At 58.5% G+C, this 57,671-nt stretch carries 48 protein-coding genes (1 of these 48 running past the window's edge); 24 read left to right on the top strand and 24 right to left on the bottom strand.

Annotated elements, in window-relative coordinates; genetic code table 11:
• Window positions 1–141 carry the start of a lysine exporter LysO family protein gene (locus tag AB5Y71_RS12660; protein WP_368171840.1) on the bottom strand. The gene continues 762 nt to the left of window position 1, outside the view, so 141 of the gene's 903 nt are visible here — the first part of the coding sequence; its start codon is at window positions 139–141; the stop codon falls past the left edge of the window.
• 533 nt (window positions 142–674) lie between these two features.
• Between AB5Y71_RS12660 and AB5Y71_RS12655 the strand changes: the two genes are divergently transcribed.
• From AB5Y71_RS12655 to maiA, 10 genes are all read left to right on the top strand, one after another.
• The gene (locus AB5Y71_RS12655; RefSeq protein WP_005337310.1) at window positions 675–1,445 is read left to right on the top strand and encodes an ABC transporter ATP-binding protein; all 771 of its coding nucleotides are present in this window, start codon (window positions 675–677) and stop codon (window positions 1,443–1,445) included.
• A 49-nt stretch (window positions 1,446–1,494) separates the two neighbouring features.
• The gene (locus AB5Y71_RS12650) at window positions 1,495–2,268 is read left to right on the top strand and encodes an ABC transporter substrate-binding protein (RefSeq protein WP_005337307.1); all 774 of its coding nucleotides are present in this window, start codon (window positions 1,495–1,497) and stop codon (window positions 2,266–2,268) included.
• A gap of 211 nt (window positions 2,269–2,479) precedes the next feature.
• Entirely contained in the window at window positions 2,480–3,220 is a 741-nt protein-coding gene (locus AB5Y71_RS12645) for an ABC transporter permease (protein ID WP_005352911.1), read from the top strand.
• 93 nt (window positions 3,221–3,313) lie between these two features.
• On the top strand, window positions 3,314–4,006 hold the full coding sequence (locus AB5Y71_RS12640) for an ABC transporter permease (protein ID WP_043819275.1): 693 nt from the start codon (window positions 3,314–3,316) through the stop codon (window positions 4,004–4,006).
• 176 nt (window positions 4,007–4,182) lie between these two features.
• Window positions 4,183–4,842, top strand: coding sequence for a TIGR01621 family pseudouridine synthase (locus tag AB5Y71_RS12635; protein WP_368171724.1), 660 nt, complete (start codon window positions 4,183–4,185; stop codon window positions 4,840–4,842).
• Window positions 4,842–5,537 (top strand): HAD family hydrolase, encoded by a 696-nt coding sequence (locus AB5Y71_RS12630; protein ID WP_368171723.1) that lies wholly within the window; start codon window positions 4,842–4,844, stop codon window positions 5,535–5,537. Before AB5Y71_RS12635 ends, AB5Y71_RS12630 begins: the two co-directional genes overlap by 1 nt.
• A gap of 224 nt (window positions 5,538–5,761) precedes the next feature.
• Window positions 5,762–6,898 (top strand): 4-hydroxyphenylpyruvate dioxygenase, encoded by a 1,137-nt coding sequence (gene hppD / locus AB5Y71_RS12625; protein WP_368171722.1) that lies wholly within the window; start codon window positions 5,762–5,764, stop codon window positions 6,896–6,898.
• Entirely contained in the window at window positions 6,891–8,042 is a 1,152-nt protein-coding gene (locus AB5Y71_RS12620; protein WP_163129980.1) for a homogentisate 1,2-dioxygenase, read from the top strand. The genes hppD and AB5Y71_RS12620 overlap by 8 nt, the downstream gene beginning before the upstream one ends.
• 10 nt (window positions 8,043–8,052) lie before the next feature.
• Window positions 8,053–9,048, top strand: coding sequence for a fumarylacetoacetate hydrolase family protein (locus AB5Y71_RS12615; protein ID WP_368171721.1), 996 nt, complete (start codon window positions 8,053–8,055; stop codon window positions 9,046–9,048).
• A gap of 139 nt (window positions 9,049–9,187) precedes the next feature.
• On the top strand, window positions 9,188–9,823 hold the full coding sequence (maiA, locus tag AB5Y71_RS12610) for a maleylacetoacetate isomerase (RefSeq protein ID WP_005361400.1): 636 nt from the start codon (window positions 9,188–9,190) through the stop codon (window positions 9,821–9,823).
• 125 nt (window positions 9,824–9,948) lie between these two features.
• On the opposite strand, the gene AB5Y71_RS12605 is transcribed toward maiA, so the two are convergent.
• Genes AB5Y71_RS12605 through AB5Y71_RS12595 form a run of 3 tightly spaced genes read right to left on the bottom strand, consistent with a single transcriptional unit; the run spans window position 9,949 to window position 12,920 of the window.
• Complete coding sequence (locus AB5Y71_RS12605) at window positions 9,949–11,481, bottom strand: tripartite tricarboxylate transporter permease (protein WP_368171720.1); 1,533 nt, start codon at window positions 11,479–11,481, stop codon at window positions 9,949–9,951.
• A 9-nt stretch (window positions 11,482–11,490) separates the two neighbouring features.
• Window positions 11,491–11,922 carry a tripartite tricarboxylate transporter TctB family protein gene (locus AB5Y71_RS12600; protein ID WP_005350923.1) on the bottom strand — a complete coding sequence of 144 codons (432 nt, stop codon included), beginning with the start codon at window positions 11,920–11,922 and terminating at the stop codon, window positions 11,491–11,493.
• Window positions 11,923–11,933: 11 nt separating this feature from the next.
• The gene (locus AB5Y71_RS12595) at window positions 11,934–12,920 is read right to left on the bottom strand and encodes a tripartite tricarboxylate transporter substrate binding protein (protein ID WP_005350924.1); all 987 of its coding nucleotides are present in this window, start codon (window positions 12,918–12,920) and stop codon (window positions 11,934–11,936) included.
• Window positions 12,921–13,142: 222 nt separating this feature from the next.
• Between AB5Y71_RS12595 and tctD the strand changes: the two genes are divergently transcribed.
• Both tctD and AB5Y71_RS12585 read left to right on the top strand, forming a co-directional pair.
• Window positions 13,143–13,817 (top strand): transcriptional regulator TctD, encoded by a 675-nt coding sequence (gene tctD / locus AB5Y71_RS12590; protein WP_368171719.1) that lies wholly within the window; start codon window positions 13,143–13,145, stop codon window positions 13,815–13,817.
• Between the two features lie 43 nt (window positions 13,818–13,860).
• Window positions 13,861–15,216 (top strand): sensor histidine kinase, encoded by a 1,356-nt coding sequence (locus tag AB5Y71_RS12585; protein ID WP_368171718.1) that lies wholly within the window; start codon window positions 13,861–13,863, stop codon window positions 15,214–15,216.
• 65 nt (window positions 15,217–15,281) lie between these two features.
• Here AB5Y71_RS12585 and AB5Y71_RS12580 read toward each other — a convergent pair whose 3' ends face one another.
• From AB5Y71_RS12580 to AB5Y71_RS12555, 6 genes are all read right to left on the bottom strand, one after another.
• Window positions 15,282–15,530: a GlsB/YeaQ/YmgE family stress response membrane protein gene (locus AB5Y71_RS12580; protein ID WP_005359720.1), complete on the bottom strand. Its 249-nt coding sequence runs from the start codon at window positions 15,528–15,530 to the stop codon at window positions 15,282–15,284.
• Between the two features lie 248 nt (window positions 15,531–15,778).
• Window positions 15,779–15,955: a DUF3606 domain-containing protein gene (locus AB5Y71_RS12575; RefSeq protein ID WP_005350931.1), complete on the bottom strand. Its 177-nt coding sequence runs from the start codon at window positions 15,953–15,955 to the stop codon at window positions 15,779–15,781.
• Between the two features lie 257 nt (window positions 15,956–16,212).
• A complete protein-coding gene (locus tag AB5Y71_RS12570) occupies window positions 16,213–19,647 on the bottom strand; it encodes an ImpA family metalloprotease (RefSeq protein WP_368171717.1) in 3,435 nt (1,144 codons plus the stop codon).
• Window positions 19,648–19,944: 297 nt separating this feature from the next.
• Complete coding sequence (lpxH, locus tag AB5Y71_RS12565) at window positions 19,945–20,700, bottom strand: UDP-2,3-diacylglucosamine diphosphatase (RefSeq protein WP_368171716.1); 756 nt, start codon at window positions 20,698–20,700, stop codon at window positions 19,945–19,947.
• Window positions 20,697–21,494 (bottom strand): DUF4269 domain-containing protein, encoded by a 798-nt coding sequence (locus AB5Y71_RS12560; RefSeq protein WP_368171715.1) that lies wholly within the window; start codon window positions 21,492–21,494, stop codon window positions 20,697–20,699. The genes lpxH and AB5Y71_RS12560 overlap by 4 nt, the downstream gene beginning before the upstream one ends.
• Window positions 21,484–21,981 carry a peptidylprolyl isomerase gene (locus AB5Y71_RS12555; RefSeq protein WP_005337417.1) on the bottom strand — a complete coding sequence of 166 codons (498 nt, stop codon included), beginning with the start codon at window positions 21,979–21,981 and terminating at the stop codon, window positions 21,484–21,486. Before AB5Y71_RS12555 ends, AB5Y71_RS12560 begins: the two co-directional genes overlap by 11 nt.
• A 212-nt stretch (window positions 21,982–22,193) precedes the next feature.
• Here AB5Y71_RS12555 and cysS point away from each other — a divergent pair, with 212 nt between their 5' ends.
• Both cysS and AB5Y71_RS12545 read left to right on the top strand, forming a co-directional pair.
• Complete coding sequence (cysS, locus tag AB5Y71_RS12550) at window positions 22,194–23,570, top strand: cysteine--tRNA ligase (protein ID WP_368171714.1); 1,377 nt, start codon at window positions 22,194–22,196, stop codon at window positions 23,568–23,570.
• A gap of 118 nt (window positions 23,571–23,688) precedes the next feature.
• Window positions 23,689–24,330, top strand: a complete 642-nt coding sequence (locus AB5Y71_RS12545; protein ID WP_043849439.1) for a hypothetical protein — start codon at window positions 23,689–23,691, stop codon at window positions 24,328–24,330.
• Between the two features lie 114 nt (window positions 24,331–24,444).
• Here the strand turns inward: AB5Y71_RS12545 and AB5Y71_RS12540 are convergent, their stop codons facing one another.
• From AB5Y71_RS12540 to AB5Y71_RS12495, 10 genes are all read right to left on the bottom strand, one after another.
• On the bottom strand, window positions 24,445–24,966 hold the full coding sequence (locus AB5Y71_RS12540) for a hypothetical protein (protein WP_185900040.1): 522 nt from the start codon (window positions 24,964–24,966) through the stop codon (window positions 24,445–24,447).
• Between the two features lie 431 nt (window positions 24,967–25,397).
• Window positions 25,398–26,267, bottom strand: coding sequence for a hypothetical protein (locus AB5Y71_RS12535; protein ID WP_368171713.1), 870 nt, complete (start codon window positions 26,265–26,267; stop codon window positions 25,398–25,400).
• A gap of 1,528 nt (window positions 26,268–27,795) precedes the next feature.
• Window positions 27,796–28,551, bottom strand: coding sequence for an ABC transporter substrate-binding protein (locus AB5Y71_RS12530; RefSeq protein WP_075115588.1), 756 nt, complete (start codon window positions 28,549–28,551; stop codon window positions 27,796–27,798).
• A 139-nt stretch (window positions 28,552–28,690) separates the two neighbouring features.
• The gene (locus AB5Y71_RS12525; RefSeq protein WP_058056167.1) at window positions 28,691–29,437 is read right to left on the bottom strand and encodes an ABC transporter substrate-binding protein; all 747 of its coding nucleotides are present in this window, start codon (window positions 29,435–29,437) and stop codon (window positions 28,691–28,693) included.
• A gap of 130 nt (window positions 29,438–29,567) precedes the next feature.
• Entirely contained in the window at window positions 29,568–30,314 is a 747-nt protein-coding gene (locus AB5Y71_RS12520; RefSeq protein WP_076494799.1) for an ABC transporter substrate-binding protein, read from the bottom strand.
• A 71-nt stretch (window positions 30,315–30,385) separates the two neighbouring features.
• The gene (locus tag AB5Y71_RS12515; protein ID WP_201957580.1) at window positions 30,386–30,904 is read right to left on the bottom strand and encodes a GDYXXLXY domain-containing protein; all 519 of its coding nucleotides are present in this window, start codon (window positions 30,902–30,904) and stop codon (window positions 30,386–30,388) included.
• Window positions 30,901–31,905 (bottom strand): DUF4401 domain-containing protein, encoded by a 1,005-nt coding sequence (locus AB5Y71_RS12510; protein WP_201957577.1) that lies wholly within the window; start codon window positions 31,903–31,905, stop codon window positions 30,901–30,903. Before AB5Y71_RS12510 ends, AB5Y71_RS12515 begins: the two co-directional genes overlap by 4 nt.
• Complete coding sequence (locus tag AB5Y71_RS12505; protein ID WP_368171712.1) at window positions 31,898–32,836, bottom strand: DUF2157 domain-containing protein; 939 nt, start codon at window positions 32,834–32,836, stop codon at window positions 31,898–31,900. The genes AB5Y71_RS12510 and AB5Y71_RS12505 overlap by 8 nt, the downstream gene beginning before the upstream one ends.
• A gap of 165 nt (window positions 32,837–33,001) precedes the next feature.
• Window positions 33,002–33,559 carry a TMEM165/GDT1 family protein gene (locus AB5Y71_RS12500; RefSeq protein ID WP_005346773.1) on the bottom strand — a complete coding sequence of 186 codons (558 nt, stop codon included), beginning with the start codon at window positions 33,557–33,559 and terminating at the stop codon, window positions 33,002–33,004.
• 259 nt (window positions 33,560–33,818) lie between these two features.
• On the bottom strand, window positions 33,819–34,148 hold the full coding sequence (locus tag AB5Y71_RS12495; protein ID WP_323917280.1) for a stress response translation initiation inhibitor YciH: 330 nt from the start codon (window positions 34,146–34,148) through the stop codon (window positions 33,819–33,821).
• 119 nt (window positions 34,149–34,267) lie between these two features.
• On the opposite strand from AB5Y71_RS12495, the gene AB5Y71_RS12490 reads away from it, so the two are divergent.
• The 3 genes from AB5Y71_RS12490 (at window position 34,268) to AB5Y71_RS12480 (ending at window position 37,130) form a co-directional block, all read left to right on the top strand.
• Entirely contained in the window at window positions 34,268–34,495 is a 228-nt protein-coding gene (locus tag AB5Y71_RS12490; protein WP_005337384.1) for a FeoA family protein, read from the top strand.
• Window positions 34,496–34,623: 128 nt separating this feature from the next.
• Window positions 34,624–36,894 carry a Fe(2+) transporter permease subunit FeoB gene (feoB, locus tag AB5Y71_RS12485; protein ID WP_368171711.1) on the top strand — a complete coding sequence of 757 codons (2,271 nt, stop codon included), beginning with the start codon at window positions 34,624–34,626 and terminating at the stop codon, window positions 36,892–36,894.
• Entirely contained in the window at window positions 36,891–37,130 is a 240-nt protein-coding gene (locus AB5Y71_RS12480; protein WP_005350974.1) for a FeoC-like transcriptional regulator, read from the top strand. The genes feoB and AB5Y71_RS12480 overlap by 4 nt, the downstream gene beginning before the upstream one ends.
• A 94-nt stretch (window positions 37,131–37,224) precedes the next feature.
• Here AB5Y71_RS12480 and AB5Y71_RS12475 read toward each other — a convergent pair whose 3' ends face one another.
• The 4 genes from AB5Y71_RS12475 to gltB all read right to left on the bottom strand — a co-directional run bounded on the left by AB5Y71_RS12475 (window position 37,225) and on the right by gltB (window position 45,497).
• Window positions 37,225–37,875 (bottom strand): DUF2913 family protein, encoded by a 651-nt coding sequence (locus AB5Y71_RS12475; protein ID WP_368171710.1) that lies wholly within the window; start codon window positions 37,873–37,875, stop codon window positions 37,225–37,227.
• Between the two features lie 98 nt (window positions 37,876–37,973).
• Entirely contained in the window at window positions 37,974–39,269 is a 1,296-nt protein-coding gene (locus tag AB5Y71_RS12470) for a DEAD/DEAH box helicase (protein WP_323917276.1), read from the bottom strand.
• A 342-nt stretch (window positions 39,270–39,611) separates the two neighbouring features.
• The gene (locus AB5Y71_RS12465) at window positions 39,612–41,027 is read right to left on the bottom strand and encodes an FAD-dependent oxidoreductase (protein WP_368171709.1); all 1,416 of its coding nucleotides are present in this window, start codon (window positions 41,025–41,027) and stop codon (window positions 39,612–39,614) included.
• 12 nt (window positions 41,028–41,039) lie between these two features.
• Window positions 41,040–45,497, bottom strand: a complete 4,458-nt coding sequence (gene gltB, locus AB5Y71_RS12460; RefSeq protein ID WP_279491076.1) for a glutamate synthase large subunit — start codon at window positions 45,495–45,497, stop codon at window positions 41,040–41,042.
• A 611-nt stretch (window positions 45,498–46,108) separates the two neighbouring features.
• On the opposite strand from gltB, the gene AB5Y71_RS12455 reads away from it, so the two are divergent.
• The 7 genes from AB5Y71_RS12455 to AB5Y71_RS12425 form a co-directional block, all read left to right on the top strand.
• Window positions 46,109–47,038 (top strand): TIGR01212 family radical SAM protein, encoded by a 930-nt coding sequence (locus tag AB5Y71_RS12455; protein WP_368171708.1) that lies wholly within the window; start codon window positions 46,109–46,111, stop codon window positions 47,036–47,038.
• 377 nt (window positions 47,039–47,415) lie between these two features.
• On the top strand, window positions 47,416–49,560 hold the full coding sequence (locus tag AB5Y71_RS12450) for a type I secretion system permease/ATPase (RefSeq protein WP_043819335.1): 2,145 nt from the start codon (window positions 47,416–47,418) through the stop codon (window positions 49,558–49,560).
• Complete coding sequence (locus AB5Y71_RS12445; protein ID WP_005350982.1) at window positions 49,553–50,986, top strand: HlyD family type I secretion periplasmic adaptor subunit; 1,434 nt, start codon at window positions 49,553–49,555, stop codon at window positions 50,984–50,986. The genes AB5Y71_RS12450 and AB5Y71_RS12445 overlap by 8 nt, the downstream gene beginning before the upstream one ends.
• Before the next feature lie 37 nt (window positions 50,987–51,023).
• On the top strand, window positions 51,024–52,349 hold the full coding sequence (locus tag AB5Y71_RS12440; protein WP_368171707.1) for a TolC family outer membrane protein: 1,326 nt from the start codon (window positions 51,024–51,026) through the stop codon (window positions 52,347–52,349).
• Between the two features lie 135 nt (window positions 52,350–52,484).
• Complete coding sequence (locus AB5Y71_RS12435; protein WP_005350994.1) at window positions 52,485–53,237, top strand: transglutaminase-like cysteine peptidase; 753 nt, start codon at window positions 52,485–52,487, stop codon at window positions 53,235–53,237.
• A gap of 3 nt (window positions 53,238–53,240) precedes the next feature.
• Window positions 53,241–55,166, top strand: coding sequence for an EAL domain-containing protein (locus AB5Y71_RS12430; protein ID WP_064341963.1), 1,926 nt, complete (start codon window positions 53,241–53,243; stop codon window positions 55,164–55,166).
• Between the two features lie 263 nt (window positions 55,167–55,429).
• The coding region (locus AB5Y71_RS12425; protein ID WP_368171706.1) for a retention module-containing protein at window positions 55,430–57,671 on the top strand (2,242 nt) is incomplete at its 3' end.

Here is a 57,671-nt window from a genome sequence, read left to right as displayed (position 1 = left end):
CCCGAGCCCCATCAGAAACAGAATGAGGTAGACCATCTTGCCCAGACTCTGGTTGACCAACTTGATCAGTCGGGCAGAGGAGAGGGGAATCAGATAACCGATTGCCAGTGGCAACAGGATCAGCAACACATTGAGCAGCATCGAGGCCTCGATCACAAAAACTGATAAAAACACCACCTTATCATTACTTATTGGCTCTGTGTCACATATCTCTCGCTTTCATGGCCAAAAACAGCCCTTTTGGGGGCGGATTGTTACTTTTTTGCCACAACCTCTCTGTTTGATAAGGTTCTGTGCGAGCCCGAGTGCACCAATGAAATCAAGTTGATCCGATCGGGGAGCCGATAATTCGCTCGGTAAGGGTGTGCATAAAGCCATTTTGGTGCCGGTTTGGCACACATCACGCTTTTCTCTTGCCACTGATATGATTGGGGTATAAAAAGGCGGTATCGGAATAGCCATTGAAACGGCTGTTTATGCAAACAAAGTGCTGAAAAATACGCAAAGAGCGAATAAAAATAGAGCGAATCCCCTGAAGACCTTCGTTCTGTATTGTTTTTTCACTATCCGGGTGATATTTTCGCTGAAGGTTGCCATCGGTTAACTTTTTGTTAAATGGACGATGGTTGAGTCACGCCCCCTGCGGCGTCTAGGGACAGACAAGGTTGTAATGGATGAGCGACGTTGCCGCACTGGAAGTACGTGATCTGCACAAATATTTTGGCACCCACGAAGTGCTCAAGGGCATCGACATGACCGCCCACAAGGGGGATGTGATCTCCCTTATCGGCTCCTCCGGCTCGGGGAAGTCGACCTTTCTTCGCTGTATCAATCTGCTCGAAACCCCCTCATCCGGCACCGTCTCGCTCCATGGCGAGTTGATCCGGATGAAAACCAGCCGTGCCGGCGAGCGGTTGCCCGAGGATATGCGTCAGGTTGAGCGGATCCGCAGCCGACTGGCCATGGTGTTTCAAAGTTTCAATCTCTGGTCACACATGACCATCATGCAGAACATCATCGAAGTGCCAATCCAGGTGCTCAAGGTGCCTCGCGCCGAAGCACTGGCCAAGGCAGAGCAACTGCTCAACCGGGTTGGACTCTGGGAGCGGCGCGACTACTATCCCGGCCACCTCTCCGGTGGTCAGCAGCAGCGGGCCGCCATTGCCCGTGCGCTGGCGGTAGAGCCCGAGGTGATGTTGTTCGATGAACCCACCTCGGCGCTGGATCCCGAGCTGGTGGGGGAGGTGCTCGGCCTGATGCGCGAGCTGGCCGAAGAGGGGCGTACCATGCTGGTGGTGACCCACGAGATGTCGTTTGCCCGGGATGTATCGAACAAGGTGATGTTTCTGCATCAGGGGCGGGTGGAAGAGGAGGGCAACCCCAAGGAGATTTTCGCCCATCCCAAATCCGAGCGGTTCAAGCAATTCATCTCCTCCATCTACTGATGGCGGGATGCCTGGTTACCCAATCAACTGTTTTATCAAGGAGAGATACATGAACAAGCTGATGCTGGCGACAGCCGTAGTTACTGCCCTTGCGTCCGGTAGCCTGATGGCCAAGGAGTGGAAAGAGGTCCGGATCGGGGTTGAGGGTGCCTATCCCCCCTTCTCCTGGACCGAGCCCAGTGGCGAGGTGAAAGGTTTTGATATCGACATCGCCAACGCCCTGTGCGAAGAGATGAAAGTGAAGTGCACCCTGGTCAAGCAGGACTGGGACGGCATCATTCCGGCGCTGTTGTCGCGCAAGTTTGACGCCATCATTGCTACCATGGACATCACCGAAGAGCGCAAGAAGAAAGTGGACTTCACCCAGAAGTACCAGCACATTCCGGCCCGCTTCGCCGCCAAGAAGGGCACTGACGTGCAGCTCGACAAAGCCTTTATGGAAGGTAAGTCCGTCGCGGTGCAGCGTGCGACCTCCATGGATACCTTTATTACCGACAACTTCCCCAATGCCACCATCAAGCGTTACGGCACCGCCGATGAAGCCTATCTCGATCTGAAATCCGGTCGTGTGGACTATGTGCTGGCCGATTCTGCCGCCATCACCGACGGTCTGCTGAAGAAAGAGGGGGGTGATGCCTTCGAATTCGTCGGCCCGAAACTGACCGATCCCAAGTGGTTTGGCGAGGGTGCCGGTATTGCGGTGCGCAAGGCTGACAAGGATCTGAAAGAGAAATTCAATGCCGCTATTCTGGCGCTGCGTGCCAACGGCAAGTACAAGGAAATCAACGACAAGTACTTCGAGTTCGACGTTTACGGAGAGTAAAACAAAGAGACGTTTACGGCGAGTAAGTCCAAAAACGTCTACGGCAAATAACGACAGGTTGATCCCGTCAGTAGTCATCGGGCCCGTCACCTCCCTGAGGGAGTTTACGGGCCCGCATTGATTGCAATGGAGCTGCACATATTTCATTCGGACTGCTATGGAGCCTTCTGGTTAGCAGGTGCGTGAAGATTCAGTGGCGATGGAGCTGCATATGTTTGATTTGAAAGGATACGAAGCCTCGCTGCTGGAGGGCGCCTGGGTCACCCTGGAAGTGGCGCTGGCCTCCCTGCTGCTGGCGTTGCTGCTGGGGATGCTGGGGGCGCTGGCCAAACTCTCTCCCTACAAGTGGGCCAGGGCCATCGCCACCGGCTACACCACCATCATTCGCGGCATCCCCGATCTGGTGCTGATGATGCTGCTCTTCTTTGGCGGCCAGGTGCTGATCAACGGCATTTGCACCTGGGTCAACGAGACTTACAACAGCTGGTTACTGGAGAGTAATCCCAATCAGGAGTGGGTCTCCCTGCTTCCGGACTATATCGACATCAGCCCCTTTGTGGCCGGTGTCGCGACCATCGGTTTTATCTTCGGCGCCTACATGACCGAGACCTTTCGCGGCGCCATTCTGGCGGTGGACAAAGGCGAGCTGGAGGCTGCACGGGCCTTTGGCATGCGGGCAACCCAGGTGTTTGTCCGGATCCTCTTCCCCCAGATGATGCGCCACGCGCTGCCGGGGTTTGGCAACAACTGGCTGGTGCTGCTGAAAACCACCGCGCTGGTCTCCATCATCGGCCTTGATGACATGGTGCGCAAAGCCTCGCTGGCGGCGGGCTCGACCCAGCAACCCTTCACCTTCTACATGGCGGTGGCCCTGATCTTCCTGATCTTCACCGCAGTCTCCACCTCGGCGCTCAAGTGGGCCGAGCGTCACTATGCCATCAAGACGAGGTAAGCCATGTCGTACTCAATGCAGTCATCCGTTTACTGTGAGCGTCGCGGTGCCAGTGCCGAGCGTCACTACATCACGATGAAGACGAGGTAAGCCATGGATTTCTCAATCATTATCAAAGAGTGGCCCACCTATTGGGAGGGGCTCTATACCACCGTCTGGCTGGTGGCTCTCTCTCTGATCCTTGGGTTGATGCTGGCGGTGCCCATGGGCATCCTGCGCAATAGCCGCAACTGGCTGATCAAGGGGCCGATCTGGGCCTATATCTACTTCTTTCGCGGCACCCCGCTGCTGGTGCAGCTCTTTATCATCTACTACGGCGCCGCCCAGTGGGAGTGGCTGAAGAACAGTGCCGCCTGGTCGCTCTTCTCCGAGGCCTGGTTCTGCGCTCTGCTGGCCTTTACCCTCAATACCGCCGCCTATACCGCCGAGATCGTGCGCGGGGCGGTACACAATATGCCGCGTGGCCAGATTGAGGCAGCCAACGCCTTTGGCATGACCCGCTGGCAGACCCTGACCCGGATCATTTTGCCCAACTCGTTTCGTCGGGCGCTGCCGGCTTACAGCAACGAGGTGATCTTCATGCTGCAGGGCTCGGCGGTGGCGGGCATCATCACCATCGTTGATCTGACCGGCGCGGCGCGGATCATCAACTCTCGCTACTACAGTCCGTTCGAGGCGTTTTTGACCGCAGGGCTGCTCTATATGCTGCTCACCTTTGTCATCGTCTGGCTGTTCAAGAAGTGGGAAGCGCGCTGGCACGCCCACCTGCGCCCGCGCAATGTGTAAGGTGTGATCTGCCAAGATGAGCGAAAATGGCTCCGCCTGTTGCAGGCGGGGCCATTTTTTATCTTCATCCTCTGCCCGCCCGGTTTGCCAAATGGCGGCCGAGCAGGGAGAATGCAGCACTCCCGAGCGCCGCCAGTCGTTGGCTGCATGCCTTATTCCCCAGTTCCCGAGGTTTTATGTACCGGATATTGTTTGAGCATCCCGCTTTCCTGGTTATCGACAAGCAGCCCGGCATCGGCATGCACGACGAGAAGGGTGACGGGGAGGCGGTCAATCCGGGACTGGTCAATCGGGTGAAGGCCGATACCGGGCTGACCCTCTATCCGGTACACCGGCTCGACAAGATGACCTCTGGGCTGGTGCTGCTGGCTCGCACCACAGAGGCGAATCGCGAGCTGAGCATGGCCTTTGCGGCCCGTGAGGTGAGCAAACAGTATCTGGCGCTCTCCGATCGCAAACCCAAGAAGAAGCAGGGCTGGGTGAAGGGGGATATGCAAAAGGGGCGTGGCGGCAGCTGGATGCTGGTGCGCACGCTGGATAATCCTGCCATCAGCTGGTTCGATTCGGTGTCGGTGCGCGAGGGGCTGCGGCTCTATCGCATCAAGCCCCAGACCGGCAAGACCCACCAGATCCGGGTTGCCCTCAAAAGTATCGGTGCCCCCATTCTCGGGGATGAGCGCTATGGCGGTACATCAGCCGATCGCGGCTATCTGCACGCCTGGCGGCTCAATTTCACCCTGGCGGGCGAGCCGTTCGATTTTGTCTGCCCGCCCGATGTGGGGAGTGAATTTGTCACTCCCGAACTCACGGCCGCCATCGCAGCCCTTGCGCCCTGATGCTTATGCGCCCAGCGTCTGACACCATTATCCATTCAGCGAAAGCGTGTGATCCTGACGGACGTGCACCGCGCTGGATCCTGGCCGACTTTGACGACACTCTGGCCCCCGGCGACAGCCACGCCGGTCTGCTGCGCTATATCCTGCGCCGCCGGATCTGGCCGTTGTTGCTGTTGCCAGTAATCGCGCTCGGTGGCTTGGTCTATCTTGCTCCCAGCCAGCGGCGGCGCGGTATCTCCCTTATCTGGTGGGCTATCACCTTGGGGCTTTCCCCTTTGGGTTGGCGCAAGCTGGTGCGTGCCTATTGCCGCACCAGGCCGGGGCTGTATCGTCAGGCTCGCGAATTGCTGCAAAGTGAGGGCGCGCGCTGCTGGGTGATCTCCGCCAGTCCCTGCGCGCTGGTGCGAGCCCAGCTCTATCAGCAACTGCCCGGCCAGTTGCCCCACCGGATCATTGGCTCGCAGATGCACTACCGTTTTGGCGGCCTGATGCAGCGCTTCTATTGCCACGGCCAGCACAAGCTGCTGCCGGAGATCTGCGCCCTCGATGCCGAATTGGCCTTGAGTGACAGCCTGCACGATCTGCCGCTGCTGGGGTTGGGGAAAGAGGCGTGGTTGATCAATCCGACGCCCACGCGACTGCAAAAGGCCCGGGCCTGCTTGCCCCATCTGATGATCAAAAACTGGCAACTGTAAGGCAAAGCTGACAGTCCTGCGGGTCGTCACCGTTTGACCCGCAAGGCTGTGGCTTGAATGTCACAATCCATTTACATCTTTTGCTGCCAGCTGCGAAAAACTATCTGCAACCCGCCTCTTCTCTTCCTGCTACGCCCTGCTTCTAATGAAACAAGTTGTTAACACTTGCCGCGCCGCTCGGTGCTGCAATCCGTTTTAACCGAATCAAGAGCAAGGAGCGCCCCATGAATGCCACCTCTTCCGCCACCCACACCATCAATCCGTTAGGCACTGACGGTTTCGAGTTTGTCGAGTACACGGCCCCCGATGCCAAGGGGATTGCTGCCCTCAAGAGCCTGTTCGTTTCGCTTGGGTTTGCCGAGGTCGCCAAGCACAAACACAAGCAGTGTTGGCTCTACCGGCAGGGGGATATCAACTTTGTGGTCAATGCCGAGCCTCACTCCCAGGCGGAGCAGTTTGCCAGCCTGCACGGGCCGAGCGTTTGCGGCATGGCATTTCGGGTGAGCGATGCGGGCAAAGCTCAGCAGTACGCCATCGCCAAGGGGGCCAAGCCTTTTGTCGGCAAGATTGGGCCGATGGAGCTCAATATTCCCGCCATCTACGGTATCGGCGAGAGCACGCTCTCCTTTGTCGACCGCTATGGCGACAAGGGCTCCATTTATGACGTGGATTTTGTCTTCTACCCCGACTGGCAGGCCCGGATGGCGGAGGTGGATGCCGGTCTTATGGAGATCGATCACCTGACCCATAACGTCCATCGCGGCAATATGGATGTCTGGTCCAACTTCTACGAGCGGATCGGCAACTTCCGTGAAATTCGCTACTTCGATATCGAGGGCAAGCTGACCGGGCTGCACTCCCGTGCCATGACCGCGCCTTGTGGCAAGATCCGCATCCCCATCAACGAGTCGGCGGATGACAAGTCCCAGATCGAGGAGTATCTGCGCCAGTACAAGGGGGAGGGGATCCAGCACATCGCCATGGCCTCCTGCGATATCTACCACACCATCCGCACCCTGCGCAGCCGCGGTACCGGCTTTATGCCGACGCCCGATACCTACTACGAGAAGGTGAATAGCCGGGTCGAGGGGCATCAGGAGGATCTGGCGGCCCTCAAAGAGCTGCGCATCCTCATCGACGGCTCCCCTACCAAAGATGGCATCCTGTTGCAGATCTTCACCGATACCGTGATTGGCCCGGTCTTCTTCGAGATCATCCAGCGCAAGGGCAACGAAGGGTTTGGCGAGGGCAATTTCAAGGCGCTGTTTGAATCGATCGAGCTGGACCAGATCCGCCGTGGTGTGCTGGATGGCGCCGAGGATGAGAAGGGTGCCCGCAAAGAGGGAGCGAGCAATGCGTAACTGGATTAACTTTCCTCATCGGGAGGGAACCCACTCCCGACAGGCCCATGCCGACCTGCCGGAACAGGCTATCTATGAGCGCGAACTGGGGCGCAGCGGCTTTTTTGGTCCTGCCACCCACATGCACCACAAGCATGCCCCCACCGACTGGAGCAGTTGGGAGGGGCCGCTGCGGCCACGGCTGTTTGACCTCAATGCCCTGCAAGAGGAGGTAAGCTCGCTCTCCCCTTGGGTGGCTCCCGACATTCTCAGCAACCCCCACTGCCGCTATCGCATCTGGCGGCTCTCCGAGGCGATGCCGTTTCTGGTGCGCAATGCCGATGGCGACGAGCTGCTCTTTATCCACGAGGGGGGCGGCGAGTTCTTCTGCGACTACGGCCACCTGACTCTGCGGGATGGCGACTATGTGGTGATCCCCCGCGGCACCATGTGGCGCATTGAGCCCAGTGCGCCCCTGTTCATCCTGATGATCGAGGCGACCAACGACAGCTACCAGCTGCCGGATAAGGGGCTGGTGGGCAATCACGCCATCTTCGACCCGGCGGCGCTCGATGTGCCCGCCATCAATGAACGCTTTTTAGCCCAGCAGGATGAGAATCCCTGGTCGCTGCAGGTGAAGCGCCACGATCAGGTGTCGGTCATCACCTGGCCGTTCAACCCGCTGGATGCACAAGGGTGGCACGGGGATTTGTGCGTGGTGCGCCTCAACTGGCGGGATATCCGCCCGCTGATGAGCCATCGCTACCATCTGCCGCCGTCGGCTCATTCGACCTTTGTGGCGAGCCGCTTCGTGATCTGTACCTTCGTGCCGCGCCCCATCGAGAGCGATCCCGGCGCCCTCAAGGTGCCCTTCTACCACAGCAATGACGACTACGACGAGGTGCTCTTTTACCACGCTGGGGATTTCTTTAGCCGGGACAATATCGAGCGGGGCATGGTCACCTTCCACCCTGCCGGTTTCACCCACGGCCCCCATCCCAAGGCGTTTGCGGCAGGGCAGGCTTATGCCAAGAAGTTCACCGACGAGGTGGCGGTGATGCTAGATACCCGCGATGCGCTGAACGTCGGCAGTCTGTGCGAAGGGATTGAGAACACCCGGTATGTCTCCAGCTGGCAGCGCCCGGACGCTGCTGCCGGCAAATAAGGAATCGCTTATGAAATTGGCAACATTGAACAATGGCAAGCGCGATGGCGCTTTGGTGGTGGTGAGCCGGGATCTGACCCGGGCGGTGCGGGTGAGCGAGATTGCCCCGACCCTGCAGGCCGCCCTCGATGAGTGGGCCGAGGTTGCCCCCAGGCTGGAGGCTGTCTATCAGCAGCTTAACGAGGGCCGTGCGGTAGAGGCGTTCCCCTTTGATGAAGCGTCTTGCCTCTCTCCGCTGCCGCGTGCCTATCAGTGGGCCGATGGCAGCGCCTACGTCAACCATGTGGAGCTGGTGCGCAAGGCGCGCGGCGCCGAGATGCCAGAGAGCTTCTGGCACGATCCGTTGATCTATCAGGGGGGCTCCGACAGCTTTTTGGCTCCCCGTGGGCCGATCGTGATGGGCTCCGAGGAGTGGGGGATCGATTTCGAGTCGGAGGTAGCCATCATCACCGACGATGTGCCGATGGGGGTGAGCGCACAGGGGGCCGCCAGCCACGTCAAGCTGCTGATGCTGGTCAACGACGTGAGCCTGCGCAACCTCATTCCGGGGGAGCTTGCCAAGGGCTTTGGTTTCTTCCAGTCCAAACCGTCCAGCGCCTTCTCGCCGGTGGCCATCACCCCGGACGAGCTGGGCGATGACTGGCGTGATGGCAAAGTGCATCTGCCGCTTCTGACCCACCTCAACGGTGCCCTGTTTGGTGCGCCCGAAGCCGGGGTAGACATGACCTTCAGCTTCTTCGAGCTGATTGCCCACGCCGCCAAGACCAGACCGCTCGGTGCGGGCTGTATCATTGGCTCGGGCACCGTCTCCAACTACGATCGCAGCGCCGGTTCATCCTGCATCGCCGAGCGCCGCATGCTGGAAATTCTTGATTGTGATCAAGCTATAACCCCCTATTTGCAGTTTGGTGATAGAGTGTCGATCGCGATGGAAGATCGCTCTGGCCAAAACCTGTTTGGCACCATCTCTCAACAGGTGGTGCCAGCGAGCGGTCAGGGAGGTTGATGGCCAGCGCCGGTTGGCGGCAAAGCTATTCGGGATATGTCCGGATCACGACGAGCCCTCAACCGGTGCCGGATACACAAGGAGGCAGGTGGCGAGCACCTGCCGGGCTTCGGGCCCAGATAAGATGCAGGGACAGATTATGTTGCAGTTGTTTGGCTATTGGCGTTCGTCGGCAAGTTTTCGGGTGCGGATCGTGTTACAGCTCAAGGGGCTCGCCTACGAGCAGCATCCCATCAATTTGCGGCAAGGCGAGCAGAGCGAGAAGGCCTATCGCCGGATCAACCCGCAAGGGCTGGTGCCGTTTCTGGTGGATGGCGATGTGCAGATCGGTCAGTCGGTCGCCATCATGGAGTACCTTGACGAGACCTATCCCGCCTACTCGCTGATGCCCTCTTCCCCCGACGCGCGGGCCCGGGTGCGCCAGATCGTCAACATGATCGCCTGCGATATCCACCCGCTCAACAATCTGCGGGTACTCAACTATCTGGAAGAGCACTTCAGGGCCAACAACGAGCAGGAGGCTCGCTGGTATCGCCACTGGATTGACGAGACCTTCACCGCCCTCGAACAGCTGTTGATGACCACCGCCGGTGTCTACTGCGTCGGCAACGAAGTGACCCTGGCCGACTGCATGCTGGTGCCCCAGGTCTACAACGCCCGCCGCTACGACATGACCCTGGACGATTACCCCACCATCCGCCGCATCGTCGCCAACTGCGAACAGTTGCAGGCCTTTATCAAGGCGGCCCCCGCCAACCAGCCGGACGCGCAGTGACCTACTGACTTGAATCGCGGGATGGCGTCAACACGCCATTCATAGACAAGGGCCCCACTGTGTGGGGCCCTTGTTCGTTAACGGCACTCCAGTTTGCTGGCGTGCCTCTTTCTGTTCAGAGGGGATCAGGCTCCCTGCTCCGGGCGGGCGTCCGGGATCAGCGGATCGGCTTTGCGGCGGCGCAGCAGGCGTACCAGCGGGGGTAGGGTGATCACTGCAATGGCCAGTACCAGCAGGGTCTGGCTGATGCCGCTGCTCCACAGGATGGCGGTGTCGCCATTGCTGATGGAGAGGGCGCGGCGCAGGTTCTGCTCCAGCATTTCACCCAGCACGAAGCCCAGAATGAGCGGTGACATGGGGAAGTGCATCTTGCGCAGCAGGTAGCCAAAGACCCCGAGGGCCACCATCAGCAACAGGTCGAAGGTAGTGCTGTGCACCGCATAGACACCCACCGCCGAGACGCTGGCGATGGCGGGTACCAGAAACCAGAGCGGGATGGAGAGCATGCGGGTAAAGAGCCCCACCATGGGGATGTTCATCACCAGCAGTATGACGTTGGCCAGCAAGAGGGCGGCGATCAGTCCCCACACCACATCGGGCTGTTCGGTGAACATGGTGGGGCCCGGAGTGATGTTGTAGAGGGTCAGTGCCCCCATCATCACCGCCGTGGTGCCCGACCCCGGCACTCCCAAGGTCAGCATGGGGATAAAGGAACCACAGGCTGAGGCGTTGTTGGCCGCCTCCGGTGCGGCCACGCCGCGAATGTCCCCTTCGCCGAATTTGGCATTGGGCCCCGCCAGTCGCTTCTCGGTCATGTAGGTGATGGCACTGGCGATGGTGGCACCGGCGCCGGGCAGAATGCCGACGAAGAAGCCGATGGTGGAGGAGCGCAACATGGTGCCGGTGCAATGGACCAGCTCCTTGAAGTTGAACAGCATCCGTCCGGTGGTGCGCACCAGCTTGCCGCCGCCGCTGGTGTGTTCCAGCATCAGCAGGATCTCGCTCACCGAGAAGAGGCCGATCACCACCACGATAAACTGCACCCCATCCGAGAGGTGAACGCTGTCGAAGGTGAAGCGATAGACGCCGGTGTTGGCATCCACCCCGACGGTGGCGAGCCCCAGCCCAATCAGCGCCGCCATAAAGGATTTGAGCGGGTTCTGGCTCATCATGCTGCCAAGGCAGGCGATGGCGAACACCATCAGGGCGAAATACTCCGCCGGGCCGAAGGCGAGGGACCAGCGCGCCAGCGCCGGGGCGAACAGAATGATCCCGCCGATGGCGAGCATGGAGCCGACAAAGGAGCTGACCGCCGAGATGGAGAGGGCCACTCCCGCCTTGCCCTGCTGGGCCATGGGGTAGCCATCCAGCGCGGTCATGATGGCGGCGGCATCCCCTGGCACGTTGAGCAGGATCGAGGAGATCCGCCCGCCATACTCGCAACCGATATAGACGGTGGCGAGCAGAATGAGCGCCGATTCGGGGGGCAGTTTCAGGGCAAAAGCCAGCGGCAACAGGATGGCGACCCCGTTGATGGGGCCAAGGCCTGGCAGCAGGCCGACCACGGTGCCGACAAAGCAGCCGATCAGGGCAATCACCAGATTCTCCGGGGTGAGTGCCACCGCAAAGCCCTGGGAGAGGTACATCCAGGTATCCATATTGACTCCTTAAGAGAACCAGACGCCGAGGGGCAGGGTGACATCCAGCAGCCGGTCGAAGGCGAGATAGAGCACCAGACCGCCGACAACGCCGGAGAGCAGGGCGGCTTTGGCAGAGGCGCCAAACAGGCGCCCCAGAACAAAGGTGAGCAGGGTGGTGGCCAGCGGAAAGCCCAGCCACTCGAAGCTGGCACCGTACCCGGCCAGCGCCACCACCATGATGGCGAGGTGGCGCAGGGTACGCAGCGGCGGCCAGCTGACGGTGTCCGGCTGGCGGCGCAGCAGCAACAGGGCGCAGAGCGCCATCAGGCCGATGATGCCGAGCGGGAAGGGGCGCGGCCCCAGCGGCTCATAGCTGTATTCGCTCTGGATCTGCCAGGCGATGGCGGCGCCTGCCAGACAGAGCAGCAGCCAGATGGCGGCGAAGATGCGATCGCTCATGGCTGCGGCTCCTATTTGGCCAGACCGAAGGCTTTGGCCTGTTCGCGATATTGCGCCACCTGCTCCTTGACGTAGCTGTCGAGGGCCTCGCCGGTGAGGTCAAACTCGAACAGGCCGCGTAGATCCCGCTGCGCCTTGAAGGTGTCGGTCTTCACCAGCTGATCGAAGGTCTGCTTCCACCACTGGTATTCGCTGTCGCTTACCTTGGGGCCGACATAGAAGCCGCGGATCACCGGCCACACCAGGTCATAACCCTGTTCCTTGGCGGTGGGGATGGTGGCCAGCTTGCCGGGCAGCCGCTCGGCTGAGAACACCGCCAGCACCCGCAGTTTGTCGCCGCCGATATAGGGCACCATCTCGCTCAGATCGCCGGAGACCGCCTGCACATGGTTGCCAAGCAGCGCGGTGACCGGCTCGCCACCCCCTTCAAAGGCGACGTAGCGCATCTTGTGGGGGTCAACCCCGGCCTGTTTGGCCAGCAGCGCCGTCTTCATCCAGTCCTGACTGCCGATGGAGGCACCTGCCCCGATCACCACACTGTTGGGATCGCGCTCCATAGCGCTCACCAGCTCCTTGAGGTTCTGATAGGGGGCATCGTGGCGCACCGCGATCATGCCGTAATCGGTGCCCACCGCCGCCAGCCAGCGCACATCGTCCACCCCGTAACGGCCAAATTTCCCCTGTGAGAGGTTGAGCAGGGAGCCACCGGAGAAGGCGACCACGGTCCCCGCCTCGGCGGGGCGCTGGGCCACGATGGCGTTGTAGGCCACGGCGCCGACCCCGCCCGGCATATAGGTGACCCGCATCGGCTTGTCGATGGTACCGGTCTCCTGCAGGCTCACCTGCAGCAGCTTGCAGGTGAGATCGAAACCACCGCCCGGTTTGGCCGGTGCGATGCATTCGGTACGGCTCGGGGTCGTGGCACTTTCGGCCGCCTGCAGTGGCAGGGCACCGAGCAGGGTCAGCAGGGCGAGGGCATGACGTGTGCGTTGCTTCATGGTTGTGTGCTCCATCTTGTCGTTGTTTTTCCTGGGTGTGACTCCGTCGATAGACGAAGTGATGCGAAATTGTTAAAACAGCAACCTTTCATTCACCTTTCAATCGCTGACCAAGAGCCGGGAGTGTGACCCTGATCGCACCTTCTCCCGCAATGGCAGTGACGAAGGGATGCAGTTGAAGCAGTGCGGCTGAATGCTGCGGTTAGGAACAAGGGGAGAGGGATGCGCTTGCTGTTGGCGGAAGATAATCACGAACTGGCCCACTGGCTGTCGCGGGCACTCACCAGCGCCGGTTTCGCGGTGGATTGGGTGGCTGACGGAGCTCAGGCTGACCACCTGCTGCGCCACGAACAGTACGCGCTGGCGGTGCTCGATATCGAGATGCCCAAGCTCGACGGGCTGGCGGTACTCGGCCGGTTGCGCAGTCGGGGGCAGGGGGTGCCGGTGCTGCTGCTGACCGCCCGCGGCGCGGTGGAGGAGCGGATCTGCGGCCTCAATGCGGGAGCCGATGACTATCTGGCCAAGCCGTTCGATCTGGGGGAGCTGGATGCCCGGCTGCGGGCCCTGCTGCGGCGCAGTGAAAGTGGCGGTACCGAGTTGCGGCTGGGGCGTCTGACCCTGCACCCCGACGGCTATTTTCTGCTGGCCGATGCCCGCCTTGCCCTGACTCCGCGTGAGCAGGCGCTGCTGACAGCGCTGATGTACCGCCACGGGCGGCCCGTCGCCAAAGGGCAGCTGTTCGAGCAGGTGTTCAACCTCGATGACGAGGTAGGGCTCGACAGCATCGATCTCTATATCCATCGGCTGCGCAAAAAGCTGGTGGGCAGCGGGGTGGTGATCACCACTTTGCGCGGGCTGGGCTATCTGCTGGAAGCGGTGCCGGAGGCCTCCCATTAGTCGCTCCCTGCTCCATCAACTGCTGCTGTTTCTGGGGGGACCCTTGCTGATCCTCTGGGCTGCCTCGGCCTGGTACAGCTACTACGGTGCGCTGGCGGCGGCCACCTCGGCCTATGATCGCACCCTGCTCGCCTCGGCCCGTACCGTCGCCGAGCGGCTGACGGCAAGCGATGGAGTTCTCAAGGTGGATGTGCCCTATGTGGTGCTCGACAGCTTCGAGCGCAACATGCGCGATCGCCTCTTCTATCAGGTGCGCGGCATCGACGATGGGGTCATCTCCGGCTTTGACGACCTGCCCCCCATGCCGGACGGTACGCCCCTGACCGACCGCTATCCGGCGCTCGCCTACTTCTACGACGGCCTCTATCAGGAGGCGCCAATCCGCGCCGTGATGTTGCTGCAACCGGTAGGCGAGGGGGGCGTCACCGGCATGGCCCGCATCACGGTGGCGGAAACCCTGCTCGGCCGCCAGCAACTGGCACAGCAGCTGCTCTGGTCGGCCCTGCTGACCCAAGGGGCGCTGGTGGTGCTTACCCTGCTACTTGCCTATCTGTTGCTCAAGCGGCTGCTCACCCCGATGCGGCGTCTGTCGTGGGAGATCCTGCGCCGCGATGCCGCCAATCTTGCCCCCTTGCCCGACCTGCTCCCCTGGCAGGAGACCCGGCCGCTGGTACAGGCGTTCAACCGCCAGCTGGCCCGATTGCGCCAGCTAGTGGCCCGGCAGGAGCGCTTTAGCGCCGATGCCGCCCATCAGCTGCGCACCCCGCTCACCATTTTGAAAACCCAAGTTGAGGTGGCGCGCGGCAGTGGCGATCCGGCCCTGATGAGCGAAAGCCTCGATGCCATGGCTGTGCGGCTCGATCACACCATCGCCCTGACCGAACGGCTCCTGCTGCTGGCACGACTGAAATCGGACGAGTGCTCGGGGTTGCGTCAGCGCGAGCTGACCCCGCTGGTGGCGCTGGTGCAGCAGGCCTGTCTGTCACGGTTGGCGCAGGCCCGCAGCAAGGGGATCGATCTCGGGTACGAAGGGGAGGAGTCCGCCATCATGGTGGCGGGGGAGCCGCTGCTGCTGGGGGAGCTGTGTGCCAACCTGCTCGACAACGCCATCAAATACACCCCACCCCACGGCACCGTGACGGCGCGGGTGGTGCGAAGCAACGGGCAGATCTGGCTGGAGGTGGAGGATAGCGGCCCCGGCATCGCCCCCGAGTTGGCGGAGCGAGTCTGGCAGCCGTTCCAGCGCCTCGAGCAGGGGAGCGAACAGCCGGGAGCGGGGCTGGGTCTGGCGCTGGTGCGCGATATCGCCCACTACCACCACGGCGAAGTGGTGTTGCTGCCAGCGACCCAGCTGGGGGGCTTGCAGGTGAGGCTGATCTTGCCGCTGGCAACATCGTGAGGGCGATAAAAAAGAGAGGGCACCTCGCGGTGCCCTGTTTATCTACACATAGATGGCGGTGGGGGTCAGCTGCGGATCTTGTTGAAGACAAACAGGACGATAAGGGCGCCCACGGTCGCCAGCGCGATGCTCGGGATATTGAAACCGGTCACCGAGCCCAGCCCCAGCAGGGTACCCACATAGCCGCCAACCATGGCACCGACAATCCCCAGCAGGGCGGTCATGAAGAAACCACCACCGTCGCGACCCGGCATGATCCACTTCGCCAGAATACCCACCAACAGTCCCAATACGATCCAGGTGATAAAGCCCATGGATTAATCCTCTCTGTGTATTTGAGCCCGCATTATAGGCAGGGATGCCGGGATGCGAAGGGCCGGACGGTGCTGGCCGGTCACAAGCTGTCGGACGGCGGCCGGCGCTGGTCAGGCTGCACAGTCCGGTTATGAGCGGTTGAAAGGCGGTATGTGCGCAGCTAAACCGGAGGCAGGACGGGCCCACGTAAAGGCCAAGATGAGAAAAGCCCCGCGAGCGGAGCCGGGTTTATGACGGGGTTGCACCCTCACTTCTTGAGGTATTTTCTGATCGCCTTGCCTGAGGTGCCGACTGCCTTGACCGCCCGTTTCAGCTGGACCTCGGTGCACTCGAACATTTTGACCCACTGCTTCATCTCATAGGGATCGTTGACATTGATCTTCTTGGCATCGAACGGGTGAGCGACCGCATTGCTGTCAGGCATACAAACCTCAACTTGTTGAAATAGCTGGCGAGAAAGATGTTTCTGCCTGAGCGCCATCATCCTCTCAATTGGCAAGTGGCAAGGTGACGGAGTTCACACAACCCGGGGACTTAGGGAGGAGTGCAGGTTTGCTTTGCTGATCTGTGAGCGATCACCACTTATTCCACCCTCTTCACAGCATCAACAACGGGGCCAGAGGCCGGATAAACAACAAGCGCCCTGCCGGGCGCTTGTTGTGGTTATCGTGATGACCCTATTCAGGGTGTTGGGCAGGCGCTTGGCGAGCCGCTGTTGCGGGGCCAGAGGGTGGATCCATCGCTTTCAGAGAGCGGCAGGAATGTGACGCCTTCGCTCATGTTGGCTGGGGGCAGGTCATCCTCCAGCACATACATCCCCATCGGCAGGCTGCCATAACGCTGGTTGGCCTGCACCTGAGCGACCGCGAGGCTGGAGTAACGCAGGCCAAGCAGATCGAAGTGATTACGCCAGTCCCAGCCGGTGAGCCGACTGAGTGCAACCAGCATAAAGTCATTGCCCGGTATGTCGCGCACCCGTTTGCCGCCATAGACCGCATGCCCCGAGTAGGGGAACAGGCTAAAGCCGAGCGTATCCTTGTTGGCATTCCACTGCGCTTCACTGTCGGCTGCCGCGCCGAAGATCCGTGAATGCTGATAGAGCAGGGTGAAGATAGTGAAGCCATCGTTCAGACGGGTGCCATCAGTCAGGAGCATACGGTGGGCGCGTAATGCCATCTGGATATAAAACGCCATGCGATAGCCGTTGTGGACGGCGTAGGCATTGCTCTTCCAGGGGGCTTCGTAGCGACTCTCGCCGGTATCGAGCACCTGGCAGTTGGCCCCGAGCACGACGCGGTTGCCACTCCTGTCCCGTACCTGCGCCGCATCAGACATGAACACATAGAAGAGATCCTTGTGATTCATGTGTCCATCCTTGATGGGCGCCGTGTTGCCATCCCTCAGGTAATGGGCGCGCCACTTCACCACATAAGGGAAGATGTTGTTGGAGTTTTCCCCCGCCCGGCTGCCGTAGCCACTCCAGTTGTCGGCATCGTCTGCCGCAGCGTACTGCACGTTCAACCGGTTGGTCTGCAGGTTGTGGCCCAGCTCGTGATTGTCGAGCCAGCCGGTCGGGCTGATGCTGCCGGAAGAGTCCCACGGGTTGCCACTGCAACCGCTGCCGCAATGGGCATTCTGGTCATAGTTGGCATGCTGGATGATGGTGCGGGTATGAATCGACTCATCGAGACAACCCTCCCCCAGCAGTGCCACGCAGGCGTTTTTAACATCTGCCGGCAGCGACTCTTCGAGCCCCTTGCCCTGAATTTTCAGGCCCGCCAGGGTGTAGACGCCATTGATGTGATCCCGGGCGATGCTGTCGAGCAGGGCATTGGTGTCGGGGATGACGCCACCCACCGCCTTGGTGAAGCGATCCCGGCGCAGATGCTGTTCGGCGCCATCGGCCCGCAGATCGATATGGGGCAGCTCGGTTTGTTCCAGCCGCTCGTTGAACTCGCGTATCTGCTGCTCATCACTGAAATCCATGATGGCCGGATGACGGGTGATGCCCGTGGCGCTCACCTGGACGGCCAGCGATGCTGCCCCCCCTTCCAGATAGAGGTAGATAGGGCCGCCATAAGGAGAGGTGAAGGTGACGCTGCCCCCCTTGGCCAAGATCAGTCGTCCGGTGGTCAGCTCCAGCGGGGCTCGATAGATCTTCTGCTCATAGGCGCGATTGGTGTTGGGCCTGTGGTAGTTGAGCCGGACGGTAGCGGACACATCGGCGTTATCGGTGCGTCTGAGGGTGATGGTCTGTCCCGGCAGGGCATACCAGCCGGTGGTGGTCCACTGCCCGCTGTAGGGAACCGCAATGCGCCGACTGTCGGTGAGCGTCGCGGGATAGGCATAGTGAGCTGCTTCACCTTTCACCACTTTGCTGCGATCGGTGACGTACTCCCCCAGATCGGGCTGGGCCGGGGTACGGGTGCGGGCATAGCTCACCAGCCAGTCGGCAAACATCGCCTGCTGCCAGGATTGATGTTCATCCCAGGCAATCGGGTAGTCGATGGCGGCACGGTATTTGTCGGCCAGCAGCAGGGTGGCGGGCAACAGTGTCACGCCGTCACGAGCAAAGGGACTGCTCCCGGTCTTGTCGAGGGTGATGGCCGCGTTTCTCAGCCAGTCGGCCCCCAGCTTGAACTGCTGGTTGAAGCTCTCCGAGCCACCGCAATTGATAAAGTTGCCGCCGCAGCTATCGAGCCACTGGGTCGTGAAGTTGCGATCCAGAAGGTTGCCAAGCAGGGTATCGACCGCCATCAGCTGGGCGTCGGGTGCCATGATGGTGTTCACTGCAAGATCGCTGGCTCTGAGTTTTGACCAGTAGTTGCCCCAGGTAACCAGCCCCATATCGAGATAGAGGGGGCTTAGTAGCGGGCTGGCATCGCGCCGATAGTTGGAGAGCAGCAGCGGGATCCCGGCCGCTTTGGCCTTGGCGATCCCCTGTGCGATCCCCTGATACCCCAGCCCCTGGCGGTCGATATCGCTGATCACGATAAGCTCCGGCGCCATGGTGTCGATGCAGTCACTCAACGCCTGATAATCGCAGGCATTGGCCGGGTTGATGCTGTGCTTGTCGGGATAGATCGCCTTGAGCCAGTCACGCACGCCTTCGTTATGGGGAAAATACCAGCTATCGGTGCGGCTTGGCATCTGGGCGGTGAGGATGCGCAGGCCATCGCTATCCTTGCCCCGGGTCAGCCAGCCAATCAGCCCCTTGAGCAGCGCCTCGCTCTGCGCTGTGCGGTCAACGGAAAACAGGTTCGCCCCCATGGCGGCCTGACGGTAATCGGCTTGCTCGGAGACCATCACCAGCCCCCGGATCTCGCTCTCCCCCTTGCCATTAATGTTGGATGGGAGCAGGGTCACCGTGCTCTCCGGCTGGAAGCTGGAAAAGGTGATGGAGTCGTGGCTCGGGTTCCAGCTAATCTGTGCCATTCCCTGATAGAGGCTGCGAACCCGCTCGGTGCGGTGCGCCTCACTGTCGGCAATCGCCGCACGGGCATGGGCGATCAGGGATTGCTCGCTGGCAAGGGTATGATCTTCCCGGGCAATGGCATTGGCGGCATCGCTGATAAAGCGGGCCGAGACCTGACAATCGGCGCGCATGGGGGCTGTGGTGTAGGTATTACCCGTCAGTGTGCCCTCACACCCAGTGACCTGCGCCAGTACGAAACCACTCTCGGGCTGTACGGTGAAACGGCCCTGTTCACCGGCGTTCAGACGCAGGGCGTCGGGGCTGAGTGAGCCCCCCAGAGAAGCTTGAGTGGTGGCGTTGAAATAGACGGCGGCACTCTCCTGCGTGAAGCTGGCCGAGATCTGGCAATCGCTGCTCATGGGGCCAGTGGTATAGGTGAGGCCGTCCAGGGTGCCATCACATCCGCTTATCTCGGTCAGGAGGTAACCGCTGTCAGCCTGTACCGAGAAGCGCCCCTGTTCACCCGCCGCCAACCGCAGGCTGGTGGGGTTCAACTGTCCGCCCGCGCTGCTCTGGCTGGATGCCTCGAAATAGTTGGGGGTGACAGGGGGGCGGATAGGGGTCTCTTCCTGTTCGCCATCACCGCCGCCACAGCCTGTGATCAACAGCGCCAGTAAGGGAGTGAGAACCGTCTTTTTCATTGTCTGATACGTTCCTTGTGTTACGACGGGTAGGGGAGTCGGTAGTCTAATGAGCTGTCTTGCTTATTTCAACGCTGATTGAATGGTCATTTTGCTTTATTTTCAGCATCTTGGATGTTTTTTTGGCCGGCTTTTGTCGTATTTGGTGTTGCTGGCGCAGCAGAACCGATAGGGATGGGGCGAGCACCCCATCGGCACAGGCCATACCAGCCTGAGCTCACCGTAATGAGTCGGTTCACCGGGTTAACAGGGGATGCTGGGCCGCAGGTTTTGCCTGCAACCCGCACAGGGGGGATGTCAGCCGGATGGCTGAGCGGCGGGGTCGATCGTTGCCAGCGCCCGCATTTCCAGCCGCTGCTCGCCAGGGCGACAGACCAGCACCGAGCCTTGCTCGAACCAGTCCCCCAGCACGATGCGCCGCGCGGGCTGGCCATCAAGGGTGAAGTCGTGGATGGCGGGTCTGTGGGTGTGGCCGTGGATCATCATCCGGCAGTCATGGGAGCGCAGGGTGTCGTCCACCGCCGCGGGCGTTACATCCATGATGATCTGGCTCTTGTGGGCATTTTCCATCTGGCTTTGGCCGCGCATCTTGCAGGCGATGGCCTGACGGCGGGCGAGCGGCAGTCGCAAAAAGAGCCAGCGCAGCCACTTGAGCTGGGTGATGCGACGAAACTTCTGATACCCCTCATCCAGGGTGCAGAGCAGATCGCCGTGGCTCAGCACCACCCGCTCCCCATAGAGGTCGATAACGCAAGGGTCACCCAGCAATGTCATCCCAGCGCGCTTGGCAAATTGTTGCCCCAGCAGAAAGTCACGGTTGCCGTGGATAAAGTAGATGGGCACGTTCTGCTGGCTCAGGGCCAAGAAGGCATCGGCCATCTGTTGATGGAGCGGATTGGGGTCATCATCGCCAATCCAGAATTCGAAGAGATCCCCCAGCACATAGAGGGCATCGGCGCCGGGGGCGTCGTGCTCGAGAAAGCGCACCAGTGCCGCGGTCATATCGGGCCGCTGGGCAGAGAGGTGAATGTCACTGATAAAGAGGGTGCTCATGATGTGGGGGTCGGGCTCTCGGTCGAAACAGGGCAAACAGGGGTGGCAGAGATAGTAGACACAACAGGGGACGAATCGTGCGCTGCGGGTGCCATCGTGCCAGTTGAGGTATGGATATCGTCACGGGATGGCGGCTGCCATGACAGCTCGGCCAGATTGCGTCCCTCCAGCGTCAGCAGTGCAGCATAAGGATCGCCAGCCAACCCCAGCAACCGGCACATCGCTGCTTCCCCTTTCAATCCCTCTTCAAGGCGCAGACGCAGCACTTCGCGGTAAAAAGCATCGCCAAACCGCTCGAGCAACGCGGCCATCAGGGTGAGGTGGCGCCAGCCATTCAGCGTCTCGATGGGGGCGGGGGTGACATAGAGCTCCAGCGGCCAGCTGGCCTCGCTCTTGTCAGAACCGCTAACAGCACAGCTCTGGTCGAGACAGGAAAAGGTGCGCTCCAGCAGCCAGACATTGTCGCCTTTGGCGTATGCCAGCCAACCTTGAGTTTCGAGCGTCGCGGCAAACTCGGCGGGATCGGGATGCTGGCAGAGGATATCGAGATCGCTGCCGGGCCGATCCAGGCCGATGGCCAGCGTGCTCACCAGCGCCATATCGGCGCACTGCGCGGCCAGATCATCCCACACACCGGCGGTGAGCAGGGCATGGACCGAGCGCTGGCGCGGGTTGCCGTGGGCCAGATAGTCGAGGCGGCGCCAGTTCGGACTGGCTGTTGGGGAGGCAGATGGAAAAACTGCGGCCGGGGCCGCAGTTTTTTCAGTGCCGAGTCGGCAGAGATCAGTCAGCAAGGGTCACCTTGGTGATCACCACGTCTTCTACCGGCACGTCCTGGTGGATGCGGCCGTAGTTACCGGTCTTGACGCCCTTGATCTTGTTGACCACGTCCATACCGGCGGTCACTTCACCGAATACGCAGTAGCCGAAGCCCTGGGTGGTAGCGGATTTGAAGTCAAGGAAGTCGTTGTTGTTCACGTTGATGAAGAACTGGGCGCTGGCAGAGTGCGGCTCCATGGTGCGGGCCATGGCGATGGTGCCAATCTTGTTGGACAGGCCATTGGCCGCTTCGTTCTTGATGGGAGCGCGGGTGTCTTTCTCTTCAAAGCCCGGGGCATAGCCGCCGCCCTGGATCATGAAGCCGTCGATGACGCGGTGGAAGATGGTGTTGTCGTAGTGACCGTCACGGCAGTATTGCAGGAAGTTGGCCACGGTTTCCGGGGCTTTTTCAGCGTTCAGGGTGAGGGTGATGTCGCCGTGATTGGTGTGCAGAGTGACCATGATATGTCCTTTCATTTGATGCGGGCGACCAAGTGCCCGCAGGTGTATGGCATAAAGTGGTGGCAATTCTAGCCCATCAGGGGCTGGCGGCATAGTCTCTCTGGCGCCGTAACCGTGCTGGCAGGCGGGATTGGCCCGCTTTTCTGCCTCGTTTTCTGCCCCTGAACGGGGTATTATGACCAACCATTTTACTCACAGGCAGTGGTTAGAAGATGCTGAAGATATACAACACACTCACTCGTCAAAAAGAAGAATTCAAACCTATCCACCCGGGCAAGGTGGGCATGTATGTGTGTGGTGTCACCATCTACGATCACTGTCATATCGGCCACGGCCGCACCTTCGTCGCCTTTGATGTGGTCGCTCGCTACCTGCGTTACGCCGGTTACGACCTGACTTACGTGCGCAACATCACCGACGTGGATGACAAGATCATCAAGCGCGCCACTGAAACCCGCGTCACCTGCGACGAGCTGACCGAGCGTCTGATTGGCGACATGCACGCCGACTTCGACGCCCTCGGTATGGTGCGCCCGGATATCGAACCGCGCGCCACCCAGCACATCGAAGAGATCATCGAGCTGGTGCAATCCCTGCTGGAAAAAGAGCACGCCTACGTGGCGGATAACGGCGATGTGATGTTTATCGTCGAATCCTATGCCGACTACGGCAAGCTCTCCGGCCAGGATCTGGAGCAGCTGCAAGCCGGTGCCCGCGTTGACGTGGTCGATGCCAAGCGCAACCCGCTCGACTTCGTGCTGTGGAAGATGTCGAAGCCCGGCGAACCGACCTGGGAGAGCCCCTGGGGCCCGGGCCGTCCTGGCTGGCACATCGAGTGCTCCGCCATGAACTCCAAGCACCTTGGCAACCACTTCGACATCCACGGCGGCGGTTCCGATCTGCAGTTCCCGCACCACGAGAACGAGATCGCCCAGTCCTGCTGCGCCCACGGTGGCGACTACGTCAACACCTGGATGCACAGCGGCATGGTGATGGTGGATAAAGAGAAGATGTCCAAATCCCTTGGCAACTTCTTCACCATCCGTGACGTGCTGGCCCACTATGACGCCGAAACCGTCCGTTACTTCCTGATGTCTGGCCACTACCGCAGCCAGCTCAACTACTCGGAAGATAACCTCAAGCAAGCCCGCGCCGCGCTGGAGCGCATGTACACCGCCCTGCGCGATCTGCCGGTAGCCGCTGCTGCCGGTGGCGACGAGCAGGTAGCGCGCTTCAAGGAAGCGATGGACGACGACTTCAACACCCCGGAAGCCTACTCCGCCCTGTTCGATCTGGTGCGCGAGATCAACCGCCAGAAGGGTGAAGACATGGCCGTTGCCGCCGCGCTGGGCGCCCGTCTGCGCGAGCTGGGCGCCGTGCTCGGCATCCTGCAGCAAGACCCTGAGGCTTTCTTGAAGGGTGATGAAGCGGACGAAGAGGTTGCCGAAATCGAGCGCCTGATCGCCGAGCGCAATCAGGCCCGTGCCGACAAGAACTGGGCCGCGGCGGATGCCGCCCGCAACCGTCTCACCGAGATGGGGATCGTGCTGGAAGACAGCGCCGGCAAAACCAGCTGGCGCCGTGCCTAAGGGCCGCCGGTTGACGACCTGACGCAGAGCGCAGCCCTTGGGCTGCGCTCTTTTTTTCAGGGCCCGGCGCTTTGTTCAAGGCGCGGCTCATGCAAGCGAACATAAGGAAGATGGCACCATGAAGATATCCAGCTGGCCCGTGCTGGCACTGGCCCTCTCTGCGGCGGCCCTGATCGCCCCGGCCCATGCGGGCACCACCACCAGCGGCAAACTCGATCCGGCCGCCAGTGCCCGCGCCAAGGCCAAGGTGGCCCAGTTTCTCGACTGGGAGCGCCAAGTCAAACCGAGTGGCCTCTATCAGAGCGATCTCGGCGGCGCGCTGCCCACTATCGTCTCCCCCGAGCTGCTCTGCCTGCTCAATGCCGCCTCAAAGGCGCGCGAAATAGCCACCCGCGAGGCCCCCGACGAGAAGCCCCCCTTTGTCGAGGGCAACCCCTTCCTGCCCAACGCCTGGGATAACCTGCTGGGCTCGGAGATCCTCTCGTCGCGCGCCATCGCTGGCAGCCGGGATCGCAGCGAGGTCAAGGTGCGCTTCACCTTTGGCGAGCCGGGCACCCCGCTCGACGCCCCCAGCGGCACCTACCGTTTTGTCAGCACCTATCTGGTACTGGACGGGCCGCAAGGCGCCCGCATCACCGATATCGATGCCGGCGGCAGCTGCGATTTCTGCCAATCCGGCAGCCTGCGCGCCGCCCTCTATGAGACGCTCACCGCCTATCCAGCTGCAGGGGGAGAGCAGTGCAAGGGGTTGGGGAAATAGTTTTTAGTTGGAATTGAGGCGTGTTTGGGGAATAGAAATAAAAACCGCAGCTCAAGGCTGCGGTTTTGGGTTTTTATGAATTTGACACAGTCAATATGAAGATATTTGTTCAATTTATGTTGATATATTGCCACGTAGTGACTCACCATAAGTCTGATAGCCATCATCAGAATGAAAGCGGTCAGAATATCTAGAACCAGAAACTTCAGGAAGCAAATCACGGAATTGACCCCAATTTAATACATGGATTGGGTATAAATCTTCACCGAACGTGGCATTTAGGCCAGATGAATTCCCTGCCGGCCAATGGGAGACAATAAGTAATCGTTCAACTAGGTCTATCTCGCGTGACCAAATTTGATTACTTGGAGTTGCTTTATAACCACCTAACCTACCAACGTATACTGTAACTCTGGATGCATCTTGATTGTATTTCCATCCTTCTTGTGAAAGACGAACCCCAAAGGTTTGTTGGTCTGCTTTTCCTATATAGAGAAGTACATCTGAGCCATAAATAGGATGAGCACCATAAATCTGGTAAACACCAAAATCACAGTATTCATCTCGTAATGTATTTGTTATTTCTTCGTATGAGTAAGGTCCTTCCCAAACCACATGAATTTCTTCTTGATTCATGAGTAATATCCTAAGTGTGTTATGAAACGTGAAGGTTAATATTTATTGTTCAGCTGGAATATTTTTTAAATTATTCACATGCTTACGAGTAATGAAAATACAGCTCAAATCTATTGAATGTTTTGTTTGCACCAATTATCAATCACAGTTGATAAACGAGAGTCTTTAACTGGGTTTTGCCATACATCCCTGAAATTGACTGTTCCACTATTTGTTTTATTCTGTGGTTCATTAGTCTTGTGATGCGGGTAATTATTTCTGTAGAGCAAATCCATGTTGCTTTCGTTGAATTGTGAAACCTAACGCTGCGTTAAGGGGCTGCCAACGTTACTACCAACTTTCTGCATAACACCGTAATCACAATAATCAATGCATAGTAAAAATGCCACGCGTTGGCTGTTCCTCTTGAAGCGTTTGTTAGCTGAATTGGTTTAGATATCTAATTTATTCTGTAATTGCATACAATCAACTAAATGGAAACTTATTTCTTTATCGCTTAGAGATTTATGGTCAATTACTGGCCTAGCTTTAAATTGAGTTGCTTCAACATCTACCACTTTTAGTAGCTTATCGCGTAGTTGTTTATCCCAAGACACATTAAATCGTTGGCCGTCAGAAACAATAGCACCTCGATGACTACTAACAGAAATCATGTCTAGACGGCCAATGATATTGAGTGTTGCTGGTATTTCCTCTTTCCGACGTCCAAGTAAATTTTTATTAGACTCACTTAATCTTAAATCGTTCACGCCGGAGCCAAAGTCGACATATTCAATATTAGCTCCATCAATTGACTGGATTATATTATCTACAGCCCCTTTTGTTGTCTGAGCTGCTAGTAAAATTTTAGGGTCACCAATTAATACTGAACCATCGCTTAAGCTGTAACTAACTTTACTGTTATTACTGCCAATATTAAAACTATTTGAGATAGTAATTTTAACATGCAATCCTTTGTCAGCAATTTTGGCAACAGCATCTCTTAGACTAATAGTATCTTTATATAAAGAAACAATTACATTTGATAATTGATAGCCACCATCCGCTGCTAACGGTGCAAACAGCTCTTTATTGTTGAGAACAAAATCAACCAAAAATTCAACAGATCCCTCTCTAATTCGTACTTGATAATCGATTTGTTCACGAATATGTTTATCCGCTTTGGATTTACCTAGACTTACTGCTATAAGTTGATCGAGAATTTTACGATGATTAGAAATAAGTACATCAAGAGAGCGAAGGCTGTAACTGCCACCAGAGAATGCTAAACCTTTGGCATAAATTCTTAAATCGTCTTTCATAATTCTCCATTATAAATAACTTCGATATTCAGGGCCGTAGGTTCGATTAGCGAAGCGTAATCGGACGTTCGAGAAATAAGGTGTTATCACGGTGAAATACTCACTATCGGGCTTTCGATATACAACCCTTGCCCGATTGGGATATCTACCGCTTGCAGCTATACCCGCCATGATTTTTTCACCTATGCAACTATGTCGATTGCACTTGTTGCATAGGTGCGACAATCTGATCTCGCCATGGGGTGGGCGAGGGGCTGACTCTGAGCTAACAACCCGCCCGATCTTTGCCCCGAATAGGCTGGAGTGTGTTACCGCGGTGCAATGCGCTGCGCTTATTGCACCCTACGTCTGTTTACCGGCCTCGGTGTTGCGGGTTGGGTGTTGCCCCCCTGTTGTTCGCCGAGGTGAGACCGTTTGTCCAGGCCGCGAGGCAGGGCCGTAGGTTCGATTAGCGAAGCGTAATCGGACGTTCGAGAAATAAGGTTTATTACGGTGAAATACTCACTTTCGGGCCTTCAATATAAAGCCGTTTCCCGATAAGGATATCTGCCGCTTGCTGCTCTGGCACACCATGATTTTTTCACCTATGCAACCATCTTGATGGAGTCTGTTGCATAGGTGCGACAATTTGCTCTCGCCATGGGGTGGGCGAGGGGCTGACTCTGAGCTAACAACCCGCCCGATCTTTGCCCCGAATAGGCTGGGGTGTGTTACCGCGGTGCAATGCGCTGCGCTTGTTGCACCCTACGCCTGTTAACCTGCCTCGGGGCGGCTGGTTGGCTGTTGCCCCCTGTTGTTCGCCGAGGTGAGTCCGTTTGTCCAGGCCGCGAGGCAGGACGCCGAGCGAGCGCCGCTGGGCCAGGGATGGCCCATCGGCGCGTGCCGTGGGACAAACGGGTGAACCGAGGGAACCCGACGTAGGAGGGCGAACAAGTGGGGGATTAGACCTTTGGTGACTTTGGGTCTTTCCAAAGTCACTCGCCAAGCCGCGCAGCGGCGGCGAAACCCCGTCGAGGACGAAGTCCTCGTGTCCTGCATGGCGAAGCCATGCCATTTAGGCTGGCGATATTCCGCTATGCAATGACGTTACCGACCCCCTCACCCTAGCCCTCTCCCGCAAGGGGAGAGGGGACGGTTACCGCGGACGATTACGCTTCGCTAATCGACCCTACGCTAAAGTCGCTACCGCCCCTGACTCTCGCTACCAGATTGCGCCGTTGACCATTGATCTCGGAAAAGGGGTCAACAGACGCCCGTCGCCATATTACGGAGCCAGAGTGGTCTTATCTATGGTTTTGATGAGCTAACTATCAGAAAAGAGTGGTTTTTTGCGCTGGCACAAACTTTTATTAATTAGCGATTAGTTGTTGGTTGTCGGGCTTGGAGCTGGCAGGGCGGTGGGGGGACGCTGCGAGAGGCGTGCAAACGGTAAAAAAAGAGTGAAGCGCAAACGGTAAAGAAGGAGAGTGCAAACGGAAAAAAGCGAAGGGGCCCGCGGTGGGCCCCTTGTTGTTGGCGCTCGACGCCGCTATTTGGCGGCGGGGGTAGGGAAGTATTTGCTGTGCAGCAGCGGGTATTCGCTGCTCGCCAGCACCTGGGTCAAGCCGGTCTGGAACTCCTTGACCAGCTCGTCGCTCACCGGATGGCTGAAGGCGAAGCAGAACTGCTCGGAGCTCAGTACCCACTGCTCCTTGAAGCGGGCGGGGTCGAGTTTTTGTTCGACGATCAGCTGCTCCATGGTGGTCTTGTTGGTGGAGACCAGATCGACCCGGCCGGAGGTGAGCATCTTGAGCGCCTGTGCCAGCCGGTTGGCGGCCATCAGTTTGGTCTCGTCAAAGCCGTTGTTGAGCAGCAGTTGCTCCCCCACATCGGCCCGTACCGCGCCGATATTGAACGTCTTGGCATCGTCGAGCTTGGTGATGGTGATATTGCGATCGGCCAGCCCCACCAGCACGATCTCGGCATACCCGATGGGGCAGGCCCACTTGAACAGGGGGTCCCGCGCCTGGGTGCGGGCGGTGGAGAAGAGCACCGCATTGGGCTTTTGGGTCAGCAGGTAGTAGCCGCGCGCCCACGGCATGATGGTGACGGGCTGCGCTGGCGTATTGGTCTTTTTCCACACCAGTTGCAGCAGCTCGACTGCGAGGCCGGTGGGGGCGCCGCTGGCATCGGCGTAGTTGTAGGGTTTGTACTCTTCGGTGATGTAGTGCAGTTTGCCAAGCTCAGGACTCGCCTGTGCGAGGGTGGCCAGCAGCGCCCCGGCCAATCCAATCCATGGTTTCATTTTTGCCATCCTGATCAAGGGAATATCTGCTCAAGTGTGACCAAGCTGGCTGATTTCGCCAAGGCGACGGAGCATGTTTGGCAAAAAAGCGCGGGCGCATGCCGCCATCTTGCGCCCTATGTCGGCGGCGATCAGGGCATTAGCGCAGCGGCAGGTATTTGGCTTGCAGGGCCGAGAAATCCGCCGAGGCGACGACGTGGGTCAGCGCCTGCTGAAAGAGGGCGACCTCGCTGTCGGGCACCTGACGGCTGAAGGCGTAGCAGAGCGGTCTGGCATCCAGCACGAAGGCGACATGAAAGTCATCCGGCTTGAAGCCCAGTTGTTGCAGGGTTTGATAGCCCGCCAGCTTGTTGGTCGCAAAGAGATCGGCGCGACCTGAGGTGAGCATTTTGGCCGCCTGGGTGAGGCGATTGGCCAGCATCAGCTGGCGTTCATCGATACCGCGTTCGAGCAGCAGCTGTTTGGAGACGGTAGAGCGCACCACGCCGACCTTGTAGCGGCTGATCTCGGCCACGGAGCCTAGGGTGATGTTGTCCGCCTTGCGCCCCAGCAGCACAAACTCCGAGTGATCGATGGGGCAGGCCCACTTGAAGAGTGCTTCCCGCTGCGGGGTGCGGGCGGTGGCAAACAGCACCACATTGGGTTTTTGTTGCAGCAGGTTGTAGCCCCGGGCCCACGGCAGAATGCGGATGGGCTGGGGCGATACGCCCCGCGCTTTCCAGATAAGCTGCATCAGCTCCACCGACAATCCGGTTGGCATCCCTTGCTGGTCGCTGAAATTAAACGGGGGAGAGATTTCGCTCAGATACTCGAGCTTGCCCGGATCGGCCTGCGCGAAGGTGGCCCACAGGAGCAGTAGCAGATGAGGTAGGTGCCATGTCCGCACGGGAAAGATCCTTCACAATCAACTATGTAGCCCAGTTTGACTGCTTGCGGCGGGAATAGCTAGCCACCTCTATTGCATCTTTCATCAATAAAATGGGCAGCGAACTGCTGCCCAGCGGGTGAGTGAGTGCTCAGCGCACCGGCAGGTATTTGGCCTGCAATTTGCGAAACTCTTCCGAGGCGAGGGCGCGGGTCAGGCCCTGCTGAAAGAGGGTGATCTCGCTGTCGGGCACCTGACGGCTGAAGGCGTAGCAGAGCTGCTCTGCGCTCAGCACCATGGCCACGTTGAAGTCGTCGCTGCTCAGCTTCAATTCGCGGATGGCGTCATATCCCGCCAGCTTGCTGGTGGCGAGCAGGTCGGCGCGGCCGGAGAGCAGCATCTTCAACCCCTGCGACAGGCGGTTGGCCGGGATGATGTTGTTGTCATCCATGCCGTTGTTGAGCAGCAGCTGCTCGGCGGCGTCCGAGCGCACCGCGCTGATCTTGTACTGGCTCATCTGTTCGAAGGCGGTCAGGGTGATGTTCTGCGCTTTGCGGCCCAGCAGTATGTACTCCGAGTAGCCGATGGGGCAGACCCACTTGAAGAGATCCTCCCGGGCCTGGGTGCGGGCGGTGGAGAAGAGCACCACGTTGGGCTTCTGGGTTAGCAAGTAATAACCTCGCGCCCAGGGCAGGATGCGCACCGGCTGGGGTGTCACGCCGCTGTGTTGCCAGATCATCTGCAGCAGATCGACCGCAAGGCCGGTGGGCTGGCCTTGCGGATCGCTGAAGTTGTAGGGGGGGTACTCTTCGGTGAGGTACTCGAGCTTGCCCAGATCAGCCCGGGCCGTCGAGGCCCAGCAGAGCAGCAACAGATGACAGATCAGCCATATCCTCATTGGGAACATCCTTAGCGATCAACCTTCCCTTGAGTGTGACCATGAACAGAGTAAATAGCCACTCACGGCCGTTACCAGCGGGCGCGGATCTGCCCGATGGGCTGGTAGGCCTCATCCCGCAGCCCCACCAGCAGGGTCTTGCCATCCGCTTGCAGCCGGAACTCGCCGTAGCGGGCCGCTTCGTACTGCTCTCCTGTGCCCTCTTCAAAGAAGTAGGCATCGGGGCCGATCTGCCACTGCCGCTCGCTCTGGTGCACCTGCAATAGCCGCTCATCGCTGGCGAGCCGATCCGGTTTGCCATCGGCCACCAGACTGGCCACCTGATGGGCATCGAGGCGGATCACCAGGGTGTCGCTGCCCTTGTTTTGAGTAGTTTGGGCGTCGCGGCTGGTCAGCTCGCGGGCAATTTCGTAGTTGAGCCGCATATAATCCCCCTGCATCAGGGAGCGGGGATCGACCGGAGCGAGCCGCAGCAGCACCACTTCGCCGCTGCTCATGGCGTGCTCATAGCGCCAGACGGTGGCATTGATGCCTGCCAGGAGGGCGAGGCAGCTCAGCAACAGGGCGAGCTGTCGGGTCACAGGTTTCATGAATCGCTCCTTGCCGCGAAGGTGGTGAGCAGCTGGCGGGCACCCAGTAGCAGGATGCCGGAGCCCAGCAGCAGCCAGGATTTGGTCATCAGGGTGAGCCCCAGATCGTAGTAATAGAGCGAGCCATAGCCGAGCAGCAGCAGGGCTGAGAGAGTCATCAGCCCCAGACTGCCGGCATAAAACCCGAGGATCAGCACCAGTGCGCCCGCCCCCATACCGGGGATGATGGCGCTGATCAGCACCAGCGGCAGGCCAAACAGCAGGGGGAGCTTGAGCTTCATCATCACCGCCAGCAGCAGGGCGGCGCAGAGCAGGGGATTGATCCAGAGCGGCAGGCGGGACAGCCCCAGCTCGTCCAGCACGCTGCTGCCGCCATCCCACAGCGGATGGTGCAGACGGCCCAGCACCAGCAGCGAGAGGGCCAGCCCCAGCGTGATGGAGTGGTTGAGCTGGTGGCGCTCTGGATCCCTATCTGCCCGCAGCCAGCAGAAGGTGATGGCCGCCATCACCAGCGGCAGCGCCAGCAGTTGCAGCCCGAGGCAGGCAAGGCCAAGAGTGAGCAGCAGTGCCGCCGCCACGCTGTGAAACAGCCGCACCAGCCAGTGATCGAACAGCACGGCGATGGCAAGGGAGAGCAGGCACAACCCAAACCAGAGCAGAGCGTGATGGAGATCCAGCTGATCGAGCAGGCCATAGAGCAGCCAGGCATCGGCCGCCAGGGTGAGGGCCAGCACGAACTGATCCCAGAGATCGCCGCTTTGGCTGCGGTTGAGGGCATAGGCCCCCGCCAGCAGCACGGCCCCCAGCAGCAGGGCGCTGTTGGCCTCGCGGGTCAGCTGCTCGAAGGTGAGAAACAGGAAAAAGAGCAGGAACAGGGCGGCAATCCAGCCCACCAGCCCGAGCAGAAAGCGGCTCGACCAGTGGGGCTGGGTGTCACGGGGCATCTCCCCCTCCACCAGATTGGCCTGTTGCAGCGCTTGCCAAAGGGTCAGATCACTCATGAGACCTCCGTTGTTGTTGCAGCCAGTGGGCGGCGGTGACAGAAAGGCCGATGGCGATCAGGCTCAGCAGCAAGAAGCCATTGATATCGGGTTCCATCCACTTGCCCAGCACCGCGAGGATGACGGCAATCAGGCTGAGGCACCCCATGGCGAGTCCGGCGATAAATCTGTGGTGCCACAAGGCATAGGCCGCGGCGAGCCAGCCAAGCCAGAGCGGCCACACCAGCGCAGAGGCGGCATCGAAGAGCGCTAGCAGGGCGAGCAGGGTGGCGCCAAGTCCGGCGGCAAGACCAGCCAGCCAGCTTGGCATCAGGCGCCAGCGGTTTGGCGCCAGCAGAAGCAGACCCCAGAGGGCGGCGTTGAGCAGGGTAAGGCACCAGCCCAATCCCTCTTCATCGAAGGTAAAGAAGAGCGTGAACAAACCGAGCCGCCAGTAGAGCACCAGCGCCAGCTGGCCGAGCAGCCAGCTCAAGGTCCAGAGCAGGGGGCTTTGGCCAAATGCCGCCAGCGGCACCAGCATCAGCGCCCAGGTGGCGAACAGTTGCCAGGGATCGGCGCCGGTCTGGTAGGTCTGACCCACCAGCGCCAGCAGGGCGCCGATATTGAGGGCGATGGCGAGCAGCAGTGCCTGACGGGGGGTATCCCCCAGCGGTTTGCGCCACAGCAGAAGCAGCATGGCGAGCAGCGGTGCCTCCAGCAGGGCGAGGCGGGAGACCCGGCCCAGCTCTTGCCAGTTGAAGGCGACGAAGAAAATAAGGCCAGCCCCGATACAGAGGGCACCGAGCCAGAGCAGCAGCCGGTCAAACAGCCAGTGCCAGCGCGCCGGATGGGGGGGAAGATCGGCGAGGGTCAGGGCGTCCGCCAGCTTCTCTGGCGCCAGCCGTCCCTGTTTGACCCATTCGAGAAGCGTCTCTCTTGATACGTTGTGCATGGGGGGACTCCACGAGGTTTGCCCCATTATGGCATGAGGCGCCCGCAACCGTGCACTGCCCCTTGGCTCTGTGGCTGGTGGTTGCGACAGCGGATTACGCAATAGACAAAGCAGCAAACAAAAAAGCCCTCCGAGGTGGAGGGCTTGGTCATCGGATACGGGCCATCAGGCAAAGATCAGGGTGCTCACCCCGAGGCCGACGAAGAGGATGGCGCAGGCGATGCGGATCCCCTTGAGCGGCAGCTTGTCCGCCCCCAGCTTGCCGATCAGCACCACAGGCACGTTGGCCAGCATCATGCCGAGGGTGGTACCGGTAATGACCTGCACCAGCGAGTCATATTTGGCGGCCAGCAATACGGTGGCGATCTGGGTCTTGTCGCCGATCTCGGCGATGAAGAAGAGCACGAAGGTGGCCATAAAGGGGCCGTATTTATCCAGCGGGCTCTCCTCGTCATCCATCTTGTCCGGCACCAAAATCCAGATAGCCATGGCGATAAAGGCGATGGCGACCAGCCAGGTCATTATCTTGGGATCGAGCCAGCGGCTGATGAACTCGCCAATCCAGGCAGCGCCCGCATGGTTGAGCAAGGTAGCCGCCAGCATGCCGGCGATGATGGGCCAGGGCTTGCGAAAACGGCAGATGAGCAGCAACGCCAACAGCTGGGTTTTATCGCCGATTTCGGCAATAGCGACGCTGAGGGTTGAGGTTAACAAGGCTTCCATAAAAATGACCGGGGGACGGAATTGTTATAAACCAAAGACAAGCCTGCGCCATCCGTCCCCGGTATTGGCACTGGCCCGTCAAAGGTCTTGTCAAATCCATGGCTGGCATGGATCACCCTGACCATGGTGATTTGGCACCAAGTATGTTGATCAGGGTCGCAAACCGGTATTCATGCAATGAATGGCACCGGTGTGCGAGACTACTCCCCCTCGATGGGAGCGGGCATTCTAGGGAAAAACCGCATGAGTGACAAGGGGATCAGCCACCCACCAGCTTGACGCTGAAACCGGCTTTCTCCAGCTCGGTTTTGATCAGGTCCCGTTTATCCCCCTGGATCTCGATCACTCCCTCCTTGATACCGCCTCCGGTGCCGCACTTTTTCTTGAGCAGGGTGGCCAGGGATTTTTGCTGATCGACGGGTACGCCATGAATGGTGATCACCCCGGCGCCCTTGCGCCCCTTGGTCTCGCGGCGAATGCGCACGGTGCCGTCGGTGGGGAAGGGGGAGGCGGATTGGGGAGCGCTCTGCTCCTTGATCATGCCGCCATCTGTGCTGTAAACGAGGCGGCTGTTGTTGTCGTGACTCATGGCAATACTTTATGGGTTAGCTAAGCGGAGTTTGATTTTACTCAAATAAAAGTTGAAGACACAGCTTATAATGCCCCAAGTAAAAGCGAATTATTATTGTTTAACTTCAGGAGTCAGTCATGGTACTCACGCAGTTGTCACCGGGACAGAGTGCTCGCATCAAGAATATGAATCAGCTCGCCCGGCCGCTGCGCCGCAAACTGATGGTGATGGGCCTGTTGCCCCAGACTGAAGTCATCTATCTGCGCTCCGCCCCCTTGGGGGACCCGCTCCAGATCCAGTGCCAGGGGATCTGTCTCTCCATGCAAAAGAGTCTGGCCCAGCAAATAGAAGTCGAGCCGGTATAACCCCCTGCTCGGCTGCCGCTCCGGTCAAGAAAGTCACCGGGAGCGGTTCAGAGACAAGAAGTCGAACCTGCAAAGCGGCTTGCCACACGCACGCGGCGGGTTCAGAAGAAAATAGAGGTAGAGCTGGTATGAATTATTCCCTGGTAACGGTAGGTAACCCCAATAGCGGCAAGACCTCCCTGTTCAACGCCCTGACCGGTGCCCGCCAGCAGGTAGGCAACTGGAGTGGTGTCACCGTCGACAAGAAGATGGGTGAGTTCAGCGCGGGTGAGCATCACTTCAAGCTGATGGATCTGCCCGGCATCTATAGCCTGGCCAGTCAGGATGGCAGTCTGGACGAGCAGATCGCCAGTCGCTTTGCCCAGGGCCAACAGCCCGACCTGCTGCTCAACGTCATCGACGCCGCCAATCTGGAGCGCTCCCTCTACCTCACGCTGCAACTGCGCGAACTGGGCCTGCCGATGGTGGTGGTGCTCAACAAGCTGGATATCCTGCAAAAGCGCCGCATCGTCATCGACGAGAGCAAGCTCGGCAAATCCCTCGGTTGCCCGGTGGTGGCCCTCTCTGCCCACAACAGCAAGCAGGTTGCCGCCTTCAAGCAGCAGATCCGGCAGTTTATCGGTCAGCCGCAAGCCGCCTTGCAGCTCGATTACGGCCACGCGCTTGAAACCGATCTGGCGGAGCTGGAGACCCTGCTCGCCCCGCATCACCTCACTACCCGTGGCCGCGCCCTGCGCCTGCTGGAAGAGGATGCGGTGATGCAGGAGACCCTGCTGCCCGGTCAGCAGGCGGCCGCCGCCAATGTAGTGGCTCGCGCCCATCAGGGACAGGATATCGACCTGCAACTGGCGGATATTCGCTACGGCCATATCCACCAGTGGGTACAACAGGCTCGTCAGCAGAAGGGCAAGCTCACCGAGGCCCAGAGCGAGTGGCTGGATCGGGTGCTGCTCAATCGCTGGATTGGCATCCCCTTCTTCCTGTTTGTCATGTACCTGATGTTCCTGTTTGCCATCAACGTCGGCAGCGCCTTTATCGACTTCTTTGACATCATGGGCGGCGCCCTGTTTGTCGATGGGGTGCACCACCTGCTGGGGCTGGTCAATGCCCCCGAGTGGCTGGGCGCCATTCTGGCAGACGGCTTCGGCGTTGGTTTGCAGACCGTGGCCACCTTTATTCCGGTGATTGGCTGCCTCTATCTGTTCCTCGCGGTGCTCGAGAGCTCCGGCTATCTGGCCCGTGCCGCCTTCGTGGTGGATGCCCTGATGCGCCGCCTCGGCCTGCCGGGCAAGGCGTTCGTGCCGATGCTGATGGGCTTTGGTTGTACCGTCCCCTCAGTGATGGCGACCCGTACCCTCAACTCCGAGCGGGAGCGGCTGATGACCTCCGCCATGGCCCCCTTCATGTCGTGCGGTGCCCGTCTGCCGGTTTACGCCCTGTTTGCGGTGGCTTTCTTCCCCGAGTCAGGTCAGAACCTGGTGTTCGGTCTCTACCTCATCGGCATTCTGGTGGCGGTGCTCACCGGCCTGTTGCTGCGCAGCACCCTGCTGCCGGGCAAGAGCGACTCCATGCTGATGGAGATGCCGGATTACGAGTGGCCGCGTCCGGTCAACGTTGCCATCAAGACCTGGCAGAAGCTTAAATCCTTCGTCTTTGGCGCCGGTAAAACCATCGTGCTGGTGGTTGCCGTGCTGAGCGTGCTCAATTCCCTGGGTACCGATGGCAGCTTCGGCCATCAGGAGCAGGAGAGCTCGGTGCTGAGCAAGATCAGCCAGGCGGTGACCCCGGTGCTGCACCCCATCGGTGTACGCGATGACAACTGGCAGGCCACGGTCGGTATCGTCACCGGTATCTTCGCCAAAGAGGCGGTGGTCGGAACCCTCAACAGCCTCTACGCCGGTGGTGGCGATGCAGAGGAGGAGAGCGAGTTCTCGCTGGTGGCCAGTTTCCACGAGGCGATCGACGCTGTGGCGGCCAATCTGGCGGAGATCAACCCGAGCGACCCCATGGGGCTTGATGTTGGCAACCTTGACGACCAGAAAGCTGCCGCCGAAGCGCAGGAGGTCGATGTTTCCACCTACGGCAACATGCAGACCCACTTCGACGGGGCGGCCGGTGCCTTCTCCTACTTGCTGTTCGTGTTGCTCTACATGCCCTGCGCCGCCGCCATGGGCGCGCTGGTGCGGGAAACCGGTCGCCAGTGGGCGCTGATGACGGCGGTATGGTGCAATTACATGGCCTTTATGTGCGCCACCCTCTTCTATCAGGTGGCCACCTTTGCCGCTCACCCGGAGCAGAGCCTGTTCTGGATTGTCAGCTACGGCCTCTCTCTGGTACTGCTCTGGTGGGCCGGTCGCCGTCACGGTGACATCGTTGCCCGCAAGGTGGTGACCTTATGATCCTGCGCGAGCTGGGGGATTACCTCGCCGCGCAGCAGAAGGTGAGCCGGCGTGATCTGGCTCGCCACTTCCACACCTCGGAAGATGCGGTGGAGGCCATGCTCGGCGTCTGGATGCGCAAGGGGCGGGTCATCAAGCGTGAAAGCCGGGTCTGTGGTGGCAGTTGCTGCGGCAAGAGCGAGGAGGTGATGTTCGAGTGGTGTGACGCGGGTCAGATTGGCATCAAGATCCGCTAAACGACTACCCAACCTCATCACCAAAGATCGAACAATAAAAAACGGCAGACCCTGCACAAGGGTCTGCCGTTTTTATTGCTGCACACTGGCGGGATCAGGCGCTCTGGCGAGCCTCGCTCAGCAGTGCCAGCGCCGGTTGGGCGTTGTCCGGCATCAGCCGGTAGGCTTTGTGGTGTTTGACCAGGGTGGTTTTCTTGTTGCCTTGGCTCAGCAGCAGGCCGTGTTTGAAGGCCGCCTCAGCCAGCACCTTCTCGTCACCGCGCACATAGAGGGTGAGGGGTTTGACAAGCTCACCGTCCTCGATATGGCCTTCATATTCGCTATGGCTTACCACCAGACTCGCCTGACCGCCCGATTGCAGGCGCAGCTTGGCGTTCACCTCGCTCTCGGTCAGCACCAGCCAGCCTGCCGTTGCCAGCTCCTCCAGCAGGGCCGCCAGCTTGGCCCCCAGTTGCTGCGGATTGATCATGGCGCACTGGTATTGGAAGGCGATGCGCTCAAGCAATCCCTTGAGATCGGCGCCCGCGCCCAGCGTGCGGCCAAGCTGCACCCAAGCTTTCAAATCTTCCATCACCAGACGGGAGAAGCGCTTCTCCTTGAGGGAGTCGGCCATCCAGGTGCAGAGAAAGTGGCTCTCTTGCGCCGGAGTGCGCTTGCCCGCCTTTTGCTCGGCGGTGCGGGCCAGTTCGGCCAGACTCTGGGTGGCCATCTCGAACAGGGCCTGATTGTAGGTTGGAGAGGTCATAAGCAATCCTTGAGTTGACCACCAGGGGCCAACACCGATGACAGAGATGGCAAAGGCGCCAGTGGCGCCTTTGCGGTTCAATAGAGCAACTGTCCGCCTTATTTCGGCTGACGGGGCTTCTTGGCTGCAGCCAGACGCTTGAGGCGCTGACCCTGCAGCTTGGCTTCGGCCATCACCTGGGCCACGGCGTTATCTTCACGCTGCGGGCGCTTGCCAAAGCGACGACGCTCTTGCAGCTGTTTGATCAGCTCGTCACGGCTGCTCACCTCATAGCCAGGCACCATGATGCGGCGGATCTTCTGGCCGATCAGGGCCTCGATCTCCAGCAGGGTGCGCTCCTCTTCACGGCTGACGAAGGAGATGGCCATGCCGCGCTTGCCGGCACGACCGGTACGACCGATGCGGTGCACGTAATCTTCCGCTAGGAACGGCAGATCATAGTTGACCACGTATTCCAGATCCGGAATGTCCAGACCACGGGCGGCCACTTCGGTGGCGACCAGTACCCGTACCTTGCCTTCCATGAATTCGCGCAGGGCGCGGCGACGGTTGCCCTGGGCCTTCTCGCCATGGACCACGGCGGACTTGATGCCGTCGAGGTTCAGCTCCTCGACCAGCACATCACAGCTCTCGCGGGTACTGGCGAACACCAGCACCTGCTGCCAGTTCTGCTTGCCAATCAGCTCTGAGAGCAGCTCGCGCTTGCGCTTCTGCTCGACCGGATAGACGGTGTGGCTGACGGTGTCGGCGGTGGAGTTCTGCTTGTTGACGCTGACGATCTGCGGTCTGTCCAGCATCAGGTTGGCCAGCTTCTTCACCGCATCGGAGAAGGTGGCGGAGAAGAGCAGGTTCTGACGGGTCTTGTTGACCGCTTGCAGGATCTTTTGCACATCGGCACTGAAGCCCATGTCGAGGATGCGATCCGCTTCATCCATCACCAGACACTCGACGCCGGAGAGGCTGAGGTTGCAGGCGGTGAGGTGCTCCAGCAGACGGCCCGGGGTGGCCACAATGATGTGAGCGCCCGCTTTGAGCTTCTTGGCCTGCACGTCCTGCTTGCCACCGCCGACGATGGTGATGGTGGTGATATCGAGATACTTGGCGAAGTCATTGATGTTGCTCGCCACCTGAGCCGCCAGCTCGCGGGTCGGGGTCAGGATCAGCACCCGGGCGTTGGAAGGCTGGACCGGAGCCGGATTGTCTACCAGACGCTGCAAGATGGGCAGGGCGAAGGCGGCGGTCTTGCCGGTACCGGTCTGGGCGCTGGCCAGCACATCGCGGCCACGGCGAATGGCCGGGAGCGCCTGTTGCTGCACAGGGGTCATCTCCTGATAACCGCAATCTGAGACAGCACGCAAAATCTCGGGGGCAAAATCGAACGATTCAAATCTCATAATGGGTTCCTGTGTTCCAGCTGGGCTGTGTTTGGCTTGGTTAGCTCGGCATGAGCGAGACGGAGGTTGTAACCACCGACGGCTGCGCCTGACATCAAGTCAGAGAGTGAGCCGGAAAATGGCGGGCGCGAAGTGTAACAGATAGACGTCACAAATTCTGCCTCAAATGGTTGGAGTTTTTCCCGTGGCAGTTGCCCAGTGTAGGAGCCACCGCAAGGCACTGCATCTAGTTATCTTCACGGCTGCCAGGAGCGTATGAGCGGTTGGTGAGCGCGCATAGAAAATCAGCCCCGCATTGGCGAGGCTGATTGTGAAAGCGCATCAGGGTCTTGGTCGGTCGGATCAGACCGCCAGATAGTCCATGATCCCTTCGGCCGCTTTGCGCCCTTCGTAGATGGCGGTCACCACCAGATCGGAGCCGCGTACCGCGTCGCCACCGGCAAACACCTTGGGGTTGCTGGTCTGGAAGGCATATTCCGCCTGCTCGCGTGCCTTGATGCGATCCCGGTTGTCGAGCTCGATGCCGAACTCCGCCATCCAGGGCTGGGGATTGGGCTGGAAGCCAAACGCCATCACCACGGCATCGGCAGCCAGCACCTGCTCGGAGCCTTCGATAACCACCGGGTTGCGGCGGCCATTGGCATCGGGTTCACCCAGCTCGGTGCTCACCACCTTGATGCCGACGGTGCGACCGCGGGCATCCAGCTCGACCGCCACCGGTTGCAGGTTGAACATGAACTCAACCCCCTCCTCGCGGGCGTTTTTCACCTCCCGCTTGGAGCCCGGCATGTTCTCCTCGTCGCGGCGATAGGCACAGATCACCTTGGCGGCTCCCTGACGGATAGCGGTACGCACGCAGTCCATGGCGGTATCACCACCGCCCAGTACCACCACCTGCTTGCCGGCGAAGTCGATGTAGTCGGCTTGTGCCTTCTCGAAGCCCAGCAAGCGGTTGGCGTTGGCGATGAGGTAGGGCAGGGCATCATAGACTCCCGGCGCCTCTTCGTTGGCAAAGCCACCCTTCATGTACTTGTAGGTGCCGACCCCGAGGAAGACCGCATCGAACTCGCCGAGCAGGTCGGCGAAGGTGATGTCCTTGCCCACTTCGGTCTCGAGACGAAACTCCACGCCCATCCCCTGGAATATCTCGCGGCGACGCTGCATCACCTCTTTTTCCAGCTTGAAGGAGGGGATGCCAAAGGTGAGCAGGCCGCCGATCTCCGGATACTTGTCAAACACCACCGGGGTGACGCCGTTGCGTGCCAGCACGTCGGCACAGGCGAGACCAGCCGGGCCCGCACCGATGACGGCGACCCGCTTGCCGGTCTTGACCACGTTCGAGAGATCGGGCTTCCAGCCCATCTCGAACGCCTTGTCGGTGATGTACTTTTCGATATTGCCGATGGTCACCGCGCCGAAGCGATCGTTGAGGGTGCAGGAGCCCTCACAGAGGCGATCCTGCGGGCAGACCCGACCGCACACTTCCGGCAGGCTGTTGGTCTGGTGGGAGAGCTCTACCGCCTCCAGAATGCGCCCCTCTTTGGCCAGTTTCAGCCAGTTGGGGATGTAGTTGTGGACCGGACACTTCCATTCGCAGTAGGGGTTGCCGCACTCGAGGCAGCGATCCGCCTGCATCTGTACCTGCGGCTGATTGAAGGACTCGTAGATCTCCACAAACTGGATTTTGCGGATCTTGAGCGGCTTCTTGGGCGGGTCGACCCGCTGGACATCGATAAACTGAAATACGTTCTGGCTCATAGGGTTCCCTCCTTATTGCGCCTGGATTCTGAGTTCTGCACTGGAACGGCTGGTGTGACCCAGCAGCGATTTCACGTCGCTGGACTTGGGTTTGATCAGCCTGAACTTGGGCACATAGGAGTCGAAGTTGGCCAGGATCTCCTCGGCGCGCGAGCTGCCGGTCTCATTGAGGTGCGCCGTGATGATGCCGCGCAGGTGCTCCTGATGGATGGCGAGATCCGCCACGTCCAGCAGTTCCACCAGCTCGGGGTTGGTGCGCTTGGCGAAGTTGCCGCATTCGTCGAGCACGTAGGCAAAGCCGCCGGTCATGCCCGCCGCGAAGTTGACGCCGGTCTGACCCAGTACGGTGACGATACCGCCGGTCATGTATTCACAACCGTTGTCGCCAATCCCCTCGACTACCGCCAGGGCGCCGGAGTTGCGCACCGCGAAACGCTCGCCGGCAGTGCCTGCGGCGTAGAGTTTGCCGCCGGTGGCGCCGTAGAGGCAGGTGTTGCCGATGATGGCCGCTTCATGGGATTTGAACGCCACACCGACATGGGGCTTGATCACCAGCTTGCCGCCGGTCATCCCCTTGCCCACGTAGTCGTTGGCGTCACCGGTGAGGATCATCTCAAGGCCACCCGCGTTCCAGACGCCGAAGCTCTGGCCTGCGGTGCCGTTGAAGTGCACCTTGACCGGATCCGCCGCCATCCCCTGATTGCCGTGACGTTTGACGATCTCGCCCGAGAGGCGCGCACCCACCGAGCGGTCGGTGTTGCGAATGTCGTAGCGGAACTCGCCACCGCTTGAGGTTTCCACCGCTTCCAGCAGATCTTCCACCATCTTGAGGTTGAGCGGCCCCTTGTCGAAGGTGGGGTTGTGTTGCTGGCTGAACAGGCTGGAGCCTGCCGGCGCAACCGGACGGGCCAGAATGCCGGAGAGATCCAGCTTGGCCTGACGAGCGGTGAGGCCGGGCAGGGCTTCCAGCAGATCGGTGCGGCCAATCAGGTCGGTCAGCTGGGTGACGCCGAGCTGGGCCATCAGTTCGCGGGTCTCTTCGGCGATGAACTTGAAGTAGTTCATCACCATCTCCGGCAGGCCGGTGAAGTGCTCGCGACGCAGCTTCTCATCCTGAGTGGCAACGCCGGTGGCGCAGTTGTTCAGGTGGCAGATCCGCAGGTATTTGCAACCGAGTGCCACCATGGGGCCTGTGCCAAAACCGAAGCTCTCGGCGCCGAGGATGGCCGCCTTGATGATGTCGAGACCGGTCTTGAGACCACCATCCACCTGCAGCCGCACCTTGTGGCGCAGACCGTTGGCGACCAGCGCCTGCTGGGTCTCGGCCAGACCCAGTTCCCACGGGGAGCCGGCATATTTGACCGAGGTGAGGGGGCTCGCGCCAGTGCCGCCGTCATAACCGGAGATGGTGATGAAGTCGGCATAGGCCTTGGCCACGCCGCAAGCGATGGTGCCCACACCGGGCTCGGAGACCAGTTTCACCGACACCAGACAGCTCGGGTTGATCTGCTTGATGTCGAAGATGAGCTGGGCCAGATCCTCGATGGAGTAGATGTCGTGGTGCGGCGGCGGCGAGATCAGGGTCACGCCGGGCACGGAATAGCGCAGCTGGGCGATCTGGGCAGTGACCTTGTCACCGGGCAGTTGGCCACCCTCGCCGGGCTTGGCCCCCTGCGCCACCTTGATCTGCACCACATCGGCGTTCATCAGGTAGTGGGGGGTGACGCCAAAGCGGCCGGAGGCCACCTGCTTGATGCGGGAGTTCTTCTCGGTACCGAAACGCTTGGGATCTTCGCCCCCTTCGCCGGAGTTGCTTTGACCGCCGAGGCGGTTCATGGCAACAGCCAGCGCCTCGTGGGCCTCAGGGCCGAGGGCGCCGATGGACATGGCGGCGGAGTCAAAGCGGGGGAACAGCTTGTCGGCTGGCTCAACTTTATCCAGCGCGACTGGATTGTCGACCTTCTTCAGGGCCAGTAGATCGCGCAGAGTGGCAACCGGGCGCTCGTTCACCAGACGGGCGTACTCTTTGTAATCGGCATAGTTGCCGGAGCGCACCGCGGTTTGCAGGGTCTGCACCACATCCGGGTTGTAGGTGTGGTACTCGCCGCCGTGGACAAACTTGAGCAGGCCGCCGTGGGGGAGGGGCTTGCGCACCAGCCAGGCCTGACGGGCCAGATTGTGCTGATCCTGCTGGATGTCGGCAAAGTCGGCACCCTGAATACGGCTGGAAACGCCGCGGAAGCAGGTATCGACCACCAACTTGGCCAGGCCCACAGCTTCAAACAGCTGGGAGCAGCGATAGCTGGCGACCGTGCTGATGCCCATCTTGGACATCACCTTGTAGAGCCCCTTGTTGATGCCGTTGCGGTAGTTGACCATGGCCTGGCGCAGGGACATGGTGAGCACGCCCTCTTCAACCTGTTTGGCCAGGGTTTCGTAGGCGAGATAGGGGTAGATGGCGGTCGCGCCAAAGCCCAGCAGCACCGAGAAGTGGTGCGGATCGCGGCAGCTTGCGGTCTCCACCAGAATGTTGGCGTCGCAGCGCAGGTTGTTGTCCACCAGGGTGCGCTGTACCGCACCCACCGCCATGGCGGCCGGGATCGGCAGGGTGTCGGCGCTGATATCGCGATCCGACAGCACCAGCAGCACGGTGCCACTCTTTGCGGCGGTTTTTGCCTCCTCGCAGATACGCAAGATGGCCGCTTCCAGCCCCTCTTCGGGCTTGAAGTTGAGGCTGATCACCTGATGACGGTAGTACTCACCTTCCAGTGCCAGTAGCTGGTGGAAGTCGGAGTAGAGCAGGATCGGCGACTGGAACAGCACCCGGTGGGCGTGGCCGAAGGTCTCGTTGAAGACGTTCTGCTCGCGACCGATACAGGTGGCCAGCGACATCACGTGGTTCTCACGCAGCGGATCGATGGGCGGGTTGGTCACCTGGGCAAACATCTGGCGGAAGTAGTCATAAAGGGTGCGCGGGCCGGAGGAGAGCACCGCCATCGGGGTATCATCCCCCATGGAGCCGACCGCTTCCTGACCATTTTCACCGAGCACCCGGATGATCTGATCCAGCTCCTCGAAGGAGTAGCCAAACAGCTTCTGATAGGTTTTCAGCTGGTCGTCGGAGAACTCGCGGCTACCGGTCTGGCTGTCGTCCATCTGCTCGAAGGGGACCAGTCGGCGGCAATGTTTATCCATCCACTGCTTGTAGGTGTGACGGTTCTTGAGGTCGTCATCGATCTCGAAGCTGGTCCACACCTTGCCGTTGCTGGTATCCACCACGAACAGCTCGCCCGGGCCGACTCGGCCCTTCTCCAGCACTTCGTCCGGGGTGTAGTCCCAGGTGCCGACCTCGGAGGCGAGGGTGATGAACTTATCCTTGGTGATGACGTAGCGGGCCGGACGCAGACCGTTGCGATCAAGTGCGCAGGTGGCGTAGCGACCGTCGGTCATGACGATACCGGCCGGGCCGTCCCACGGCTCCATGTGCATGGAGTTGAAGTCGTAGAAGGCGCGCAGGTCATCATCCATGTTCGGGTGTTTTTGCCATGCAGGCGGGATCAACAGGCGCATGGCGCGGAACAGGTCCATACCACCGGCGAGGAAGAGATCCAGCATATTGTCGAGGCTGGAGGAGTCAGAGCCGGTGGTGTTGACGAACGGGGCCGCTTCCTGCAAATCGGGAATGAGCGGGGTGGCAAACTTGTAGCTGCGCGCCTTGGCCCACTGGCGGTTGCCGGCGATGGTGTTGATCTCGCCGTTGTGAGCCAGATAGCGGAACGGCTGGGCCAGCGGCCAGCGCGGGCTGGTGTTGGTGGAGAAACGCTGGTGGAAAACGCAGATGGCCGCCTGCATACGGATGTCGGCGAGATCCAGATAGAAGCGCGGCAAGTCCACCGGCATGCACAGTCCTTTATAGACGGTGACCAGATTGGAGAGGCTGACCACATAGAAGTAGTCGTCGTTGACGCGCTTTTCGATGCGGCGGCGCACGATATAGAGGCGGCGCTCGAGATCCTTGTCGACCCAGCCGGGCGGGGCGTTGACAAAGACCTGTTCAATGCTGGGCAGGGAGGCTTTGGCGATAGTACCGAGTACGTTGGTATCGACAGGCACCTTGCGCCAGCCGACCAGACTCAGGGTCTCTTTTTCCAGCTCTTCGTCGATGATGTCGCGGGTCTGCTGGGCCAATACGGGGTCAGGGTTGAGAAACAGCATGCCGACCGCATAGTTGCGGCCAAGGTGCCATCCCTTCTCCTCGGCGACAGCTCTGAAGAAGCTGTCCGGTTTTTGCAGCAGCAGACCGCAACCATCGCCGGTCTTGCCATCGGCGGAGATCCCGCCGCGGTGCTGCATGCGAGCCAATGCTGACATCGCGAGACGGACAAGCTTGTGGCTGGCTTCCCCTTCCATGTGGGCCAACAGGCCGAAGCCACAGTTATCCCTCTCCAGCTTTGGATCATATAGTGACATTGCATTTCTCCCTTGCTCGGCCTTGTATCGCACAGTCATCACCTGACTGCATAAATTGCGATTGGCTCTTGTGGTTCCGTCTGCCTGACGTGGCGAATCTCCAAACTAATGGGATTTTCTGGCGAGGTCAATCGCAGGTCAGGTTTGTCTTCATGGTTACATTCGCATAACAAAATGTCGGGTTAGGGGGATTCGCTCGCAGTTATGGAGTGTTTATTCTGTATAGTTTGATTTTGTTGGTTAAATATATCGCCATTGACGGGCTCAATGGTGTGCTCGTCGACTATGGGCGAATGTAGTAATTTTACCAACCCTATGCTACCTAGAGCGGAAGTGATCACATTTTCAATATCCCATGCTTGCAATTGTGTGCTGTCGGGTCTCTTTGAATTTTTCATTGTTCAACAGTGGGTTATCAGGTCTCATTTTCATATGGATGTTTACTGTTTGAATCGTCAAAGAACTGTAAAAATCCTTTTTTTGCGCTTTTTCTCTATATTTATTCAAAATTGGTCGGGTATTTATATGTTTTACCCTCTCCGCTAGCTTGATCCAGCTCAGCCCCTGTTTTGCGCAAGCTCGTACAATGGCGCTCCTTTAGCGGAGGTGTCATGCAGTTACACGAACTCGTCAATACATTCGGTCAGGATCTCAAGCAGCGTCATGGTCAGAAGATCCACAAACTCTCCATCCACGGGGCCTTCACCTGCCCGAACCGTGACGGCACCCTGGGCCGTGGTGGCTGCACCTTCTGCAACGTATCCTCTTTTGCTGACGAGTCGGCTCAGCAACTCTCCGTGGTGCAACAACTGCTGGCTCGCCGGGACGAAGTCACCCGTGCCAAGCGCTATCTTGCCTACTTTCAGGCCTATACCAGTACCTATGCCGAGGTCGAATATCTGCAGCGGATGTATGAAGAGGCGCTGTCAGTGAGCGATATGGTGGGGCTCTGCGTGGGCACTCGCCCCGATTGCGTACCGGATGCGGTGCTGGATCTGTTGGCGGGCTATCAGGCCCGGGGCTACGAGGTGTGGCTGGAGCTCGGGCTGCAAAGTGCCAACGACAAGACCCTGCAACGGATCAACCGCGGCCACGGTTATGCCGCCTATGAGGATGCGGTAAGACGTGCCCATCATCGCGGCATCAAGGTATGTGCTCATCTGATCGTCGGCCTGCCGGGGGAGGTGCCGATGGACAGCCTCGATACCCTGCATCGCATCGTTGAGACCGGTGTTGAGGGGATCAAGTTGCATCCGCTTCATGTGGTTGAGGGTAGTACTCTCGGCAAGGCGTGGCAGGCGGGGCGCCTTGAGGTATTGACGCTGGAGCAGTATGTGGAAGCGGCCGTTGCCATGATCCAGCACACGCCGCCCGAGGTGGTGTATCACCGGATTTCGGCCTCCGCGCGCCGTCCAACTCTGTTGGCGCCAGCCTGGTGTGAAAATCGCTGGACGGCCATGGCGGATATTGCCAAAGCACTCTCATTGAGCGGCCCGCAAGGTCACGCGTTGGGCAGACCCTTCATACTTCCTGACCTATAATTGAGCACCAGATTATTATTTTCACGTAAAACATAGGGTTATATAAAAAACTTCATACCCTAAACTATAGTTTTGGTACGTGCCGGTTGATATAGTGGTGCGTCATAATAAATGTCATTATCAATTAACTCCGACATTCACCCTGGTTGCAGTGTTAGCATGGTGTTGATGAGTCGATTATTTTTACCAATAACGAATCATGCCGCCATTGCTGCTGTGCCGGGAAATTGGGGATGAGTGTCGCGATCTATCTGGACAGGTTTATCCCCTGATCAGTCTCATCAGCGGGAAGGCCACTCGGTTTTAGCGTGGCTATAGCAGGGAAATATGAGCGATGAACGCTCTTATCTACCTCATTTATGCAGTGACAGGATGCTATGCAAGCAGAAACAAGTCGTATTGATGAGTTATTGGAGTGTCTGGTCTTCTTGACCCGTTTTTATGGTGTGCCCAACAGTCAGGATGCCCTGACGACCGGGTTGCCACTGGTCTCCGGACGCCTGACTACCGCACTCTTTTGCCGTGCTGCCGAGCGGGGCGGGTTATCCGCCCGTGAAGTGATCCAGCCACTGGCTGATATCTCTCCCTTGCTGCTGCCTTGTGTATTGCAGATGCGCAGTGGTGGCGCCTGTATATTGCTGGAGTGGAACGAAGACCGCAGCCAGGGGAAAGTGATTTTCCCGCAGGCCGGTGATGCCGCGCAATGGCTGACCGCAGCCCAGTTGGGTGATGAGTATCTGGGGCGCCTCTTCTATGTAAAGAAGCAGTTCAAGTTTGACGAACGCTCGCCCAAGGTGCTTGAAACCCGTGATGGCCACTGGTTCTGGAGCACCTTGTTCGAATCCCGCGGCATCTATCGCGATGTGCTGATCGCCTCCATTCTGATCAACCTGTTTGCCATCGCCAGCCCTCTTTTCACCATGAACGTCTATGACAAGATTGTACCCAATCTGGCGTTTGATTCGCTCTGGGTGCTGGCTGTCGGGGCCATGGTGGTCTTTACCTTCGATTTTGTGATGCGGCAGTTGCGCAGTTACTTTATCGACATTGCCGGTAAAAAGTCTGATGTGCTGCTGTCCGCCAAAATTTTCGCCAAGGTGATGGGTATGCGGATGGAATCTCGTCCCGCTTCCACCGGTGCTTTCGCCAAACATCTGCAGGAATTTGAGTCGGTGCGGGAGTTTTTCACCTCCGCAACGGTTTCTACTCTTATCGATCTGCCCTTTGCCGTCTTCTTCCTTTTTATTATCTGGATGTTTGCCGGTGTGATGGTGGTGGTCCCCATCGTCGCCATGCTGATCCTCATCGCCTACAGCTTCTATATTCAGGAGCCCCTCAAGCAGTCCATCGAAGAGGGTTCACGCCTTGCGTCCCAGAAGAACGCCAACCTGATTGAAAGTATTTCCGGGCTGGAAACCGTCAAGATTTTCGGCGCCGAGAGCATGTTCCAGCATCGCTGGGAACAGGCCGTTTCCCATATTTCCACCTGGGGCGTACAGACCCGCCGCATTACCAACTCCATGTCCTCGCTGGCCAGTTATATCCAGCAGGTGGTGACGGTCGGTCTGGTAATCGTCGGTGTTTACCAGATCTCCGAAGGTTTGGTCACCATGGGGGGCATGATTGCCGCCGTGATGCTCTCCAGTCGCGCCATTGCGCCCATGGTACAACTCTCCGTGTTGTCGACCCGTTATAACCAGGCCAAGTCAGCACTGGATATTCTGGAAAAAATCATGCAAACCCCGGGTGAGCAGGAGGAGGGCAAGCAATATATTCATCATCCGGTGATTGCCGGTCGAATTGAATTCGAGAATGTCTCCTTCAAATATCCGGGAATGGAAACCAGCACCCTGCACAATATCAATTTGCGCATTCATCCGGGCGAAAAGGTGGCGATTATCGGCCGGATTGGGGCGGGTAAAACGACCCTCGAGAAGTTGTTGATGGGACTGTATCGACCGACCGATGGCTCGGTACGTATCGACGGTTTTGAACTCGATCAACTGCCACCAGCGGTGATCCGTCGCAATATCGGCTGTGTTCCGCAAGATGTCATTCTTTTCTTTGGCTCGGTGCGGGACAACATCATGCTGGGTAATCCGCTGGTGGATGATGTGAGAGTCTTGCGCGCAGCCAAGCGGGCGGGAGTCACCAACTTTACCAACCGGGATCCCAACGGGCTGGATCGGCAGATAGGCGAGGGTGGCCGTCAGCTTTCCGGTGGCCAGCGTCAGTCGATCCTGCTGGCACGCGCCCTGCTCAATGATCCCCCCATTCTGGTGATGGATGAGCCGACCTCCAACATGGATAACCAGTCCGAGATGCAGGTTAAGCAAGAGCTCGCCAGACTGGGCCCGGAAACCACATTGATCCTCATCACTCACAAAACCTCGATGCTGGATGTGGCATCGCGAGTGATCGTTATCGAGCAGGGGCAGATCGTTGCTGATGGCCCCAAAGAGGTGGTGTTGCAGCAGTTGAAGGAAGGCAAGGTGCGCGTGCAGGAGGTGTCCCATGGTTAAGGGGCTCATGGACTGGTTCAAGCGCAGCAAAAAGACGCCTTCCGGCGAGGTATTGCCAGCACCCGAGCATCTGGAGTTTGTCGATGACGGCGCGGCAGCTGTACTGCTGACCACGCCGACCGGAGCTCGCATCCTGTTGTGGTGCTGTTTCCTCTTTTTCATGAGTGCCATCGTCTGGGCGGCCTGGGCCGAACTGGATGAAGTCACAGTGGGTCAGGGCAAAGTTATTCCGTCCCGTCAGCTGCAGGTGATCCAGAACCTGGAAGGGGGGATCGTCAAAGAGATCTTCGTCAAAGAGGGGGACATCGTCGAAAAGGGGCAGCCGCTGCTGCGCATTGATGACACCCGTTTCCGCTCCGACTTTAGAGAACGGGAGCAAGAGGTCGTCACCCTCAAGGGGGATGTGGCCCGTCTGCGCGCCGAGATGGCCAGCGTCGAGGTGAAAAACGACCCGGCACTGGGGTGGCGTGAGCAGGTAGTGGTAGGCGAAGCGCCAATCCAGTTCCCCGATGGTTATGAAACCGTCTTTGCCGAATACGCACACCGTGAGCGGTCTGTACAGCGGGATCGCCTAAATAACCTGAAAAACCAGCTCTATATTCTTGGTCAGCAAATCGAACAGAAAGAGCAGGAGCTGATTGAACTGAATGCCAAGATCCGCACTGTGAATCGCAGTGTGGATCTGGCCAGACAGGAACTGAATATTAGCCGTCCGTTGGCGAAAGAAGGTATAGTGCCTCAAGTGGAGCTAATCAAGCTTGAGCGGCAGGTCAACGAGATGCAGGGGGAGCTGGAGAGCAACCGTCTGCTGATCCCAAAACTCAATTCGGTACTGCGTGAGACCATCTCCAAGCGTAATGATATTGCGCTGAAGTTCAGAGCAGACTCCCAGACTGAACTGAATGAGAAGCAGGGGCGGCTTGGCCAGTTGTCAGAAGGGCAGGTTGGCTTGCGAGACAGGGTTGACCGGACCAGCGTGATTGCTCCGCTCAAGGGCACCATCAAGAAACTCAAGATCAACACCCTGGGCGGCGTGGTTCAGCCCGGCATGGATTTGATGGAGATTGTGCCGTTGGAGGATACCTTGCTGGTAGAAGCCAAGGTGTCACCGAAAGATATCGCCTTCCTGCGACCGGGGCTGGATGCCATCGTCAAAATTACTGCCTATGACTTTACAATCTATGGAGGATTGCATGGCAAGGTTGAACAGATAAGTGCGGATTCGATCCAGGATGAGGAGGGGAACTCCTTTTATCTGGTTCGGGTTCGAACAGAGAAGAGTTACTTGGGCGATGAGCTTAACGCACTTCCCATCATCCCCGGTATGTTAGCCAGTGCTGATATCATTACTGGTAAAAAAAGTGTCCTAGACTATTTGCTTAAGCCGATTTTACGGGCAAAGCAGTCGGCACTGAGAGAACGATAAGCCAACAATCTAAAAACAAAACATGACTGGAGATAACATGAAAAAAACGATTGTTGCCATGCTGGTCAGTGGCGGCATCCTGATCCCGAGTTTGGGTCAGGCCCAGACTCTGGAAGAGTCGGTGGCACAGACACTTGCTACGCATCCCAAGATAAAGGAAGCGTTTGATCTGTATCAGGCACGACTCTATCAGCATGAAGGAGCCAAGGGGGGCTATTATCCTACGATCGATCTGCGTGGCGGCGTAGGCTATGAAAAAACTGACAGCCCTTCTACCCGCGCTGCCAGCGCCAACAGCAATATTGATGATTCCATGACTCGCAAAGAGGCTGGACTCAGTCTGCGACAAATGTTGTTTGATGGCTTTGATGTCAGCAACAACGTCTCCAGAACCGAAGCTGAAGCCAATGCCCAGCGTCTGGCGATGATCTCCGAAGCAGAAAACACCGCGCTGCGGGTGGCTGAGGTCTACCTCAATATGCTGCGCCAGCAGGAGATCCTGGAACTCTCCAAACAGAACCTGGAAACCCACGAACAGATCCGCAGCGACATCAGCAAGCGGACTGATTCAGGGCTTGGCTCTACTGCGGATCAGACCCAGATTGAAGGTCGTGTTGCCCGGGCCTATTCAAATCAGGCCGCTGCTGAAAACAACTATCGCGACGCAGAGAGTGAATTTATTCGTGTCGTGAACGAGGTACCAAAAGATCTGGTACAGCCGGTTCCCAATACCGAGCTTATCCCGGCCAGCCTCGATAGTGCGCTGAAAACGGCGACCGAAGTCCACCCGACCCTGCTCTCTTCCCTGCAGGATATCGAAGCGGCCAAGTATCAACATGAAGGCGCCAAATCCGGTTTCTACCCCAATGTAACATTCGAGGTCGATCAGAACTGGAATGAGGATATCGATGCGGTCAAAGGGCGCAACGATGATCTGACCGCAATGGTGCGCATGCGTTACAACCTGTTCCGTGGCGGTTCTGATGTGGCAGAGAGCAATGCAACATCGGCGCTCTACTCTCAGGCGAAAGACATTCATTTGAATGCGTTTCGCCAGGTTGAGGAAGGCACTCGTCTGGCCTGGAACGCGAAAGAGTCGCTGGCCAAGCAGAAGACCTTCCTGAAAGAGCATGTTGACGCCAGCTATGACACCGTACAGGCATACAAGAAGCAGTTTGGTTTGGGTCAACGGACATTGCTGGACGTATTGAACACCGAGAACGAATTGTTCGAGGCGCGTCGCAGCTACATCACTGCCGAGTATGATGCACTGCTGGCGGACTATCGCATTCTCAACGCGACAGGCAGTCTGCTCAATGCATTTAGCGTCAAACAACCCGCTGAATGGCAGGCCAGGCAATAACCGTTTGTTCATGATCCCGCAGGGATCATGAACGCCAACATGGTGATTGCAGCTGGCAGTCACCATGTTTGGCTAACGCAGGTTGTTGTACGAGCTTTGAGGAGTGCAGCAGTAATAATGCAGCAGGAATATGATGTGACACTCCAGCGCGGAACCGGTAGCCGATGGTGTTATCTTCTTAATGAATGGAGATACAGATCGCTACGCGCTTTGCGCCACTCCTTATGGATCCTGCTGTTACCCTTCTCACTTCTGCTCTGTGCCAGTCAGCCTCTGCCACAGGAAGATCTCAACTTGATCAAACGGGCGGAGCAGACCTATGGCGCCAGAGCCGGCAAGCGTGTAACCAGTTGGCGTATGCTGGTCATGGAGACGAAGGGCAGGGCCCTGAGCGAAGAAAAAAAGCTTGAGCGGGTAAATAATTTTTTCAATCGGATGCGTTTTATTGACGATATCAAGTTGTGGCGCAAAAAGGATTATTGGGCAACCCCGCTAGAATTTTTGGGAGCCGCTGGGGGAGACTGTGAAGATTTCAGTATCGCTAAATACTCTACGCTGCTCGAGCTTGGGATCCCTGATGATAAAATGCGGATGGTGTACGTCAAGGCTCTTGATTACAACCAGTTTCACATGGTGGTGGCATATTATGAGACACCCTCTTCCGTTCCGGTGATTTTGGATAATTTGATAGGCTCGATACGCCCTGCCACACAGCGGCGTGATCTGGTGCCTATTTACAGTTTTAACGGTAGTCACTTGTGGTTGATGAAGGCACGAGGCCAAGGGGAACTGGCTGGTCAATCATCCCGCTTGGGATTATGGAATGATTTACGCAATCGCATGACCTCGGGGCGATTGGCTCGGCCTGTGGTGAATTTGGATGATTAACCTATGACGCTCTATCGACAGTTATTAGCCACCATGCTGCTGCTGTTTGGATTGTTATTTGCGGCCACATACTGGGTGCAATTCAATTCAACCCGCACTTATCTGGCGCAGCAACAGGAAACAACGGTCATCAATACGGCAACCTCGCTGGGTCTTGCGCTCACCCCCTATCTGGAAAACGGTGACAAGGTCGGTGCCGAGTCGGTGATCCAGGCCATTTTTGATGGTGGCTATTATCGATTGGTTCGCTTGGATTTGCTGGCATCAAAGGATGTCATCGAGCAGGAAAATACCAACAATATTCAGGGGGTGCCGCAGTGGTTTGTAAATTTGGGACTGTTTCCTGAGGTATCCAACGAGTCAATTCTGACGTCTGGCTGGTTGCAGCTTGGAAAATTAAAAGTAGTGGGTCACCCCGGCCAGGCTTATTACGAGTTGTGGCGGGGGATGAGCGAGCTGGCGAGCTGGTTTCTGGTCGGCTTTTTGATCACCACAATTTTGTTGATGAGAGCACTCAACTACTTGCTCAAGCCACTCAAACAGATCTGTGATCAAGCCGTCGAGATTGAGCTGCACCATTTCGGTCATACAATCCCGGAGCCTAAAACTCATGAATTGAAGCAGGTCGTTCAGGCGATCAACACCCTCTCAAGCAAGTTGGCGTTGCAGTTCAAAGAGCAAGCCGATGAGGCCGAGAAATTGCGTGAGCGGGTTTATGTCGATGCCGTATCGGGACTTGGCAACCGGGCCTATTTTGTGGGTCAGGTAAACGCATGGATAGCGGAGGCTGGCCAAGGTGGCGTCATGCTGGTTGCGGTCGACATGCTGGATGATATCTATCGCGATGAAGGCTTTGCTGCCCGCGACAACATGGTCAAATCGATAGCTCAGGCTTTGAAAGAGCAATTAAAAGGGTGGGATGGCGCAGCCTTGGCACGGATCTCCGCGACGGAATATGCGCTGCTCTGTCCAACTGACGATCTGACTCAGCTAAAAGAGCTGGCTGAAGTGATTAATAGCCGCATTGCCGATCTGGTGGTGAATCCAATGGGCGAAGGGGATGCGCTCTCCGTCATCGGTATTGCCGGTCGTGATGGTAATGATGATCTCTCTGCCTTGTTGACCAAAGCCGATAATGCGCTTGGCAAAGCGCGCAATGAACGCCGTGGTGCTGTGGTGATGGAAGGGGGGGCCGAGCAAGGTTTGATGGGGCGTTTGGCCTGGCGAGATCTGGTACAAGATGCCATTTCACGACAACTTTGGCGCTTCAAAGCCCAACCAGCTTGCCGGTTTGATAATGGAGCAAGGTTGCATGCCGAGCTGTTTGCTTCTATCTCTCGGGATGGCACTGATTATTTTGCAGGTCAGTTCTTGCCCGCGATTGAACAGTTCAAATTGGGTGGCGAGTTTGACCAAGCGGTGCTTGATGCTTGCGTTCCATTACTGCAAAAACAGTCTGATCTGGTACTGGCGATCAACATCACTGCTGGCTCGCTCTGCTCGGATGAATTTTTAACCTGGCTGACGCGCTATCTGACCGAGCATGCAGAGCTCAAAGAGCGGTTGTTATTTGAAATACCTGAAGCTGCCATCATGAAACATAAAGACAACGTAGCTGCGTTGGTTGGCACCTTGCAAGCTCATGGCTTCCAGTGGGGGGTTGACCACTATGGTCGTCACTTCCAGTCTCTGGGCTATCTGGAGGAGCTGTCGCCGGCTTATGTCAAGGTCGATCACGGTTATACCAGTCAGGTCATGGAGCCGGGGGCTGACACCTCATTCCTGGCTGCAGTGTGTCGCGCCGCACACAATGCCGGTGTGACCACCATTGCGACCCGTGTCGAGGATCAACATCAAGTGGAACTGCTTTCCAAGTTGCATATCGATGGTTACCAGGGATTTGTTCATCCTGCCTTCCCATTGTCTTGAACTAAATGCTGGAAATGGCCCCGATAGGGGCCTTTTTTATACCAGTCACTTCTCTTTTCGCCATTTTTCTATAACCAACTCAAGGTCAGCCTTGAATGGGGCTGTGCCTAGGGTTCTGATTTATATTAAGAAATTCCAACTCTTCGATTTTTTTCCGTCCATTTGTTGAATTCCTCTCGAACGTACGCTTTTTTGCAACGGAACAGCGCGCTATCTCCTTCTACGGTGTAGACATCAAGATCTGTCACCTTGGAGCAATGGATATGCGTACCCAAATCATCGACAAGTCCGTGGTTGTCTCAGCTATAGAAGGCAATGTGGAGATTGTGCTGGCTGATGGAAGCAGCCGCCCTCTGCAAAAAGGGGAAATTCTCCAACCCGGAGCAAAATTGGCCATAGCTGATGACGCCAAGCTGGCTCTTTCCCCTTATGACGATACTCCAGCATCGGATGTTCCGGCCGGTTCCGAGTCCGCTGAACCTGCTCAACCGCAAGTGGCGGCCAGCCAGGAAGGCGCACCTTCAGATATTGCCGCATTGCAAGAATCGATTCTGCAGGGTGTTGACCCGACTCAAAACTTTGAGGCTTCTGCTGCTGGTGGGGCTCCAGCGGCCGGTGGTGGTGGCGGTATTGGTGGGGTTGCGGGGGCCAGTGGTAATGGTGGTTTCGTCACAATTGATCGAACTGGCGATGCCACGATAGCGGCTGCAGGGTTTGATACCACCTACGATACGGCCGCTGTCATCAATGAAAATCAGGCCGAAGATTTGATTCTTGAAAATCAGCTTGATGATTTGGGCGAAACCGCCGTAACCCTGGAAGACACTCAGGTCAGTGGGAATTTGCTCGACAATAGTACCAATCCAGATGGACCCGCTGATGCCTCTATCGTTTCATATGACTGGGGTATCAATATCGGAGTCCCTGCCGGTGTTGCTGCCACCATTACCGGAGTGGGTACGCTGATCATCAATCCGGATGGGAGCTATACCTTTACTCCGGCTCCTAACTATGATGGTGCAGTTCCCCCGGTGAACTATCAGGTAACTGATGGCCAGGATACAGTGACTTCAACACTCGTTATCTCCATTACTCCGGTAGATGAGGAGGTTGGCCTTGATGGGCTTACCCTAGAAGGGGGAGAGGTGTTGGTCAGTGATGCCAATCTGGCGGATGGTTCAACCCCCAATGCGACAGCGTTGACTCAAGGTGGAGTGTTTACCTTCAGCGCCCCCGATGGCGTGCAAACGCTAGCGATCGGGGTGATCCAGTTGATCAGCAATGGCACTGTGGTTGCTCTGCCTGTATCCATTGAGACACCGCTGGGCAATGGATTGCAAATCACCGCAATAACCTACGATCCCGTTACCGGTAACGGCAGTGTCTCCTACAGCTATACCCTCCTTGATAATGAAGCTCATCAACAACCCGCTTCTGACCTGCAATTGGGTGAGAGCCTAACGGTGACCTTGACTGATGATGACGGTGATACAGCCAGCGCAACATTGGACATCGTTATTCAGGATGATGTGCCTACCCAGGATGTGGGGGTGGCCGAAGAGGCTAATTTGGGTGGATTGTCGGTCAGTCTGGACGAGACGGTTGGCAAAGAGGATACCTACAGCGAAAGTGATGTGAATGACGGCTATGTCAGTGATGACGTAGAGGGTGCACTGGCCCGGGCTACAACTGCGATTGAAGGTGGTTTGCTGTCACTGTTTACCAGCAGTGGCAGCTACGGTGCTGATGGTGCAGGTAGCATCACCGGCAGTTTCAGCTTTGTCGGAATTGGCGAGGCGGGGATTGCCACCAACCTGTTTGCCACCAAAGGTGGTGCGATAACCCTCAATGCGGTGAGCTCGACCGAGCTGCAAGGGGTTGATGGTGACGGCGATGTGGTCTTCAGCATCAAGATTGTGGAGGTAGATGGGGTATCCCAACTGCAGACCACCCAGTTTGAAGCTTTGTCTCATGACGACACCGGTTTGTTTGATGAATCACTGTCGCTGCTGCTCAGCGGGCAGAGCAGTCTGGGACTGCAATACAGCGTGACCCGTGTGGACGGAGATGGCGATAGCGTGACCGACAGTACCACTGTCAGTTTGATTGCGGGCGAGCGGTCGGTATTCAGCTTCGATGATGATGGTCCGCGTGCCGGGCTGGCAGAGAAAGCGCCGGCTCTGGGCGCGACCGTGGATGAAAGCCTGGCCAGTCTGAGCGGTGTGGGCGGCGACGGAGTGGCCAGTGCCAGCCTGAGTGCGGGTGACGTGCAGGCACAGTTTGTGTCAGCCTTCGGGGCGGATGGGAAAGGCAGTATCGGTTACAGCCTGGCGCTGACCGGCAGCGACGTGGTGAGTGGCCTGTATGCAGTCGACCCGCTGGCCGCCAACGGCCAGGGCGCGGCTATCGTGCTCAATCAGGCGGGTAACGTTATCACCGGCAGCGCCGGTGGGGTGGACTACTTCACCCTGACCATTGACCCGACCACCGGGGAAGTGACCCTGG

This window comes from Aeromonas sp. R9-2 (genome assembly GCF_040908025.1).
Taxonomy (GTDB): Bacteria; Pseudomonadota; Gammaproteobacteria; order Enterobacterales; family Aeromonadaceae; genus Aeromonas; species Aeromonas veronii.
The sequence above is the reverse complement of the archived record's forward strand: the minus strand, read 5'-3'. Positions and strand labels throughout refer to the sequence as shown.

Excerpts from the sequence above, each read along its gene's own strand:
- AB5Y71_RS12655 (WP_005337310.1), top strand. The coding sequence starts at position 675 with ATGAGCGACGTTGCCGCACTGGAAGTACGTGATCTGCACAAATATTTT.
- AB5Y71_RS12650 (WP_005337307.1), top strand. The coding sequence starts at position 1,495 with ATGAACAAGCTGATGCTGGCGACAGCCGTAGTTACTGCCCTTGCGTCC.
- AB5Y71_RS12645 (WP_005352911.1), top strand. The coding sequence starts at position 2,480 with ATGTTTGATTTGAAAGGATACGAAGCCTCGCTGCTGGAGGGCGCCTGG.
- AB5Y71_RS12640 (WP_043819275.1), top strand. The coding sequence starts at position 3,314 with ATGGATTTCTCAATCATTATCAAAGAGTGGCCCACCTATTGGGAGGGG.
- AB5Y71_RS12635 (WP_368171724.1), top strand. The coding sequence starts at position 4,183 with ATGTACCGGATATTGTTTGAGCATCCCGCTTTCCTGGTTATCGACAAG.
- AB5Y71_RS12630 (WP_368171723.1), top strand. The coding sequence starts at position 4,842 with ATGCTTATGCGCCCAGCGTCTGACACCATTATCCATTCAGCGAAAGCG.
- hppD (WP_368171722.1), top strand. The coding sequence starts at position 5,762 with ATGAATGCCACCTCTTCCGCCACCCACACCATCAATCCGTTAGGCACT.
- AB5Y71_RS12620 (WP_163129980.1), top strand. The coding sequence starts at position 6,891 with ATGCGTAACTGGATTAACTTTCCTCATCGGGAGGGAACCCACTCCCGA.
- AB5Y71_RS12615 (WP_368171721.1), top strand. The coding sequence starts at position 8,053 with ATGAAATTGGCAACATTGAACAATGGCAAGCGCGATGGCGCTTTGGTG.
- maiA (WP_005361400.1), top strand. The coding sequence starts at position 9,188 with ATGTTGCAGTTGTTTGGCTATTGGCGTTCGTCGGCAAGTTTTCGGGTG.
- AB5Y71_RS12605 (WP_368171720.1), bottom strand. The coding sequence starts at position 11,481 with ATGGATACCTGGATGTACCTCTCCCAGGGCTTTGCGGTGGCACTCACC.
- AB5Y71_RS12600 (WP_005350923.1), bottom strand. The coding sequence starts at position 11,922 with ATGAGCGATCGCATCTTCGCCGCCATCTGGCTGCTGCTCTGTCTGGCA.
- AB5Y71_RS12595 (WP_005350924.1), bottom strand. The coding sequence starts at position 12,920 with ATGAAGCAACGCACACGTCATGCCCTCGCCCTGCTGACCCTGCTCGGT.
- tctD (WP_368171719.1), top strand. The coding sequence starts at position 13,143 with ATGCGCTTGCTGTTGGCGGAAGATAATCACGAACTGGCCCACTGGCTG.
- AB5Y71_RS12580 (WP_005359720.1), bottom strand. The coding sequence starts at position 15,530 with ATGGGCTTTATCACCTGGATCGTATTGGGACTGTTGGTGGGTATTCTG.
- AB5Y71_RS12575 (WP_005350931.1), bottom strand. The coding sequence starts at position 15,955 with ATGCCTGACAGCAATGCGGTCGCTCACCCGTTCGATGCCAAGAAGATC.
- AB5Y71_RS12570 (WP_368171717.1), bottom strand. The coding sequence starts at position 19,647 with ATGAAAAAGACGGTTCTCACTCCCTTACTGGCGCTGTTGATCACAGGC.
- lpxH (WP_368171716.1), bottom strand. The coding sequence starts at position 20,700 with ATGAGCACCCTCTTTATCAGTGACATTCACCTCTCTGCCCAGCGGCCC.
- AB5Y71_RS12555 (WP_005337417.1), bottom strand. The coding sequence starts at position 21,981 with ATGGTCACTCTGCACACCAATCACGGCGACATCACCCTCACCCTGAAC.
- cysS (WP_368171714.1), top strand. The coding sequence starts at position 22,194 with ATGCTGAAGATATACAACACACTCACTCGTCAAAAAGAAGAATTCAAA.
- AB5Y71_RS12545 (WP_043849439.1), top strand. The coding sequence starts at position 23,689 with ATGAAGATATCCAGCTGGCCCGTGCTGGCACTGGCCCTCTCTGCGGCG.
- AB5Y71_RS12540 (WP_185900040.1), bottom strand. The coding sequence starts at position 24,966 with ATGAATCAAGAAGAAATTCATGTGGTTTGGGAAGGACCTTACTCATAC.
- AB5Y71_RS12535 (WP_368171713.1), bottom strand. The coding sequence starts at position 26,267 with ATGAAAGACGATTTAAGAATTTATGCCAAAGGTTTAGCATTCTCTGGT.
- AB5Y71_RS12530 (WP_075115588.1), bottom strand. The coding sequence starts at position 28,551 with ATGAAACCATGGATTGGATTGGCCGGGGCGCTGCTGGCCACCCTCGCA.
- AB5Y71_RS12520 (WP_076494799.1), bottom strand. The coding sequence starts at position 30,314 with ATGAGGATATGGCTGATCTGTCATCTGTTGCTGCTCTGCTGGGCCTCG.
- AB5Y71_RS12515 (WP_201957580.1), bottom strand. The coding sequence starts at position 30,904 with ATGAAACCTGTGACCCGACAGCTCGCCCTGTTGCTGAGCTGCCTCGCC.
- AB5Y71_RS12510 (WP_201957577.1), bottom strand. The coding sequence starts at position 31,905 with ATGAGTGATCTGACCCTTTGGCAAGCGCTGCAACAGGCCAATCTGGTG.
- AB5Y71_RS12505 (WP_368171712.1), bottom strand. The coding sequence starts at position 32,836 with ATGCACAACGTATCAAGAGAGACGCTTCTCGAATGGGTCAAACAGGGA.
- AB5Y71_RS12500 (WP_005346773.1), bottom strand. The coding sequence starts at position 33,559 with ATGGAAGCCTTGTTAACCTCAACCCTCAGCGTCGCTATTGCCGAAATC.
- AB5Y71_RS12495 (WP_323917280.1), bottom strand. The coding sequence starts at position 34,148 with ATGAGTCACGACAACAACAGCCGCCTCGTTTACAGCACAGATGGCGGC.
- AB5Y71_RS12490 (WP_005337384.1), top strand. The coding sequence starts at position 34,268 with ATGGTACTCACGCAGTTGTCACCGGGACAGAGTGCTCGCATCAAGAAT.
- feoB (WP_368171711.1), top strand. The coding sequence starts at position 34,624 with ATGAATTATTCCCTGGTAACGGTAGGTAACCCCAATAGCGGCAAGACC.
- AB5Y71_RS12480 (WP_005350974.1), top strand. The coding sequence starts at position 36,891 with ATGATCCTGCGCGAGCTGGGGGATTACCTCGCCGCGCAGCAGAAGGTG.
- AB5Y71_RS12475 (WP_368171710.1), bottom strand. The coding sequence starts at position 37,875 with ATGACCTCTCCAACCTACAATCAGGCCCTGTTCGAGATGGCCACCCAG.
- AB5Y71_RS12470 (WP_323917276.1), bottom strand. The coding sequence starts at position 39,269 with ATGAGATTTGAATCGTTCGATTTTGCCCCCGAGATTTTGCGTGCTGTC.
- AB5Y71_RS12465 (WP_368171709.1), bottom strand. The coding sequence starts at position 41,027 with ATGAGCCAGAACGTATTTCAGTTTATCGATGTCCAGCGGGTCGACCCG.
- gltB (WP_279491076.1), bottom strand. The coding sequence starts at position 45,497 with ATGTCACTATATGATCCAAAGCTGGAGAGGGATAACTGTGGCTTCGGC.
- AB5Y71_RS12455 (WP_368171708.1), top strand. The coding sequence starts at position 46,109 with ATGCAGTTACACGAACTCGTCAATACATTCGGTCAGGATCTCAAGCAG.
- AB5Y71_RS12450 (WP_043819335.1), top strand. The coding sequence starts at position 47,416 with ATGCAAGCAGAAACAAGTCGTATTGATGAGTTATTGGAGTGTCTGGTC.
- AB5Y71_RS12445 (WP_005350982.1), top strand. The coding sequence starts at position 49,553 with ATGGTTAAGGGGCTCATGGACTGGTTCAAGCGCAGCAAAAAGACGCCT.
- AB5Y71_RS12440 (WP_368171707.1), top strand. The coding sequence starts at position 51,024 with ATGAAAAAAACGATTGTTGCCATGCTGGTCAGTGGCGGCATCCTGATC.
- AB5Y71_RS12430 (WP_064341963.1), top strand. The coding sequence starts at position 53,241 with ATGACGCTCTATCGACAGTTATTAGCCACCATGCTGCTGCTGTTTGGA.